This is a genomic window from Candidatus Hydrogenedentota bacterium, assembly GCA_012730045.1.
Classification (GTDB): domain Bacteria; phylum Hydrogenedentota; class Hydrogenedentia; order Hydrogenedentales; family CAITNO01; genus JAAYBR01.
Genome location: JAAYBR010000016.1, coordinates 1 through 41,029 on the forward strand (window position 1 = coordinate 1; position 41,029 = coordinate 41,029).

The window sequence follows — 41,029 nt, forward strand, 5'->3', positions numbered from 1 at the left end:
CGCAAGGGCGGCGAGAAGTTCGCCGTGATCTTCGCCGCCATGGGCATCACCTTCGAGGAGTCCGAGTTCTTCCAGGCCGACTTCCGCCGCACCGGCGCCATCGAGCGCGCCGTGCTCTTCATCAACCTGGCCGACGACCCGCCCATCGAGCGCATCGCCATCCCGCGCATCGCCCTCACCACGGCCGAGTACCTGGCCTACGAGAAGGGCATGCACGTCCTCGTCATCCTCACCGACCTCACCAACTACTGCGAGGCCCTGCGCGAGATTTCCTCCGCCCGCAAGGAGGTCCCCGGACGCCGCGGATACCCCGGCTACCTCTACACCGACCTCTCGACCATCTACGAGCGCGCCGGACGCATCAAGGGCAAGGAGGGCTCCATCACCCAGATCCCCGTGCTCTCCATGCCCGAGGACGACAAGACCCACCCGATCCCCGACCTCACCGGGTACATCACCGAGGGCCAGATCATCATCAACCGGTCCCTCCACGCCCAGGGCATCTATCCGCCCGTGGACGTCCTCCCCTCCCTCTCCCGCCTCAAGGACAAGGGCGTCGGCGAGGGCAAGACCCGCGAGGACCACGCCAACGTCATGAACCAGCTCTACTCGGCCTACGCCCGCGGCAAGAACGCCAAGGAGCTGGCCGTCGTGCTCGGCGAGTCCGCCCTCAGCGACATTGACCTGCTCTACGTGAAGTTCGCCGACGCCTTCGAGGACCGCTTCATCCGCCAGGGCGAGGACGAGAACCGCACCATCGAGGACAGCCTCCAGATCGGATGGGACCTCCTGGCCCTGCTGCCCCGGACCGAGCTCAAGCGCGTCCGCGACGAGTACATCGAGAAATATCTGCCGAAACAAGAGAACGCGTGACCGGCGCGCGCGGCCCCCTGAACCGGCCGCCCGCCCCCCGGACATGAGGAGTGCCGACACATGGCGCAAACCGTCAACCCGACGCGCATGGAGATGCTCCGGCTGCGCAAGCGGCTGGTCGTCGCCAAGCGCGGGCACAAGCTGCTCAAGGACAAGCTCGACGGCCTGATGAAGGACTTCTCGCGCTACGCGAAGGAGTACAAGGCCGCCCGCCACGCCGTGGACAGCGAGCTGCCCGCCGTCCTCAAATACTTCGTCCTCGCCGAGGCCACCTCCTCCCGCCGTATCACCGAGGACGCCCTCGACAACACCCGCCAGGACATGAGCATCACCGTCAAGACGCGCCGCATCATGAGCGTCATCATCCCCGAGCTGGAGGTCTCCTACGGCGAGGCCGCCGGCGGCTACTCCCGCGTCCACACCTCCCCCGAGCTCGACAAGGCCATCTCCGGCCTCAAGGAGTTCATCGGCCGCCTCCTCAAGATGGCCGAGCTAGAGCAGACCGTGCGCCTCCTCAGCGCCGAGATCGAAAAGACCCGCCGCCGCGTCAACGCCCTCGAGCACACCTTCATCCCCCGCATGGCCGCCTCCATCAACCTCATCAAGAACAAGCTGGACGAGGCCGAGCGCTCCAACACCAGCCGCCTCATGAAGATCAAGCAGCAGCGCCTCGCCCAGGAAGAGGCGTAGCCGGCCCATCCGCGGATTCCCCTCCGCAGTTGCAAACAGTTGCCACGGGCATCCGTTTCTGGCATAATACTGAAAAGATTTTCCGGTGGGTGTTTCTATGAGCGGCTGGTCTTCCATCGAAATATGCGCGGGTGCCGGCGGACAGGCGCTGGGGCTTGAGCAGACGGGCTTCCATCATGTCCGGCTCGTTGAAATTGATCCGGACGCCTGTCAAACCCTCCGCCTGAACCGGCCCCTGTGGACCGTCACGGCGGGAGATGTCCGGCAGTTTGACGCAACCGCCTTCCGGGGCGTGGACCTTCTTGCCGGCGGCGTTCCCTGTCCCCCGTTTTCCGTCGCCGGACGCCAGCTGGGTCCGGAAGACGAACGGGATCTCTTCCCCGAGGCGCTGCGGCTGGTGGAGGAGACGGCACCGCGCGCCGTTCTTCTGGAGAATGTTCGCGGGATTCTTGACGCGCGCTTTGCCGAGTACCGCGCCGGCCTTCTGGCAACGCTGGGGAAGATGGGGTATGTCGGCGGGTGGAAGCTCCTGAACGCCTCGGATTACGGCGTCCCCCAGCTGCGCCCGCGCGCGATTCTGGTCGCCGTTCAGGCGGAGTTGTCAGATTCCTTCTCCTGGCCGGACAAGGTCTCCGTCCCCCCGCCCAGCGTGGGCAAATGCCTGCATGACCTGATGGCGGAGCGGGAGTGGCGGGGCGCGGACGCCTGGCGGGAGCAGGCGGCGGGCATCGCCCCCACGCTTGTCGGGGGAAGCAAGAAGCATGGTGGACCGGACTTGGGGCCCACCCGCGCCAAACGGCAGTGGGCCGCGCTCGGCGTGGACGGCAACGGACTTGCCGACGCCGCGCCCCCCCCGGAATTCACCGGAATGCCCCGCCTCACCGCAAGAATGACGGCACGCCTGCAGGGGTTTCCGGACAGTTGGCTCTTCTATGGGAGGAAGACTGCGGCCTACCGGCAGATCGGCAACGCATTCCCCCCGCCCATGGCGGCGGCGGTGGGGGCGCAAATTGCCGAATGCCTGCGGATCGCGGCGGGAAGAAAGGTCAGAATCGCATGAGGCATGAAGCATCCGCCCTCTTGTCCCAGGAACGAAAACTCTTCCACAAGCGGCTTCTGGCCGACGTGTTGACGGTGGACAAGGACGGCGTCCCCAGCAATGCGGACAAAGCCTCGCGCCTCTCCGTGGAGCTGGCGCGTGGAATCGCGGAAAGGCTCAAGGCGGAAGTGGGGGTGAAATTGGCGGGACAGACCAGCGGTCGCGCTTTCGAGGCGGTCACGGCGGAGTTTCTGCAGGCCACGTTCCCCGCACTGTCAAATCTGCGTCCGGGAAACTGGCAGATCATTCATGTCGGCAACCGCAATCGTATGGCCATTGCCGAATATGAGCAGTACGCCCACCTGACCGAGCTTCAGGAGGCGACCCGCAAGAGCCCCGAACTGGCCGCCATCCTCGGAAGCGACTACACCATCACCCCGGACGTGATCGTTGTCCGGAACCTTCTGGAGGACGCGGAGATCAACCGGGACGCCGCCCTGGTGGATGACCGGTCCTGCCTGCGGGCCGCCCTGCGCCGGAAAAACGGCGGGAAGCCCCTGCTTCATGCCAGCATCTCGTCCAAGTGGACCATCCGGTCAGACCGAAGCCAGAACAGCCGGTCGGAGGCACTGAACCTCATACGGAACCGGAAGGGACACCTGCCCCATATTGTCGTGGTCACCGGCGAACCCATGCCCAGCCGCCTCTCCTCCATCGCCTTGGGCACGGGCGACATAGACTGCGTCTACCACTTCGCCCTGTATGAACTGCTCGCGTCCCTGGAAGGGCTCGGGGCGGAGGACGCCCTGGAGTCCCTGAAGATCATGATGGACGGCAAACGCCTCAAGGACATTTCCGACCTTCCCATGGACTTGGCCGTGTGAGAATGGCCGCGCGGCGCTTGACGGTTCGCGGCCCGTTTATTTCCCCCCGCACTCCCGCCACAGGGACGCGATCCGCTTCTTGCCTTCGTCCGGGGAGGACTCATAGGCCGTCAGGACGCCCCGTAACCCCTCCGCCAGTTTGTTGACGGTGTCCGTGTAGGCCTGGTCCGCGGCGGCCTGGGAGGCCCCGGGCAGCCTTTCCAGGGCGCCGGATGCGAGCATCTCCCGGCGCGCCGCCGCCGCCGCAACATGGTCCAGGATGAGCCGCGCGTGGGCCGCCTCGTAGGTCCCGCCCAGACCGGCTTCCCGCAGGCGCGCCTCCAGCGCCCGGAACGGCTCCAGGTCCGCGGGCAGGCCGGGCGGCGGCGCGGCGGACGGCGGCGCATCCGGCACGGCGCGGGCCTCGGCGCCGCCCAGCAGGATCTGCACGCGCGCCGTGTCCGGTGTGCCGGCGTGGTCCAGAAAGACCGACCGCTCGTCGAAGGATTTCCAGGGGGCGCCGTTGACGAGCACGCCGGTCACGGGGCCGGTTCCGGTGGACGACAGGAACAGGCGCTTCGCGCCGAAGCGGATGGGGAAGCGCTGGTCGAGCTCCGTGATCCCCGCGGGAAGGTGCGGGCGCAACTCCAGCCCGTCGGCGCGGTAGAGGTACTCGAACAGGCCGCGGATGAGCGCGGCGGGCGCGCCCCAGTTGTCGTAGACGCAGTTGACCGGCTCCTTGGGCTGGTACACCTTGTTGCCGAAGTCCACCAGGGGGTTGTCGGTGCGCCACCGCTTGGCGAAGCCCAGCAGGTGCGCCACCGCGCGCCGCGCGTCGTCGTGCGCCCCCACGCGGCAGTACCCCAGGATCATGCGCGCCTCGGCCGTGGTCCAGTGGCCGCCGTTCACCCAGGTGCCGAAGGACCACAGCCAGTCCTTGGGCTCCGTGTACATGTCGTCAAGGCCGGGATAGTTGGTGATGATGACATCATGCGGGCGCAGCCCGGGAATGGACGCGATTTTCTCGTAGGTTTTCCGCGCCTGTGCGTCGTCCACAATGTTGAACGCCATGGCGTCGTGGTTGCAGACGGCCTCGAAATAGCCGTGCTTCTCCGCGCCGTACACGCCGTGGCGCGTGCCGTCGGGGTCCAACGACTTGATGAAATACCCCCCGTCCGTCTCCATCCGGGCGAGCCCCCGCCGCGCCGAATCGCGGCGGCCCGCGTACAGCGCCGCCTTCTCCGCGTTCCCCGCCAGCTTCTCCAGCTCCACCAGCCGGTCAAGCGCCGCGATGTACGTCACCGACAGGCCCGTGAGGTAGGACATGCCGTAGGTGCCGTCGGGCTTCTTCCAGCCCGCGTGGCTCGGCGCCAGCAGGTTGCCCGCCGGCCCCGCGAGAAACAGGTCGTTCTCCGGGTCGCGGCGCGTCTCGATGAAATGGACGCTGCGCTCCAGCAGGGGCAGGTAGCGCGCGGCGGCGGCGGCGTCCCGGCTGATGAGAAGCAGCTCCGCCTGCATGACCACGCCGGCCGCCGTGAACTCCATGCCCCAGTCGTGGATGTCAATGCGCCCGTCGCCCTGCTTGTGGTACACCAGCGTGGGCGACGCGGCGTCGCAGAGGCAGCCGTCCGGCCCGACCCATCCCTTCTCCCCCGCCGTCTTTCCGTCGCCGATGTGGGAGAACCACAGGTCCTGCGCGTTTTGCAGGAAGGTGGTGTGCGGCTCCGCGAGGAACGGCAGCGCGCAGTAGGTGGTGCCGTAGCTGTTCTGGATCCACCACGCGCCCCAGGTGGGCCCCTCCACAAACCCGTTCCACACCGGGGTGTAGAGCATGGCGATGTCCTGGTATTCCGGGTCCGGGTGGAAGACGCGGGCGCTGGTCTCCAGCAGCCGCAGGTAGTCCGTGTCCCCCGCGCCGCCGAAATGCCGGCCCTCGAACCGCTCCGCCGCCCATCCCCCGGCGCATGCCAGCGCCGCCACAGCCATCGCAAGAGCAATGCTCTTCTTCATGGTCCCGCTCCTTTCGCGCGCCCGCCGGGCGGCGACGCCGCCCCATTGTATGCCCCGGGCGCCGTTTCTTCCAACCGCCCGCCTCGCGCCCAAGATCGCCGAATAAGCGACGGCGCATGCGTTCGCTCCAGGGCGCGGCAAGCGGCGCCCCTACATGCGCGCGCCGCGGGCATACGCGAAGAGACCGGGCGTTCCGCCCGTAGCGGCGCCCCTACGGGTGCATACCCGAGGCGTGGGCAGGTAGGGGCGCCGCTTGCTGCGCCCTCTTCGCATGCTCGGGAGAGCCTGCCGGTCGCGGCGGCCGCCCGCCGCGGTATACAATCTTGGCCTGCGGCGCGGCGCGCGCCCAACAGGGAGACTCCCCCATGGCGGAACAGTTCATCTTCACCATGCTCGGCCTGAACAAGTTCTACGGCCAGAAGCAGGTGCTCAAGGACATCAACCTCTGCTTCTACCCCGGTGCCAAGATCGGCATCGTGGGCGAGAACGGCTCGGGCAAGTCCACGGTCCTGCGCATCATGGCCGGGCTGGACCCCGATTTCCAGGGCCGCGCCGAGCTGAGCCGGGGATACACCGCCGGCATGGTCGCCCAGGAACCCGTTCTCGACCCGGACAAGACGGTCCGCCAGACCATCGAGGCGGCCTTCGCGGGCACCATGGCCCTGCTGGACGAGTTCAACGCCGTCTCCATGAGCATGGGCGAGATCACGGACGACGACGAGATGCAGAAGGCCCTGGACCGCATGGGCGCCCTGCAGGACAGGCTGGACGCGGCGGACGCCTGGAACCTGGACCAGCGCCTGGCCCAGGCCGGCGAGGCCCTCTGCCTGCCCGACGACGACCGCCTCGTCGGCACCCTCAGCGGCGGCGAGAAGCGCCGCGTGGCCCTGTGCAGGGTCCTGCTGGAGCGCCCCGACCTCCTGCTGCTCGACGAGCCGACCAACCATCTGGACGCCGAGACGGTGGACTGGCTGGAGACCCAGCTCCGCGACTACCCCGGCACGGTGATCATCGTCACCCACGACCGCTATTTCCTCGACAACGTCACCAAGTGGATCCTGGAGCTGGAGGGCGGCCACGGCATCCCCTGGGAGGGCAACTACTCCTCCTGGCTGGAGCAGAAGCTCGCGGGCCTCGCCGACCAGGAGAAGGGCGGCTCGCCGCGCGGCCGCGCCCTGCGCCACGAGCTGGACTGGATCCGCATGGGCAACAAGGCCCGCCGCGAGATGAGCCGCGCCCGCCTCGGCCAGTACGAGCAGCTCGTCGCCCGCGAGAACGCCGCCGCCCGCGGCGACAACGCCGTCATGCGCATCGCCCCCGGGCCGCCCCTGGGCGACCAGGTGATCGTGTTCAACGGCGTCTCCAAGCGCTTCGGCGAGCAGGCGCTCTTCGAGGGGCTGGACTTCATCGTGCCCAAGGCGGCCCTCGTGGGGATCATCGGCCCCAACGGCACCGGCAAGACCACCCTGCTGCGCATGCTCGTGGGCCAGGAGACGCCCGACGCGGGAAGCGTCACCCTCGGGGCGTCCGTCCGCTTCGCCTACGCCGACCAGGAGCGCACCGCCCTGCGCAACGACGTCAGCCTCCTCGAGGAGATCGGCGGCGGCATGGACGAGGTGGTCCTCGGCAAGGAGCGCATCCCCCTGCGGAAATACCTCGCCCAGTTCGGGTTCCGCGGCGCGGACCAGCAGAAGATGGCCGGCCAGCTCTCCGGCGGCGAGCGCAACCGCTGCAACCTCGCCAAAGTGCTCAAGGAGGGCGGCAACGTCCTGCTCCTCGACGAGCCCACCAACGACCTCGACGTGAACACCCTGCGCCTGCTGGAGGAGGCCCTCCTCGACTTCAGCGGCTGCGCCCTCGTCATCAGCCACGACCGCTTCTTCCTCGACCGCATCTGCACCCACCTCCTCGTCTTCGAGGGCGACGGACAGGTGCGCTGGTTCCAGGGCAACTACCAGGAATACGAGGAGTGGCGGCTCAACGAGCTCGGCACCCGCCTCTTCGAGAACCGCCGCGCCCGCTACCGCAAAATCGTCAAGGCCTGACGGAAAAGGCGGGAACACTCACACGGAGCCACGGGGGCGCGGAGAAGAGAGAAGAGAAAGAAGTGAGACGGAATAAACGATTGGGCCGCCCCCCTGTCCGGAGTGTCGCCCCTTCTTTTGGGCGTTAACCCGCTCCGCGTGATCCACATCTTCCGCAGCCCCTCCTCCAGAGTCTCCGCCGCAAGACAAGAGGGCTGGACGGGGCTTGGCAACAACGACAGGCACCAGGGAAAAAGGAGCCGGTCTTCCCTGCTGTCCCCTCCCCTTTCTTCTCTTCGTGACTCAGTGCCTCCGTGTGAGCACCTCCGGAGAAACGCGGATCAGTCGCCGCGCTTGATGCGGGCGCGCATGTCGGCGATGACGATGTCGAGGATCTCGTTCAGGCTGGTCTTGGGCGCGTAGCCGATGGCCTGGGCGATTTTTTCCAGGCTCGGCTCGCGGTGGCGCATGTCCTCGTAGCCCGGGCCGTAGGCCTGCTCGTAGGGCACGTAGCGGAGGACGGAGGCGCTGCCCGCCCGCTCGATCACGCGGGTCGCCAGATCCTCCATGGAGACCCGCTCGTTGTTCCCGATGTTGAACACCTGCCCGTTCACGGCGTCGCTGCCCATGAGCGTGACCAGCGCGGGCACCACGTCGCCGACGTAGGTGAAGCAGCGGGTCTGTTGTCCGTCGCCGAACACCGTGAGCGGCTCGCCCAGCAGCGCCTGGCGCACGAAGGTGGGGATCACCATGCCGTAGCGGCCCGTCTGGCGCGGGCCGACGGTGTTGAAGAGGCGCGAGATGACCACGGGGTGGCGCTTCTCGCGCCAGTAGGCCAGCGCGAGGAACTCGTCAATCTCCTTCGACGCGGCGTAGCACCAGCGGTGCTTGTCCGTCGCGCCGATGACCCGGTCGTCCTCCTCGTGGAAGATGTCCCGCGAGCCCTTGCCGTAGACCTCGCTCGTCGAGGTGATCAGCAGCTTGCGCCGGTAGCGGCAGGTCTCCTCCAGCACCGTCTCCGTGCCCCGGATGTTGTTCACAATCGTGCGGATCGGGTGGTTTACCACCAGCTGCACCCCCACCGTGGCCGCCAGATGGTACACCACGTCCACCTCGCGCACGAGGTCCCGCACGATCTCCTGGTTCATGGTCGAGTCAATGATGCAGGTGATCTCCGGCAGGTGCTCGATGTTCTCGAAACGGCCCGTGCTCAGGTCGTCCAGCACCCACACCTGGTCCCCCCGCCGCACCAGCTCCTCGCACAGATACGACCCGATAAACCCGGCTCCGCCGGTCACCAACACGCGCATGGTGTCTGTTCTCCCTGAAAAGAGGCGTCCCGCGGGGCGAACCGCCCCGCACCCATCCAGTATAACAGCCCCGCAGGCGGAAATGTCCGCCCTCCCGGACAGGAAAGAGGGAAACCACCGATGAACAGTGACGAACACCGATGGGGAAAGGGACGGAAGCTTCGCTTCACTGGCGGGCCGCCGCCGCCCAACAAGTGTCTTCCATCGCCGTTCATCGGTGGTTAAATCCCCCTCTCTCCAGGAAGATGACACCATTTCCCGGCGCGGCGGGTCAGGGAAATGGTATCTTGGCGGAACGACACGCAACGCAAGGAGGCCGGCCATGGCGAAGACATCCCGGGGCATGACCCCATTGGCGCTGGCACTGCTGCTGGCGGCGGTGTGCGCGGGCGGCGCAGGAGCGGCGGACCCCGCCGACCCGTATGTCCATCCGCCGGAAAAGCGGTTCTGGGACCCCGCGGCGGATGACGCGTTCCTCCAGGAATGGGTGGAGCGCGTTCCCACGGAGAGCCCGGTCACCTCGGTGGCCGTGGCGGACGGCGCCGCCTTCGCCGTGCGCGACGGCGCGCTGTTCCGCGTGGCGGGCACGGCGCTGGAGACGGTGCCCGGCGCGCCGGAGGCCGTGGAGCGGCTGGCCGCGCCGGACGGCCGACTGTGGGTGATGGCGAAGGGCGGTCTCTTCGTGCGCGAGGGGGACGCCTTCCGCAGGGTGGACGACCGGCCCGTCGTGGATGTCTGCCTGCACGGGGACGGGGTGGTCGCCGCGACGCGCCAGGACCTCTTCCACGTCGGCGAGGACGGCCTGACGCCCTTCGCGCCCGAGGGCGGCTACCGCAGCCACAACGCCACCTACGACATGGAGGACGGCACCCAGCTGCTGGACGAGCCGGTGACCTTTGGCCCCGTGTCGCGCATCGCATCCCACGGCGGCACGGTCTACGGCCTGCGGCCGCGGCAGGTGGTCATGTTCGACGGCTTGGCCGTCACCCCGGAAGTGGCGGACTGGGGGCTGCTGCCCTCGCCCGTGGTGCGCGATTTGGCGTCCCTCGGAAGCCGCCTCTTCATCGCGACCGACCGCGGGCTGGGCGTGCTGCGCGGCATGTCGTTGACCACGCTCGACGGCGCCGGCGGCCTCCCCTTCGAGGACACCACCTGCCTCGCCCGGGGCTTCGACCGCGACCTCTGGATCGGCACCAGCCGGGGCGCGGTCCGCATGACCCGCGACGGCGACTTCCACTTCTTCGGCGAGGGGCTCTGGCTGCCCGACGGCCGCGTGAACGCCGTGGCGGCGGGGGACAAGACGGTCTATGTCGCCACCGACGGCGGCCTGGCGGTCCTCCACTACACGCCGTGGACCCTGGAGGCGAAGGCGAAGTTCTACGAGCGGCACCTGGAGGAGTGGGGCCACAAGCGCCTCGGCTTCACGCATGTCCTCCACTGGGGCGGGGATGAACTGGGCTGGGTCCGCGAGATCAGCGACAACGACGGCGGCCACACGGCCCCCTACCTCGCCGCCATGTCCTTCAAGTACGCCGCCACGGGCGACGAGGCGGCCCGCGCCGAGGCCGTGAACACCTTCCAGGCCATGGCCTGGCTGGAGGAGGTCACCGGCGTGCCGGGTCTCATCGCCCGCGCGATCTGGGTGCCCGGCGCGGACGCCGGGGAGCGGTCGCAGCACGGCTCCGGCGGGCTGCCCGCCCGGTGGTTCCCCGCCGCCGACCCCCGCTTCGAGTGGAAGGGCGACACGTCGAGCGACGAGGTGGTCGCCCATTTCTACGCCGTGGGCGTGTTCCACGACTATGCGGCCAAAGGGGCGGACAAACAGCGCGCCGCGGAGCACCTGCGGCGCATCGCCGACCACATCATCGGCAACGGCTGGAAGCTCCGCGACGGCAACGGCGAGATGACGCGCTGGGGCCGCTGGGACCCCGAATACCTCCTGCGCCCCTACGGGGCCTACGCCATCGGCCTGAACGGCCTCCAGGCCCAGACCTTCGCCACCGTGGCCGGCGGCGTCACGGGCGACCCGAAATACGACGCCGCCCTCCGCCAGACCGTGGAGTGGGGCTACCACCGCCACATCGGCAAGCAGAAGCTCACCTTCCCGCCGGAGTTCATCACCCCGTGGGACGACCGCCTCGCCTTTGAGAGCTACTTCGTCCTCCTGCGATACGCGAAAGACCCGGTGCTCCGGACCATCTACCTGCGGAGCCTCGAGCGGAGCTGGGCCGTCAAGCGCATGGAGCGCGTGCCCTGGTACGCCTTCGTCTACAGCGCCGCCACGGGCAATGACTGCGACACGACGGACGCGGCGGACCACCTCCGCCAGTGGCCCCTCGACCTGCGCACCCACAGCTACAGCAACTCCCACCGGAGCGACCTCGACCCCGTTCCCGACCTGCCGAATTACGGCGGCGGCACGCGCGCCATGACCCCGCGCGATTCCGGCCCCAAATACGACAGCCGCAGTGCCCTGCCCCACGACGGCGGGTCCGGCGGCCGCACCGTCCTCTCCCCCGCCGTCTGGCTGGAGGACTACTGGATGGGCCGGTACTACGGGTTCATCCAGCCGCCCGCCGCCGAGGCCGCCGCGCTCCCCGGACCGCCCGACCCCGTAATCGCCGGGCCCAGGGGCGCCAAGCCCTACGCGGGTCCGCCCCGGCCCGAAGGGCTGATCCCCGGGGAATAGCACGCGCCTGAGACGTTCCGACAAGGGATTGCCGCGCTGACCCAGAGCGCGGACCGGGGCGTTGGCGGGCACGAGATTGCTTCGCTTCGCTCGCAATGACGGGCGTTTTCAGTCATTGCGAGCGAAGCGAAGCAATCTCGTGCCCGCCACGACCCCGACTACACCCGTCAGGGCGAGCGAAGCGAAGCCGTCTCTTGACCGCCGCGCCTGCACCTCGCACGGCCCGGCGCCCGTGGCCCCGGCAACCGGGGTCTTTTTCGATTTTCTCCCCTGAAATGGGGTATAATCACACGACCGAAGTGCATTCCGTCGCGCGCGTCGGCCCATGGGCCGCGCACGGACGGAATGTTTGTGTATCTGGGCGTCTTGGCCCTCCCCACGGAACCAACGAAGGAGCACCACACCATGAGCGGCAAGGTTGTTGCAGTGGCCGGCGCCACGGGCGTCGTCGGACGGGAAATGCTGCGGGTCCTCGAGGACCGGAACTTCCCCGTGAAGTCCATCAAGCTTCTGGCGTCGGAGCGCTCCCGCGGCAAGACCCTGAAATACAGGGGCGAGGACCTCCCCGTCGAGGTGCTGTCCGACGACTCGTTCAACGGCGTGGACATCGCCCTGTTCAGCGCGGGCGGCGGCACGAGCAAGCGCTTCGCCCCGTCGGCCGCCAAGGCCGGCTGCGTCGTCGTGGACAACTCCAGCGCCTGGCGCATGGACCCCGGGGTGCCGCTGGTGGTGCCCGAGGTGAACCCCGGCGACATCCAAAAGCACAAGGGTATCATCGCCAATCCCAACTGCTCGACCATCCAGATGGTCGTGGTTCTGAAGCCCCTGCACGACGCCGCCCGCATCAAGCGCGTCGTCGTGGCCACCTACCAGGCCGTTTCCGGCGCGGGCAGCGCCGCCCTCGGCGAGCTGGCCGGGCAGACCAAGGCCCTGGTCGAGGGGCGCCCGTACCCCCCGAAGATCTTCCCGCACCAGATCGCCTTCAACGTGATCCCACAGATCCCGCAGTCGGACGCCTTCACCGCGAACGGCTACACCAGCGAAGAGATGAAGATGATCAACGAGACCAAGAAGATCATGGGCGACGATTCCATCATGGTCACCGCCACCACGGTCCGCGTCCCCGTGCACACCGGCCACAGCGAGTCCGTCAACGTGGAGACCGAGAAGAAGCTGACCGCCGGCCAGGCCCGCGAACTCCTCCGCAAGGCCCCCGGCGTCATCGTGCAGGACGACCCGGCCGCCCAGCTCTACCCGCTGGCCGTCAACGCCGCCGGCCAGTACGACACCTTCGTCGGCCGCATCCGCGAGGACGTTTCACACCCCAGCGCGCTGGAGATGTGGGTGGTCGCCGACAACCTCCTCAAGGGCGCCGCGTCCAACGCCGTCCAAATCGCCGAACTGCTGTAACTCCCCCCGTTATTCCCTCCGGGCGCGCGGTTTCGGCCGCGCGCCCGGTTTTCTTTTCCCCCCTGATCGCCGGATAAGGCGGGGGACGGGATCAGGTGCGTTATGTGAACGCGCAGGGGAAGGCGCGCTGTCGTGAAAGGGATGCACCTCACCTACCGGGTGAGACGGTCCTGCCGGGAAAGAAGAGGGCGCGGCAAGCGGCGCCCCCACATGCGTGAACCGGGGCCCACGCAACAGCACGGAATCCCCGCCCGTAGGGGCGCCGCTTGCCGCGCCCTGGAGCGGACACATAGGCCGTCGCTTATCCGGCAATCCGGGCCTCCCCCTACCGCTTGACTTCTAACAATGGCTGCGCTTACAATGTGGGCGGAAGAACCGGAACAGACCGGCCAACCCGGAGAATTCGCCATGTCGCTCAACCAGGAACTTCAGCTCGAACGGCCCATGGACGACATCCGGCATGAGCTCATCCTCAATGTTGTGCGGACCGCGAACCTCATGTCGCTCCAGGGAAACACGCTTTTTCGACGCTACGGGCTCACAGAAGCGCAGTTCAACGTCCTCTTCGCCCTCAAGTACAAGATGCGGGACTGGACCCAGTCCGACCTGAGCAAGCGCCTCGTGGTCACGCGGGCCAGCATCACCTCCGTGCTCGACAAGCTGGAGGCCAAGGCGCTGGTGCGCCGGGTGGCCGTGGCGGGGAACCGCCGCATTTACCATGTGGAGCTGACGGACCGGGGTTGCACCATGGTGGACACGGTGGAGCCGGCCTACCGGAAGGCGGTGCATGAGGCCTGCCGGCCGTTGACAGACGCCCAGTGCCGGGCACTGATCCGGCAGCTGGAGGAATTGCGGGCAGGGGTCACCGGGGTTAACCAGGGCTGACACGCAAAAACACCCACCCCCGCCGGGCGCGCCCGGCGGTTAGGGAGAACCGCCCCATGCCAGGAAAATCCGGCCGGACCGCCGTCATGGACGCCTACCCCCGCAGGGGGTTCTGGGGGCTCTTCGCCACCCAGTTCCAGGGCGCGTTCAACGACAACCTGTTTCAATACATCATCATCTATTTCCTGCTGGAGGCCCACTACGCCGTGGACGGCGTGGCGGGGGCGGCGGAGATTTCCCTGTTCGGCCTGACGTTCAAGTCGGGGGATTTTGTCCCCAACGCGGCCACCGTCCTGTTCTCCCTGCCCTTCATTCTGTTCCCCTCGTTCTTCGGGGCGCTGGCCGACCGGCTGAGCAAGGGGACCGTGGCCCAGTACACCAAATACCTCGAAATTGTCATCATGATCCTGGGCGGGGTGGCGTTCTACGTCGCCCACGTGCCCGCGCTCTGGGTGGTCCTCTTCCTCATGGCCACGCAGAGCACCATGTTCAGCCCGGCCAAATACGGACTGCTGCCGGAGATGCTCCCCGAATCCCGCCTGTCCTGGGGCAACGGCATCCTCCAGATGGGCACGGTGGTCTCCATCATCGTGGGGGTCGGCATCGCGGGGCCGGTCTTCGAATGGTGCCGCGGGGCCCCCTACAAGGCCTCGGTGATATTGACGGGGCTCTCCGTGGTGGGCACCCTGACGGCCCTGCTGATCACGCGCCCCCCGGCGGCCAACCCCCAACAGCGCATCCCCCTGATGCCCTGGTCGGGCATGGGGCGCTACCTGCGCGTGATCTGGTCGGACTCCGTGCTGCTCAATGTCACCATCGGCTACACCTACTTCTGGTTCGCGGGCACCCTGTCGCGCAACGCCATCACGACCTACTCCCTGACCGTGATGGACTACAGCGCGACGCGCAACTCCATCCTGCTGGCCGCGGTGGCGCTGGGTATCGGCGCGGGCGCCCTTGTGGCGGGCTATCTGTCGCGCGGCAAGATCGAGCAGGGATTCATTCTCATCGGCGCGGTGGGCATGGCCGTCACGGGTGTGCTGGTCTCCATCCCGAAAGCCGTCATCGAGTCCACCCTGGTGCCCGCCGTGGCAGCCGTGGTTCTGCCGCTGGTCGGCGGCGCGGACGGCGCGGTCGGCGGCACGCTGGTGCAGGCGGGGGGCTACTTCCTTTTCCTGACAGCGGCGGCGACGGCGCTGGGCGCGTTCGCGGGCGTCTTTGACGTGCCCCTCGCGGCGACGCTCCAGCAGCGCGCGCCGCGCCAGATGAAGGGGGGCATCATCGCCGCGACCAACATGCTGACCTTTGTCGGCATGGCCGCGGCGGGCGGGCTCCTCCTGGGCCTCCGCCGCATTGGACTCACCCCGCTCCAAGTCTTCTTCATCCTCGGCATGGTCTCCCTCGGCATGGGTGTCTACATCGCCTGGCGGATCCCCCTGCTGGTGCTGCGCGCCCTGCTCTGGCCGCTCGACGGCATCCTGTTCCGCCTCATGGTGACCGGACGAAACCAGCTCCCCGAGGCCGGGCCCGCCCTGCTTGTGGCGGACCATGACTCCCTGATTGACACCCTGCCGCTCCAGATGGCCACGGAGCGCGAGGTGGTCGTGGTGCTGGAGCGGCGCGGCCTGGAGCATGCCTGGGTGCGCCGCCTCGGCAAGTGCCTGCACCTGCTGCCCGTGGACACGTCCACCGAGGAGGGCCTGCACGAGGCGGAGGCCGCCGTCCGGCGGATGCTGGCGGAGGGCTGGATCGTGTGCGTGAGCCGCGAGCGCCAGCTCCACGCCGACGGGCTCGAGGTGCCCTGGTTCCGCGACTACCACGCCCTGGCGGCGGAGGCGGGCGCGCCCGTGATTCCCGTCTCCATCACCCGCCTGTGGGAGCGCGTGTACATCTTCCGCGACAACAGACTCCAGTGGCGCTGGTGGGGACGCCTGCGCTACCCGGTGCAGGTGGCTTTCGGCGCGCCGCTCCCGGCGGGCACCCCGGCGGTGGCCGTGCGCCACGCCGTCGGCGTGGAGGGCATGGAGGCCTATCTCCACCGGCCCTACGCGTACCGCCTGCTGCAGCACGGGTTTGTGCGCATGGCGCGCCGCCGCCTGCGCTTCATGGCGACGGCGGACGGGCTCTCGGGCGAGCTTTCCTACTTCAAGGCCCTGGTCGGGGCCATCGTGTTCGCGCGCAAACTGAGAAAGATCCTCGGGCCCGGCGAGATGGTGGGGCTGCTCGTGCCCTCGACCGTCGGCGGCGCGCTGGCGAACATCGCGGTGCAGATGCTCGGGAAAATTCCGGTGAACCTCAACTACACGGCGACCTCCGAGACCATCGCCTCCTGCGCCCGCCGCTGCGGCATCACGCACACCCTCACATCGCGAAAGTTCCTGGAGCGCCTTCCCCTGGACGTGCCCGGCACCCCGGTCTACCTGGAGGACATCCGGGAATCCGTCACGGGACGCGACCGGGTCATCGGGATGCTTCTGGCACTGTTCGCCCCCGTGCACCTGCTGGACCGCATCCTCGGCGCGGCGCGCCGGACCGACGAGGACCTGGCCACCGTCATCTTCTCCAGCGGCAGCGAGGGCGAGCCGAAGGGCGTCATGCTCACGCAGCGCAACGTGATGACCCTCGTCGAGTCCGCGCAGGAGGTCTTCCCCCACAACTGGAACTCCTGCGTGGTGGGTTTCCTCCCCCTGTTCCACTCCTTCGGCTACGCCGTCTGCCTGTGGACCCCGCTCCTGGCGGGCATCCGTTCCGTGTTCCATCCGAACCCGCTGGAGCCCAAGGCCATCGGCAACCTCATCGAGAAGCACGGCGGCTCCATCATGGTGTGCACCGCCACCTTCCTCCAGGGCTTCATCCGCCGCTGCGAGCCGGGCCAGCTCAAGTCCCTCGACTTCGTGGTGGGCGGCGCGGAGAAACTGCCCGCCCGCGTCCGCGACGCCTTCAACGAGAAGTTCGGCATCGTCCCCGTCGAGGGCTACGGCACCACCGAGTGCGCCCCCGGCGTTTCGGTCAACAGCCCCGACTGCCCCTCGCCGGGCTTCTTCGTGCGCAACCTGAAGCACGGCTCCATCGGCCGGCCCATGACCGGGCAGGCCGTGCGCGTGGCGGACCCGGACACGGGGGCGGACCTGCCCGCGGGCGAGGCGGGCGAGCTGCTGGTGAAGGGGCCCAACGTCATGAAGGGCTACCTGGCCGACCCGGAGCGCACCGCGAAAGTGCTGCGCGACGGCTGGTACGCCACGGGCGACATCGCCGCCCTCGACGACGAGGGCTTCATCACCATCACGGACCGCATCGCGCGGTTCAGCAAGATCGCCGGCGAGATGGTGCCCCACACCCGCGTGGAGGAGAGCCTGCACGCCCTGCTCGGCCTCACCGAGCAGTCCCTCGTGGTCGCGGGCGTGCCCGACACCGCCAAGGGCGAGCGCCTCGTCGTCCTCCACATCCTGGAGGACGCGCAGCTCGACGAGCTGCTGGAGAAGCTGGACGCCTCGGACCTGCCCAACCTCTGGAAGCCCAAGGCGAACAACTTCTACCGCATCGAGGCCATCCCCGTCCTCGGCACCGGCAAGATGGACATCAAGCAGGCCAAGCGCATGGCCCAGGCCCTCGACCTCGGAGAATAGGGCGGGGCGCCCACGGACCACGGACGAACACGGACCCGCACGGACGGACACGGACAAAAACTGAGCCCCTGACACGGTTTATCTTGTCCGTTTTTCGTGTGTTCTGTGTGTTCCGTGGTTCCCCGTGTCTTTCTCCCCGCCTTCGCCGTATACTATCCCCGGTGCGCGTCCGCCGGGGACGCGCCGTGCCGCAACCACCGACCACGGGAACACGCATCATGGAAAAACTGGACCGCCGCTCCTTCCTGGGCGCCGGCGCGGGCCTGGCCGCCGCGTCCGCCTTCACCATCGTCCCCCGGCACGTGCTGGGCGGGGCGGGGTTCACCGCCCCGAGCGACAAGCTCAACATCGCGGGGATCGGCGTGGGCGGCATGGGCGCCCACAACCTCAAGGCCATGAGCGGCGAGAACATCGTGGCCCTGTGCGACGTGGACCATATCTACGCCGCCAAGACCTTCGCCGAGTATCCGCAGGCGCGCCGCTACAAGGACTACCGCGAGCTGCTGGACAAGGAGAAGGACGTGGACGCCGTGCTGATCGCCACGCCGGACCACACCCACGCCGTGATCACCCTGGCGGCCCTGCGCGCGGGAAAGCACGTCTACTGCCAGAAACCCCTCACCCACACGGTCTTCGAGGCGCGCAAGGTGGCCGAGGAGGCCGCGAAGTCCGGGCTGCGCACGCAGATGGGCATCCAGGGGCACTCGTCCGACGACATGCGCAAGCTCTGCGAGTGGGTCTGGTCGGGCGCCATCGGCCCGGTGCGCAAGGTGGCCGCGTGGTCCAGCATCTGCTACTACCCCTGGGGCCACGCCTACTGGAGCTCCCAGCTCGGCGTGCGGCCCGCGGAAACCCCGCCCCTGCCCGAGGGCATGGACTGGGACCTCTGGATCGGGCCCGCGCCCATGCGCCCCTACCACCCCACCTACCACCCCCTCACCTGGCGGAGCTGGCTCGACTTCGGGTGCAGCATGATGGGCGACCGCGGGGTGCACACCCTCGACGTCATCTTTTGGGCGCTCAAGCTCGGCGCGCCCGAGACCATCGAGGCAAGCTGCACGGACCTCAACGACGAGACCCACCCCGTGGCCGGGCTCGTGCGCTTCAACTTCCCCGCCCGCGGCGACATGCCCCCCGTGGAGCTCATGTGGTACGACGGCCTCATGCCCCCGGGATACCCCGGCATCGAGAACAGCCGCCTCCTCGGCGAGAATGAGGGCGGCATCCTCATGGAGGGCGACGACGGCTTCCTCACGGCGGGCATCTACGCCAACAGCCCCATGCTCCTGCCGCAGGACAAGTTCAAGGGCACGCTCCCCGCGCCCGAGAGCATCCCCCGCATCAAGGGTTCCCACGAGGAGGGGTGGATCGCCGCCATCAAGGAGGACCGCCCCGCCTGTGCCGGCTTCGACTACGCCGGCCCCCTCACCGAGATGTGCCTGCTGGGCAACGTCGCCAAGCGGGTCCCCGGCGTGAAACTCCACTGGGACGCAGCCTCCATGACCTTCAAGGACAACGAAAAGGCCACCAAATTCGTCCACAAGGCCTACCGCGAGGGATGGACCCTGTAGCGGACGCGGCGAAGCACAAGACCGTTTTTACATGGATGGACAGGATGGGCAGGATAAGAACAAATCCTGTTTATCCTGTCCGTTCCTATTCATGCGCCCCCGCACCCCGGACAGGGCAGGCGGGACGCCTGCGCTACGGAGAAAGGCCCACGCCCGTAGCGCCGCCGTCCCGGCGGCCTTGTCTTTGGGCCTTACGTCACACCGGCGGCATGATGGAACGCACAGAGAAGAACAAAAGAATAAGGAAATGGAAAGAGGTTCAACATGGATGGACAGGATGGGCAGGATAAGAACAAATCCTATTTATCCTGTCCATCGGTGTTCATACTCCCCCTCCCCCGCCGGTTCAGGGGGAAATTGCCTCGGCCCGCCTCCGGCACATACAATAGGCTTCTAGGCATCCGCGGCCCCCGCGAGAGCGGGACGCATCACCAAGGAAAGGGTCAGCCATGTTTGTCTCCCCCAGCGAAAAGCAGATTCAGGGCGCGTATGACCTCGCCCGCGAACGGTATGCCGCCCTCGGCGTGGACACGGAGGCGGCCATGGCCCGCCTCGCAAAAATCCCCATTTCCCTGCACTGCTGGCAGGGGGACGACGTGGGCGGGTTCGAGAACCTGTCCGCCGCGTCCGGCGGGGGCATCCAGGCCACGGGGAACTACCCCGGCAAGGCGCGCACGCCGGAGGAGCTCCGCGCGGACGCGGAGAAGGCCCTCGGCCTGATCCCCGGAAAGCACCGGTTCAACGTCCACGCCATGTACGCCGAGACGGGCGGCAAGAAGGTGGACCGCGACGCCCTCCTGCCGGAGCATTTCCAGGGCTGGATTGACTGGGCGAAGTCCCTGGGCCTCGGCATGGACTTCAACCCCTCGTGTTTCGGCCACCCGCTGGCCGACGACGGGTTCACCCTGGCGCACTACGACCCCGCCGTGCGGAAGTTCTGGATTGACCACTGCGCCGCCAGCCGGGTCATCGGCGCGGCCATCGGCAAGGCCCTGGGCACGCCGTGCGTCACGAACCTCTGGATCCCGGACGGGTTCAAGGACATCCCCGTGAACCGTTACCGCTCGCGCGAAATCCTGCGCGAGGCGCTGGACGCCGTCTTCGCCGCCCCCCTGGACCGGGCGCACAACCTGGACGCCGTCGAGTCGAAGCTCTTCGGCATCGGCTCCGAAAGCTGCGTCATCGGCTCCCACGAGTTCTACCTCGGCTACGCCCTGCGCAACAACCTGCTCCTCTGCCTCGACGCGGGGCACTTCCACCCGACGGAGGTCATCTCGGACAAGCTCAGCTCCGTGCTGCTCTACCTCGACGAGGTGCTGCTCCACGTCAGCCGCGGCGTCCGCTGGGACAGCGACCATGTCATCGTCCTGAGCGATGAGATCCGCGCCATCGCCGAGGAGATCGTCCGCAACAACTTCGAGTCCCGCGTGCACATCGGGCTGGACTACTTCGACGCGAGCATCAACCGTCTCGCGGCGTGGGTCACGGGCACCCGCGTGATGGTCCGGGCCCTGCTCATCGCGCTGCTGGAGCCCGCGGACTCCCTCAAACAGCTGGAGGCCGAGGGCCGCTACGGCGAGCGCCTCGCCCTGCTGGAGGAGCTGAAGGCCCTGCCCTCCGGCGCCGTGTGGGACCAGTACTGCGTCCGCCAGGGCGTGCCCGCGGGCGGCGCCTGGATGGCCGACATCCTGAGCTACGAGGCCAAGGTCCTTTCCAAGCGCGGCTGACCCCGCACCGACACGAACATCCCCGCGCGGCGGCGGATCCGCAGTTGGCGGACCGCCCCGCGCCTTTTCATGGAGACCCGACAATGCCGAACGACACCCCCGCCGCAACCCTGAATCCCCGCGAGGAGCGCCGCATCCTCCGCGGCCACTGCTGGGCCTACCGCAATGAGTTCGCCGCGGTCCCCGACGGACTGGCCGACGGCCAGGTGGTGGACGTGCTCGCGCACAACGGCCGCTTCGTCGGGCGCGGCTTCTACCAGGCCGACGGCGGCATCGCCGTGCGCGTCTTCAGCCGCCACGCCGACGATCCGGACACGGCCTTCTTCTCCCGGCGGCTGGCGGCGGCCCTGGAACTGCGCCGGCGGCTCTTCGCCGGGTCGGACGTCTTCCGGTGGGTCTACGGCGACAGCGACGGCCTGCCCGGGCTGGTGGTGGACCGCTACGGCAGCGTGGCGGTGGCCCGCGCCTCGTCTCAGTTCTATTTCGACCGGTCCCAGCTCATCGCGGACTGCCTGATGGCCGGGGAGGGCGTCACCGCCGTGCATTTCGAGCTGGGCGGCGTGGTGCGCCGTTTCGGCGACCTGCCCGAGGCGCTGGAGCTGGAGGTGGACGGCGTGCGCGCCGAGCTGCGCCTCGGCGCGTCGCAAAAGACCGGGCTCTTCCTGGACCAGCGCCGCAACTGGCCGCTGGTGCGGGAGCTCGCCCGGGGCGCCCGCGTCTTTGACGGCCACTGCTACCACGGTTTCTGGTCCTGCCATGCCGCCCTGGGCGGCGCGGCGGCCGTCACCGCCGTGGACAGCTCCGCCGCAGCCGTGGAGCAGGCGCAAAGGAACCTCGAACTGAACGGCGTGGCGGACAAGTGCGCCGTGCTGTGCGGCGACGTGGAGAAGACGCTGGCGGGCGGCGCCCCCTACGACGTGGTCATCCTGGACCCCCCGGCCTTCGCCAAGACGCGCGCCCAGGCGGCCAAGGCCCTCGGCCGCTACCAGGCCCTGAACGCCGCCGCCGTGGCCCGCATCGCCCCGGAGGGCGGATTCCTCGTGACCTCGTCCTGCTCCCACTTCGTGGACGAGTCCATGTTCCTGGAGACGGTGAAGCGCGCCATTGTCAGCGCCGGGCGCTCCGCCCGCCTGCTGGAGCTGCGCGGCGCGTCGCCCGACCACCCCGTGCTCCTGGCCATGCCGGAGACGGCCTACCTCAAGTGCCTCGTGCTCCGCATAGACTGATGGAAATCACGGATGGGAATTCATACTTGAAGAGAGATTCCGGGAACGCGCGCCGGGGTGACACGGGCTTCCAGCCCGTGATTCTTGGGCCGCATCCATGACCCACACCACGGGCTGGAAGCCCGTGTCACCTCTGTGCCGGTGAGCGACATCCTCCTGAAATGGCCGGTCCTCACCCGCCGGGCAAGATTAGCGACCGCAGGACGTCCAGCCAGCCCAGGGCGGGCTCCGCGGCGCTCTTGGCGGCGGGCAGGGTCGCGAAGACCTGGGTGAAGTAGAAGGTGTCGCCCGACTGCGCCACCCCCACCCCCGTGTGCGTAAACGTCGTGCGCAGGATGTTGGCCCGGTGCCCCTCGCTGTTCATCCACCCCTCCACAATCGCGTCCACCGGGTCCGCCAGCCCCTGCGCCATGGCGATGTTCTCGCCCCACGCGGTCACGGCGATCCCCGTGTCCGCGATCCGGTCGCCCGGATTCTTCCCCTCGGGGTTGACGTGGCTGAGATAGTCCCGCGCCAGCATGTCCTCACTGTGCGCCCGCGCCACCCCGCCCAGTCCCGCCTGCGTCGTCAGCGCGTACAGGCCGTTTGCCTGGCGGATGCTGTTGATCGCGTCGAAAACCTGCTTCTCCACCGCGGAAAGTTCGGTCTCCGTGGGGGGCGTGTTGAAACACCCCGTCAACGCCAGCGGCGCAACCGCCAGGGCCAAAAGCATTCCCCACCCGCGCAGATTCGCTCTCATGGAACACTTCACAACAACCTCCTTGGGCCCGGCGGACCCTGTGAAATCCATGTCATGTTGTACCACAATTACCGGGGGAAAAGGGGAATGTGTCCGGAACCGCCCCCCCCGTCACCCCAAGGCGAAGAGGGCGCGGCAAGCCGCACCCCCACGCCTGCCTAACCTGGGCGCATGCAAGAACCCCGGGTGCCCCCCCCGCGTCTCTGCGACTTTGCGTTGAAATCCCGGGGCCATGGGAGCGCATGTCCGCCGCTTAGACGCGGCGGCGGGGTTTGGGGTACACTGCTGGCCAGCCGGGCGGCCGGTGCGCGGCCGGGCCCGCCACCAGAAGAGGAATGGAACCATGGTCAAGACGGTAAGGGCGTTGGGAGCGGCGGGCCTGCTGGCCGCGGCATTGGCGGGAACTTTCATTTCGGGCGCCGCGGGCGCCGTGGAGGATGGTGCAATGGAGACAGCGCCCTGGAGCGCCTCGTGGATCTGGACGGCGGCGGACGCAACCCCCGCCTACAATGAGACCATTGAGGCGCGGAAGTCGTTCGCCCTGCCCGAGCTGGCGTCCGCCTCGCTGCGGATCACGGCGGACACCACCTACCGCCTCTATGTCAACGGGCAGTGGGCGGGGGACGGCCCGGGACGGAGCTGGCCGAAGCATTACCAGTATGACGTGCTGGACGTGCTGCCGCTGCTGCGCGCCGGGGAGAATGAACTCCTGGTGGTCGCCAAGTTCTTCGGCATCGGCACCTTTCACCGGATTCCGCAGGAGCCGGGGCTGCTGGTGCAGCTGGACGCGCGGGCGAAGGACGGGTCGGCGGTGACCGTCGCGTCCGACGCCTCCTGGGAGGTGCGCCCCGCCGCCGGATGGACGCAGTACGCCCCGAAACAGTCGGTGCAGATGGGGCTCTATGAGATTTACGACGCGCGGCGCGCGGGCACGGGGGACTTCGTCCCCGCCACGGTGCGCCACGCCGCCACGGAGGGTCCGTGGAAGGACCTCCAGCCGCGGGACTGCCCGCCGCTCACGCGCATCCCCGTGACGCCGTCGCTGCTGAAGTCCGGCGTGGTCGCCAAATTCGACGGCATGAGTTTCGTCTTCCCCACGGTGGTCTGGATTTATGACCAGCCGGTCCCGTCGAACAACCATGTGCAGGTCTCCGGCGCCTTCGCCACGGTGCTCGACCTGGCGGAGGCGGGAACGGTGCGCTTCGGCGCGGACGGCAACGCGGTGCATGTGGACGGCAAGCGGGCCAAGGACGACACCTTCTCCCTGGAGAAGGGCCGCCATTTCGCGGTCGTGATCCTCTCCGAGGGCTTCGGCCACTGGCGGCACGACACGGAGCTGGCGCTCTACCCCTCCGCGCCGCTCACCCTGCGCAACCCGCTGGACGACGACGCCGACGCCCCGTGGTGCTTCACGCCCTTCCCGGAGACAAAGCTCGTCATGAGCGACATGGAGTGGTCGCTCCTCGGGGACGAGAAGCGCGGCGAGATCGAGGCGCGCATTGACGGGGTGGTCAGGGACCACCAGAAAAACAGCGCCACGGAGGAGGGCTGGAGGGCCCGCCTGGCCCCGGCGGCGCGCAAAGTCGCCGCAAACGAGACGACCGAAGCCGTCCACCGGCTCTTCCAGGAGCGGAAGCCCGTGGAGGGCGCCGCGCCGCGCCTCGAGGGGGCGGACGCCTACGCGGCGGGCTCCGGGCCCCTGACGGTTCCTCCCGCGGCGGAGGGCGACGTGGAGCTGGTTTTCGACCTCGGCGCGCAGAATGTCGGCTTTTTCGAGCTGGACCTGGAGGCGGAGGCGGGGCTGGAGGTGGACATCGCCGGGGTCGAGTACATCGCCCCGGACGGCCGCGTGCAGCACACGGAGCGCTACCGCAACAGCATGCGCCACGTCTGCGCCGGGGGCCGGAACGCCTTCACCAGCCTTTCACGCCGCGCGGGGCGCTTTCTGTTCGTCACGCTGCGGAAGCAGACCCGGCCCGCCGCGCTCTACGCTTTCCGGATGGTGGAGTCCACCTACCCCGTGCAGCCCGTCGAGGCCTTCACATGCAGCGACCCGCGCCTTGGGCAGATTTATGGCATCTCCGCGCTCACGCTGAAACTCTGCATGGAGGACACCTTCACCGACTGCCCGCTCTACGAGCAGACCCTCTGGGTGGGCGACGCGCGGAACGAGGCCCTCTTCGCCTTCACCACCTTCGGCGCCGAGGACCTCGCCCGCCGGTGCATCAAGCTGGCGGCCTACTCCCTGGACGACTACCCGATGGTCCAGTGCCAGGTGCCGTCCACCTGGGGCATCATCCTGCCCGCCTGGAGCTTCCAGTGGGTGCTCATGGTGTGGGACCACTATCTGGAGACGGGCGACCGCGACTTCCTCGCCTGGGCCTACCCCTACGTGGTGAAGAACCTGCGCGGCGCGGACCAGTACAACGACGACCGCGGCCTTTTCAGCGCGCCGTTCTGGAACATGTTCGACTGGTCCGGCATTGACGACGGCCACCGGACCGTCACCCACAACGCCATGTTCGCCGCGGGCGCGGCGGACGCGGCCGTCAAGTGCGCCCAGATTCTGGGCGACACGGAGCACCTGGAATGGCTGACGGCCTACCGCGACCGCCAGGCCGCCGGGGTCGAGGGGCTGTGGGACGCGGGGCGGGGCTGGTACGCCGACGCGGTGCGCGGCGACGGCACCCTCAGCCCGAAGACCTGCATGCACACGGGGTTCCTGAGCCTCCTGTTCGACCTCTGCCCGAAGGAGCGCCGCGGCGAAATTCTGGAAAAACTCCTCAACCCGCCCGAGGGCATGACGCCCATCGGCTCGCCCTTTGCCATGATGTACTTCCTCGACGCCCTGGAGAAGGAGGGGCGCGGCGAGGAGATCGTGAAGGCCATCTACCGCGACTACCAGCCCATGCTGGACGAGGGCGCCACGACGGTGTGGGAAACCTTCGCCCGGGGCACCACGGGCCGCGACGGCTTCCCCACGCGCAGCCACACCCACGCCTGGTCCTCCTCCCCCGTGCGCTTCCTGCCCCGCGTGGTGCTCGGCGTCACCCCCGAGGCCCCCGGCGGGACGGTCTTCCGCGTCAGCCCGCGCCTGTGCGGCCTGGAGTGGGCCAAGGGGGCCATTGCCACCCCGAAGGGGCCGGTGTCGGCGTCCTGGAGGCGCGAGGGAAGCCGGGTGGACATTTCCGCCGCCGGTCCCAAGGGTGTCATGCTGCATTTCCGGCGCAACGAAAGCCTGGAGGGGCTGGATGTCTATCTGAACGGGGTTCCGCAGCGTTAACCCCACGGAGACCTGAACATGCCCTCGATAGCCATTGTCGGCGCCTCGACGGACCGCAGGAAATACGGAAACAAGGCCGTGCGCGCCTTCAAGCAGGGCGGCTGGACCGTGTACCCCGTGAATCCCGGGGCGGCGGAGGTGGAGGGACTTCCCGCGTTCCGGTCCGTGGCGGAGATTCCGGGCCCCGTGGACCGGGTGTCCATGTATGTGCCCGCCCCAACCGGCCTGGCCATGCTCCCGGACATCGCGGCAAAGGGGCCGGCGGAGTTCTTTCTAAACCCCGGGTCGGAAAGCCCCGAACTGGTGGCGGCGGCCCGCGCCCTGGGCTTGAATCCGCTGCTGGCGTGCAGTATTGTCAATATCGGCCTGCGTCCGGAGCAGTTTCCCGACGCATAGGCCGGGCATAGGCGTGCCGGGTAAATTGTTGCCACAGACAAGGAGGTGACGCGCATGAAGTTGCCGCGGAACGGTTGACTGGTCCAGGCAGAAAATGATAGTATCCCCCCCCTGTATCTCCTAGAAAACACTGGCTTTGCCACGGAGTAAACCCGCCATGAACGTGAAGATCACTGGTCGCCACATGGAGTTGTCGGACGCCCTCAAGTCGTACATAGAGACCGGCCTCCGGAAGGTGAAGGCCCATTTCGACCGGGTGATAGACGTGGACGTGGTCCTGGATGTGGAGAAGCACCGGCACACCGCCGAATTCAACCTGTACGCGAACGGCGTCCGCATCAACTGCCGCGAGACCTCCCCCGACATGTACGCGTCCGTGGACGCGGCCCTGGACAAGCTGGAGCGGCAGACCCGCAAATTCAAGGACCGGATCAACCAGCACAAGCCCCGCTCGGCCAAGGAGACGCGCATCCTCCAGCAGTCGGTCATTTCGCTGGACTCGGGCAACGGCAACGGCGGCCGCGACGCCACCGGGCCCGACCACCACGTCGTCCACCGCGAGAAGATCATGCCGAAGCCCATGTCGGTGGACGAGGCCATCATGCAGCTGGAGCTGGTGGAGGAGCCGTTCCTCCTCTTCATGAACGCGGACACGTTCCAGCTCAACGTGATCTACTCCCGGGGCGAGATGCAGTACGGCCTGATTGAGCCGGAATCCTGAGCCCGGCCCCGCCAGGAGGCCCTCCCATGAACCTCAAGGCGCTTCCCATCAAGCGCAGGCAGAGCGTCCCTGTCGTTGACGTGTTCAACGGCATGGAGCGGGACATGGAATTCGAGCTGCTTGCGGGGTTCCAGGGCATGAACCGCCCGGTGTTTTCCTGGGACATCAACCGCCCCGGACTGGCCCTGAGCGGCTACCTCGACTATTTCGCGAACGACCGGATGCAGGTGCTGGGGAACACGGAAATCCATTTCATGGAGCGCATGCGGCCCGCCGAGCTCGCCGCGCGCCTCCAGAGCATGTTCTCCTTTGAAATCCCCGCGTTTGTCCTTTCGCGCGGGCTCACCCCCCAGCCGATCCTCATGGACTACTGCAACCGCAGCGGCATCCCCGTGCTGCGGACGCAGCTGAGCACCGACGAGGTCATCAGCCGCATCATCCTCTTCCTGACCCAGGAATTCGCCCCCGAAATCACCCTGCACGGCACCGTCGTGGACGTCTACGGCGTCGGCTGCCTCATCGTGGGGACGCCCGGGGTGGGCAAGAGCGAGTCGGCCCTGGAACTCGTGGAGCGCGGCCACCGCCTTGTCGCGGACGACCGGGTGGACCTGAAGCGCCGGCGGTCGGACTACCTCTACGCGAAGACCAACCCGATGCTCCGCCACCACATGGAGATACGCGGGCTGGGGTTCATTGACATCCGGTCCATCTACGGCGTGGGCCAGGTGCGCAACTTCAAGCGCGTGAGCATGATCGTCCAGCTGGAGGAGTGGGACCCCGACGCAATCTATGACCGCACCGGCCTCGAGGACGAGTACGAGGACATCATGGGCGTGAAGCTGCCGCTGGTCCGCATCCCCGTGCGGCCGGGCCGCAACATCGCCATCATCATCGAGGTGGCGGCCCTGAACCAGCGCCTCAAGGAGATGGGCGTGCACATGGCCCGCGACCTGGACGAGGAAATCCAGCGCAACAACCGCAGATAAGCCCCCCCGGCGGCGGCCCGCGACTCCGGGCCGGAGCCCCCGGCACGGAGTTTTGGATGAACAAGGTCAGCCTCATATTCGGATGCCACGCCCACCAGCCGGTGGGCAACTTCGACTTCGTCTTCGCCGAGGCCTTCGAGAAGTCCTACCTCCCCTTCGTGGAGGTGCTGGAGCGTTTCCCCGCCGTCAGGGCCGTCCTCCATTTCACGGGCCCCCTCTTCGACTGGTTCGAGGAGCACCAGCCCGCCTTCCTGGACCGGCTCGGGGTCCTGGTCAAAGACGGACAGGTGGAAATCATGGGCGGCGCCTACTACGAGCCCCTCCTGTGCGCCATCCCCGCGCGGGACGCCGCCGCCCAGATCCGGCGGATGCGCGACTACTGCGCCGCCCGCTTCGGGAGCGCGCCCCGGGGCATGTGGCTCGCCGAGCGCGTCTGGGAACCCCAGATGGCCTCCATCATGGCGCGCGCCGGGGTGGAGTACACCGCCCTCGACGACACCCATTTTCTCTGCTCCGGCCTGACCCCGGACGACCTCTTCGGCTACCACATGACCGAGGATGAGGGGCTCACGGTCCGCGTCTTCCCCATCCAGGAGCGGCTCCGCTACCTGGTCCCCTTCCACAGCGTGGAGGAGACCATGGAATACCTCCGGGGCCTGTCGCGCCGCGGCGGCGAACTCTGCGCCGTGCTCCACGACGACTACGAGAAGTTCGGCGTGTGGCCCGGCACCCACGGCAGCGTCTACACCGAGGGCTGGCTCGAGCGCTTCTTCCAGGCCCTCACGGACAACGCGGACTGGCTGGAGACCACCACCTACGCCGACTACCTGGACCGCCACCCCGCCCGGGGCCGCGTCTACCTGACCTGCGCCTCCTACGACGAGATGATGGGGTGGGCCCTCCCCCCGGAGCGGCAGCGCACCCTCGCCCGCGTGCGAGGCAAACTGAAGGACTACCCCGCCCTCGCCAGGGACGCGGCCCTTTTCCTCCGCGGCGGGTTCTGGCGGGGCTTCCTCGCCCGCTACCCCGAGGCGAACAACCTTCAGAAGCGCATGCTCCGCGTGAGCAACCGCCTGGAGCGGGTCCGCGCCGCGCACCCCGGAGACGCCCGCCTGGGCGAGGCGGAACGCCTGCTGCACCAGGGCCAGTGCAACTGCGCCTACTGGCACGGCGTCTTCGGCGGGCTCTATCTCAACCACCTGCGGACGGCGCTCTATCAGCGCCTCATCGCCGCCGACGTCGTGCTGGACGCGGTGGAGGCGCTCCCCCCGGCCGGGGTCCGCGGGGAGCGCGGGGATTTCGACGGCGACGGCAACGATGAGGCCGTGCTGGAGAACGGCAGCGCCGCCCTCTTCTTCAGCCCGACAGACGGCGGCACCCTCTTTGAGGCGGACTACAAGCCGAAGCCGTTCAATTTCCTCAACACCCTGTCCCGGCGCGACGAACCCTACCACGACCTCCTGCGCGAGGGGGCGGCCCTCGTGGGCGGGGAGGACCAGGGCGACCTCAGCATCCACGAAATGGCGAAGGCCAAGGAGACGGACCTCAACCGTTTTCTGGTCTACGACGCGCACCGGCGCGTCTCGCTCCGCGACCGGTTTCTGGACCCCTCCGCCTCCGCGGACACCCTGTGGGCGGGCACGGCCCGGGAATACGGCGATTTCGCCGCGGGACGCTACGAGCTGGAGATGGGGGACGGAGAAGTGACGCTCACGCGGCGCGGAAAGGTGTCGGTGCCCGGGGGCGACCCCCTCCCCTTTACAGTGCGCAAGCGGGTCACCCTGGCGCCGGATGCATCGCGCGCCGGGATTCGGTATGATATTGAGGCCGGGGGTGCCTGGCCGGAGTCTTTGCTGTTTGGCGTGGAGTTCGCCGCCAACCTGCTCACCGGCTCAGCCGGCGACCGGTACTACCTGTCGGAGGACCGGGATCTCGGCGGCCCCCTGCTGGGAACCCGCGGGTGCGAAGAGGCCCTGGCGCACATCGCCGTGGCGGACGACTGGCAGCGCCTCCGGTGCGCGTGGCGCTTCGCAGCGCCCGCCCGGGTGTTCCGGTTCCCCCTGGACACGGTCAGCCAGTCGGAGGGGGGGCAGGAACGCGTGCACCAAGGGTGCGTGATGGTTCCCTGCTGGCCCCTGGTCCCCGGGGCCGGCGGGCGGTTTTCTTTGGAGATTCAGATGGCCTTTTACGAGGAATAGCGGAAGTCACAGCAACGGCAAGGCCGGCGGAGAGCGGAGTACATGTCGGAAATTAGCGCCGAAGTCATGGTGGTGAATCCCCTGGGCATCCACGCGCGCCCCGCGGCCGCGCTCGTTCAGGCCGCGCTCAAATTCCAGAGCGAGGTCTACATCCACTTCCGGGGGGACACGGTGAACGCCAAGAGCATCATGGGCCTGCTCACGCTGGGGGCCGCGCAGGGAAGCCGGCTCCGCGTGATCTGCAGCGGCCCCGACGCCGAGGAGGCCCTCGCTGCGGTGCGCCAAATCTTTGCCACGGGCTTCGGCGAGATCAAGACGGACGCCCAGGTCAGGGAGTAGGCATGGAAACAGTGTTTCAAGGGTTGGGCGTCTCCCCCGGCATCGCCATCGCCCCCGCCCTGCCCTTCACAAGACGCCAGGTGGAAGCCCCGGAATACACCGTGGAGGATCCCGAGCAGGAGTGGGACCGCTTCAAGGGGGCCGTGGACCGCACCCGCGAGGACCTGGAGCGCCTGCAGCTCCAGACCACCGAGAAGATCGGAAAGCGGCACGCGGACATCTTCCAGGCCCACCTCCTGCTCCTGGACGACCAGGTCATTCACGAGGAGATCCGGCGCCGCCTTTTCGACCAGGTGAAGAACGTCGAGCACATCCTCGCGGGCGTGGCCAGGCACTACGCCGGCCTCATGGAGTCCCTGGACGACCCCCAGCTCCGCGAGCGCTCCGCCGACCTCCGGGATGTGGCGGACCGCCTCCAGCGCCGCCTCCTTGACCAGGAGCACCCCGACCTCAAGTCGCTCCCGGGCCCGTGCGTCATCGTCGCCCGCGAGCTTGCCCCCTCGGACACGGCGAGCATGGACATGGAGCACACGCGCGGCCTCGCCCTCGACGCCGGCAGCGTCACCTCGCACTCCGCCATCCTCGCCCGCGCCCTCGGCATCCCCGCCGTCACCGGCGCCGCCAACCTCAGCGGACACGTCGCCCCGAAGTCCATGGTCATTGTGGACGGATCCCGCGGCGTCGTGGTGGTCAACCCCTCGCCCGAAACCCTGGAGCGCTACCGCCGCGAGGAGCGGGAGTACTCCCGCCGCCGCGCCCAGCTCATGCGCGCCAGCCGCGGCGGCCCCGCCCGCACGCTCGACGGCGAAACCGTCTCGCTCCAGGCGAACATCGAGCTGCCCCGGGAACTCCGCAACAGCGTGGCGGTGGGCGCCGACGGCATCGGGCTGTACCGGACCGAATTCCTCTTTCTCGACCGCGACGAGGCCCCGGGCGAGGACGAGCAGACCGAGGCCTACGAGGCGGCCGCCCGCGCCGTCGCCCCGCTTTCCGTGACCCTGCGCACCATGGACATCGGCGGCGACAAACTGGCCGCCCACCTCCAGATCTTCCAGGAGGAGAACCCCCAGCTCGGCTGGCGCGCCGTCCGCTTCTGCCTCGCCCGGCCCGACATCTTCAAGACCCAGCTGCGCGCCATGCTTCGGGCCTCCGCCGCCGGCGGCATCCGCATCATGTTCCCCATGATCAGCGGCGTCGAGGAGCTGCGCGCCGTCAAGGCCATCCTCCGGGAGGTGCGCGACGGCATGGACCGGGACGGCCTCCCCTACGACCGCGACATCAAAATCGGCTCCATGGTGGAGGTCCCCTCGGCCGTCGTGCTGGCCGACGTGCTCGCCCGCGAGTGCGACTTCTTCAGCATCGGCACCAACGACCTCATCCAGTACTCCCTCGCCGTGGACCGCGGAAACGAGAAGATCGCCTACCTCTACGAGCCCGCCCACCCCGCGGTCCTGCGGCTCATCCGCCGGGTCACGGACGCCGCCCGCGGCGCGCACATCCCCTGCGGCATCTGCGGCGAGATGGCCGGCGACCCGCTCTTCACCGAGGTGCTCGTCGGCCTCGGCGTCACCTCCATGAGCATGGCCCCCCTCTCCCTTCCAACCGTCCGGGCGGAACTCGCGATGATCTCCGCCAAGGAGGCCCGCGCCCTGGCCGACCGGGCGCTGCGCCTCCCCACGGCCGCCGAAATCCGGGAACTCCTCCGCGGCCGCCACGAGGCGCGCGCGGCCGGCGCCGTCGGACACCGGAAATGACCGGATCCCCCCCCCGACATATCACGGTGCTCGGGTCCACCGGGTCCATCGGCCGCAACGCCCTCGATGTGGTGCGGAACAGCCCGGGGGCCTATGTGGTGGACGCCCTCGCGGCGAACGCCAATGTGGACCTCCTCGCCGCCCAAATCCGCGAGTTCGCCCCCCGGGCCGTCGCCGTGCATGACCGCGGCGCCGCCGCGAAACTCCGGGAAATGATGCCCGGCCTGGACGTGCTCGAGGGGCAGAGGGGCCTCGCAGAGGCCGCCGCGCGGCCCGTGGACACGGTCCTGTGCGCCGTCGTCGGCGCGGCGGGCCTGCCCCCCCTGCTGGCCGCCATTGACGCGGGCAACCGCATCGCCCTGGCAAACAAGGAGCCCCTGGTCATGGCCGGGGAGCTCGTCATGGCGCGCGCCGCGCGGCGCGGGGTGGACATTCTCCCCGTGGACAGCGAGCACAGCGCCATTTTCCAGTGCCTCGGCGGCCGGCGGGACGCCTCCGGCGTCCGCTGCATCCTCCTCACGGCCTCGGGCGGCCCCTTCTACGGACGCACCCGGGAGGAGCTTGGCGGCATCACGCCGGAGCAGGCCGCCCGGCACCCCCGCTGGCGCATGGGCGCCAAGATCAGCGTGGACTCCGCCACTCTCATGAACAAGGGCCTCGAGATCATTGAGGCCATGCACCTTTTCGGCGTCCCCCATGACCGCATCGGCGTCGTTATACATCCGGAAAGCGTGGTCCACGGGCTGGTGGAGTTTTCCGACGGCAATATCCTCGCCCAGATGGGTGTTACCGACATGCGGGCCCCCATCGCGTACGCCCTCGCGTATCCCGAACGCGCGGCGGCGCCGGTGGAGCGGCTGGACCTCGCGAAACTGGGGTCCCTGACCTTTGCCGCCCCCGACACGGCGGCCTTTCCGTGCCTGGACCTCGCGCGCGGCGCCGCCCGGCAGGGGGGCGGCGCGCCCGCAGTGCTGAACGGTGCCAACGAGCAGGCGGTCGCCGCGTTCTGCGCGGGGCGCATTTCGTTTCTGGCCATTGGCGATGTGGTGGCCTGCGCCCTCGACCGGGAATCCGGCTGCCCGGGGGGCGCGCTTGCGGAGATTTTGGACGCGGACCGGCGCGCGCGCGCCGCCGCGGACGAGATCATCACCCGTCTGGAGAATTGACTGTGATCTACAGCGTGTTCATCTTCCTGCTGGTGCTCAGCGTGCTCGTGTTCTTCCACGAGCTCGGACACTTCCTCGCCGCCAAGGCCTGCGGCATCTATGTCAAGCGGTTCAGCGTCGGCATGCCCCCCCGCCTCTTCGGCGTGCAGGTCGGCGAGACGGACTACTGCATCGGCGCCCTCCCCTTCGGCGGGTTCGTCATGATGGCCGGCCAGGAGGATGTGCCCCTGACAGACGAGGAGCGGGAAAAGCAGTACGGCGCCGTCCCGCCGGAGCGCTGGTTCCGCAACCGCCCCGTGTGGCAGCGCATCCTCGTGCTTGTCATGGGCCCCCTCATGAACCTCATCCTCGCCGTGGTCATCTACGGCCTCGTCGCCCTCGCGGGCGCCCAGGTCCCCGAATGGGACATGCACGCCAAGGTCGGCCTGGTCGCCCCAGGCTCCCCCGCCCTCACCGCCAAACTGCACCGCATGGACGGCGACGCCGCCCCCGACCTGTCCGCGCCCCCGGATGCGGAGGGCTTCCAGGTGGGCGATGAGATCGTCCTCGTGGACGGGCGGCCCATCGAGAACCTGACCGACCTCGCCGCCGTCGCCATTCTCGGCGGCGCGGGCCGGGAACACGACATCGTCATCGCGCGGGAAACCGCCCCCGGCACCGCGGAGCGCCTCTTCACCCGCCTGGCCCCCGAAATCGCCCAGGGCGAGGAGCACCCCCGCTTCGGCGTGAGCCCCTTCGACACCGCCAAGGTGGGCTTCGTCCAGGAGGGGTCGCCCGCCGCGCGCGCGGGGCTCCGCGAGGGCGACATCATCCGCCGCGCCGACGGGCGCATCGTGTCCCGCGACTCCTTCATCGCCCTGATGGAGGGCATCCCCGCGGACAGCACCGCCGTCCTGGACGTCGAGCGGGACGGCGGCATGACCAGGGTGGAGGTGTTCCCCGAGACCGTCGGACGGGTGCTGGGCATGTTCACCGCGGCGCCCCCGGCGGAGGAGGGGGGCGACCCGCAGCCGCCGGAGATCCTCTCCGTGACGGACGACCTGCGGGAGAGGACGGGCCTGCGGCCCCGCGACCGGATTTTGAAGGTGAACGGCGAGCCGGCAACTGGAGAAAGCCTCTCTGAAATCGAGCGGAACAGCGCCGGCGGGGAGATGGTCTTCGAGGTGGCCCGCCCGGCCGTCATGATGGGCCTGGTGGAGAAATCCCAAACCCTGACGGTCACCGTGCCCGTGGACGCCGTCCGGGCGATCGGCATCGGGTTCAACACGGTGTTCGTGCTGCGCAAGTATTCGCCCGGCCAGGCGATGGTCCAGGCGTTCAAGGACAGCTATCTCGCCGTGGAGCGGACCGTGCTCACCCTCAAGGGGCTCTTCGTCCGCGATGTGCGCATGAAAGACCTTGGCGGGCCCCTCATGATCTGGGACGTGACCACCAAGGCCGCCGAGGCGGGATGGAGCTGGCTCCTGCGCATTACCGCCTTCATCAGCGTCAACCTCTTCATCTTCAACCTGCTGCCCCTTCCCGTGCTCGACGGCGGCCAGATCGTGACGAACACCATCGAGTCCATCCGCAGAAAGCCCCTCAATGAACGGTTTCTGGAGCGCTTCCAGCAGGCCGGGCTGCTTCTGGTCTTGGCCCTGATGGTCTTCGTGACGTATAATGACATCGTGCGCAAGGTGCAGGAATGGATTCCCTGACCCCCGTTCCGGAGCGCACACCCCTTCGGCCATCCCTGAGGAGAGCAGCATCATGAGTCGTGTCACCTGCAAGTTTGGCGGTTCCTCCCTGGCGGACGCGGCGTGCGTGCGGGGCGTGGTGGACATCATCCGCGCCGACGCCGGCCGCCGGTTTGTCGTCCCCTCCGCCCCCGGCAAGCGCAACGCGGGCGACAAGAAGGTCACCGACCTGCTCTACGCCTGGCACGGCCTGGCCCTGGGCGGGCTGGACCCCGCGGAGCCCCGGCGCATCATCGAGGAGCGCTTCCTGGAGCTGGCGCGCGACCTGGGCGTCACCTTCGACATCGCGTCGCACCTCGCGGAGATCGCGGAGAAGGCCGGCACGTATGAGGCCCCGGACTACATGGCCTCCCGGGGCGAGTACCTGAACGGACGCCTGATCGCCGAGGTGCTCGGCGCGGAGTTCGTGGACCCCGCCGACTGCATCCGTTTCCGCGCCACGGGCGAGCTGGACCCGGCCACCTACGACCTGCTGGGCGCGCGCCTCCAGGGGGGCGGACTGTACGTGGTGCCGGGGTTCTACGGCGCCCTGCCCGACGGGTCCATCAAGACCTTCTCCCGCGGCGGCAGCGACGTCACCGGGTCCATCGTGGCCCGCGCGTCGAAGTCGGACCTCTACGAGAACTGGACCGATGTGTCCGGATTCCGCATGACCGACCCGCGGATCGTGCCCTCCGCCCGCCGCATCGAGGAGGTCACGTACACCGAGCTGCGCGAGCTGTCCTACATGGGCGCGACCGTCCTCCACGAGGAGGCCATCTTCCCGCTGCGCGGGCCCGGCATCCCCATCCACATCCGCAACACCAAGGCCCCCTCGGAGCCCGGCACGATGATCGTGGCGGAGCGCGGGGCCACGCGGCCGGTCTGCGGCATCGCCGGGCGCGCGGGCTTCACGATGATCAACATCGAGAAGACCCTCATGAACCGGGAGAAGGGCTTCGGACGGCGCGTGCTCACCCTCCTCGAGGAGAGGGACATCAGCTGGGAGCACCTCCCCACGGGCATTGACACCATGTCCATCATCCTCCGCGACGACGAGCTGAAGGGCCGCGGCGAGGAGCTGGTGGCCACCCTGAAGAAGTTTCTCTCGCCGGATGTGATCACCCTCAGCCCGGGGCTGGCCATGGTCGCCACGGTGGGCCAGGGCATGAACCACCACATCGGCGTCGCCGCCACGCTCACCGCCGCCCTCGCAAAGGCCAACGTGAACATCCGCGTCATTGACCAGGGCTCCTCGGAAATGAACATCATCGTGGGCGTGGAGGAGAAGGACCTCGCGGCGGCGGTGAGGGCCATCTACGAGGCCTTCGAGGCGTGGGAGGGGCGGCACTGACCCCGCCCGGAGGGGCTTTCACCCCCCGTGGCCGCCGGTTCCCGGCCCGTCCCCCAGCATGACCGCAACCATGCGCAGCAGGTCCTCGCGCCCGTAGGGTTTCCCGAGAAACCAGGTGCCGGGGCCCGGATCCCCCCCGCAGGCCTGCCCCGCCGTGAAATAGCCGCTCACGATCAGAAGCCTCAGGCCGGGGTTGACCGCGCGGAGCCGGGAAATGTACTGGGCCGGGGGCATGCCGGGCATGTTCAGGTTGCTGACCACCGCCGCGGTTTCCCGTCCCTTCTCCGCGTACAGCGCCAGGGCCTCCTCGCTGTCCCGCGCCGTGAGCACCGCGTAGCCGCCCGACTCCAGGAACGCGGTGTTGATGGCAAGCAGCTCCGGTTCGTCCTCCACCAGCAGCAGGGTCTCCCCGCCCCGCCGCAGCGCGTCCGGAACGGGCTTCGGCTGGGGTTCGGGAAGCGACTGGGCCGGCAGCGCGGGCAGCAGAATCTCGAAACGGGCCCCCTCCCCGGGCGCGCTGCGGCAGAAGATGTGCCCCCCGTGGTCCGTCACAATCTCGCGCGCCATGTACAGCCCAAGCCCGGTTCCCTGCCCCTCGGCCCTGGTGGTGTAGAAGGACTCGAAAATGCGGCCCATCTGCTCCGGAGCCATGCCGCACCCCGTGTCGGACACGCTGACCCGGACCCACTCGCCCTGCAATGGCACGCCGCAGCAGGGGCAGGCTTGCCCCCCGCGCACGGTGTTCTCGGTGGTGACCGAAAGACAGCCGGAACCCCGCATCGCGTCCACCGCGTTGTTCGCCAGGTTCATCAGAATCTGGTCAATCTGGTTGGGGTCGGCGCTCACCGGCCACAGGCCGTCCGCCAGACGGAACTCCAGCCGGATGGAGCGCGGCAGGATCCGGCGCCACACTTCCCCAACATCCGCAATCTCACGGTTCAGGGAAACGGGCCTGTGGCGGGTCGCCGTCCGCCGGTTGAACGCGGCGATCTGGCGCACCAGCCGGCGCGCCCGTGCGGTCGCGTCCAGGATCTGCCCGATTTCGGGCCGGGGATCCCGCCCCTCCCCGCACCGGTCCGCCGCCAGCTCCGCATACCCCAGGATCACGCCCAGCACGTTGTTGAAGTCGTGGGCAATCCCGCCCGCCAGCAGCCCCACGGCCTCCATCTTCTGCGCCTGGAGCAGCTGGAGCTCCAGCTGCTTGCGCTCCGTAATGTCCTGCAGCACCCCCGTGACCGCCACGCACGCCCCATCCCCATCAGACTCCGCCTCCGACCGGTTATACACCCAGCGCGTCTCTTTCCGGTCCGCTGTGAGAATCCGAAATTCGGTGTCCAGCGGGACACCCGTCAGGGCGGCCGCCCAGGCGGCGTCCACCCGCTCCCGGTCCTCCGGATGGGTCAGGTCGAGCATGTGCTGCGGGGTGACGTCCGTCCCCTCGGCATACCCGGTGATCTGGAAGGTCTTGGCGGAACAGCGCAGCCTTTCCGTCCCCAGGTCGTAATGCCAGCTCCCGATGCGGGCCACCTCCTGCGCCCGGCGCAGGTGCTCCTCCGTGTCCCGGAGCGCGTGCGCCGTGCGCCGCTGCTCCGTGACGTCCCGCACCAGCCCCTCCAGCGCCGCCGGGCGTCCCTGCGCATCGTTCACCACCCGGACATGGGGCTTCATCCACCGGATGTCCCCGTCCTTCGTGAACGCGCGAAACTCTTTCTCCGTGGGCGTGCAGCCCCGCCCCGAAACGATGCCCTCCCACTGCCGGAAGAACTCCTGGTGGTGGTCCGGATGCAGCACCTGTAGTGCCGACGCCGGATTGGAAAAAAGCTCCTCGCGGCTGCATTCGTAGTAGGCGATCGCGGCGCGGTTGAGGTAGATGTGGTTCCCCGCGGGCACAGCCATCCGGAAGACGACATTCTCCGTGTGCTCCGCAAACCACTCGAAGCGCTCCTCACCCTCCGCGAGACGGCGCTCCAGCTCCGCACGCTCCGCGGCTGCGTCCTCCGCCGCGCACCCTGCCTCCTCCCGCATGCGGCGCGCCCGCGCATGCTGCCGGACGTTGCACAATAGTGAACATCCCAGCAGAACCCCTATCGCCAGCGTCATGTACACCGCTTCCCTCTCCTGTGTCGCCGAGAATGTCGGCGGCCGCGGTCTAATTAAACACCCCCCCTGTCCGTTAGTATACCACTACTTGGCAAAAACAAGGAACAATTCCTAGAAGCATGGAATACCGGACGGAAAGTCTGATCGCCGGATAAGGAACGGTCTCGGATGTGTTTGAGGCAGGGCACGCCCTTTGGGTCCGAGGTGACAGCGTCGGCGCCGTCACAAGTGCTCGTCCACCCGTGAAATGCGCAGAGTCCAGGGCTTTCCGACAAGAGGTTGCCGCGTCGGCCGGGGCGGCCTCCTCGCAATGACCGTGGAAATGCAAGTCATTGCAATGACCGTGGAAATGCAAGTCATTGCGAAGGAGCGCAGCGACTGAAGCAACCTCGTTCTCGCTCTGGCGTCGGTTCTCACGCCCTCTTATCCGGCGGCCAGGGGAACATCCGCGGCTTCCCTCCCTATTTCTTCCCCGCTTTTCTGCCGCGCGCTGCGGACTCCTTCTTCCGGCACCCTCCCGACAGCGCCAACGCCGCCGCCAGAACGAAAAACACCCCAACCCGTCCGGCAGTTTAAAACGCGCTCATCCTACCCCCGCGGGGCCGTTTTATCAAGACGTTTTTCCGCGCTGAAACCGCGGGGGTCAATCAAGCACCACCACCATGCCGTTAGAGAAAAACTCCCCGGCGCGCGGTTCCGGCGTCTCCCTGGGCGTCCAGGAGAAGTCCCGGGCCCACCCCGCAAAATCGGAGTCGTCACTGGTCCAATAGGGGAAGTCGGCCTGCCAGACGAAGTGGTCGGTCACAAAGGGCACCCCCTGGCTCCCGAAAAGGTCCAGACCGTCCGCCAAGTGAAAGTGCAGGTGGGGCAGATCGGAGTTCCCCGAGTTGCCCATGAGCGCCAACACCTGGCCGGCGGCCACCTCGTCGCCCTCCCGCACCAGAATGCTCCCCGGAATGCAGTGACCGTAGAACGCATAGATATTTTCGGCGATCTGAAGCACCACTAGGTTTCCCGCGATGGTCTCATCGGTGATCTCAATGTCCCGATCCGGCGGGGTCTGGTTGTCTGGAACGCCCTCCACCACCTTCACGACCGTGCCCGCAGCGACCGCCAGCAACTCCTGCCTGTACCCGGCGTAGCTCTCCAGGCCGGGGGCGGTTCCGCCGGCCATGGTGCCCTGTTCGGTGAGACGCACCCAGTCAATGGCGAAACGCTGGGATATGAAGGGCTTCCCGTCCACCATCACGATGCCCTTCCGGTGGTGCGTGGACGGGGCAAGGCTCTCGGAGGCGGCCATGCGGTCGCCGCGCATGGGCGGCCCAATCACCGGCAGGGCGCCGTCCCGGACACCGGCGCGCCCTCCGCGCACCGAAAAAGCGTCCCCTCGCGGGAATGTGCCCCCGGTAAAGTGAAACCTGTGGGATATTTTTTCGGGAACCGCCTCATCTTGCCCCAGCAAGATGGAGAAATAAAGCACAGGCTGCGTGCAACGGACAGCCTGGGCTTTTGCCGGGGCGGCCTGGGGCAGGGCAAGCACGGCCTGCGCCGTGTAGTCCTCGGATAGGAGCTCCGCAGCCGTGTAGGTGCGCAGCAGGTCGCCATCGCCAAACACCTCCACCTCCTGCAACTCCAGCCCGGCGGCCGGATAATCGGACAGGAGCACCTCATAGACCAGTGAGGTCCCGGCGGCCGTTGGCACGGCCCAGGGGGGGGTTACCACCTGCATGCACAGGGAGTCCGTGCAGCATCCGGAAAGGACTGCGGCCGAGACTGCGGCAATCCCCAGTCCCCACGCCATCCGTGTGCATCGCATCGCCCGCCCTCCTTGTTCCGGGACAACGGGAAGACGGGGGGATTCCCGCATCCCGGCGTTCCTGAAGGGTGTTCTAGCACGACCGGCGAAAAATGTCAACCCAAACGAAAATCATGGGGGCGGCCGCGGTCCAATTTAACACCCCCCCCTGTCCGTTAGTATGCCACTACTCGGCAAAAACAAGGGATAATTCCTAGAAGCATGGAATATCGGACGGAACATCTGATCGCCGGATAAGGAACGGTCGCGGATGTGTTTGAGGCAGGGCACGCCCTTTGGGTTCGCGGTGACAGCGTCGGCGCCGTCACAAGTGCTCGTCCACCCGTGAAATGCGCAGAGTCCAGGGCTTTCCGACAAGAGATTGCCGCGTCGGCCGGGGCGGCCGCCTCGCAATGACCGTGGAAATGCAAGTCATTGCAATGACCGTGGAAATGCGCGTCATTGCAATGACCGTGGAAATGCGCGTCATTGCAATGACCGTGGAAATGCGCGTCATTGCGAAGGAGCGCAGCGACTGAA

General features: G+C 68.2%; 27 protein-coding genes. 22 read left to right on the top strand and 5 right to left on the bottom strand.

Going from position 1 to position 41,029, the window contains the following annotated elements:
• From GXY15_01560 to GXY15_01575, 4 genes are all read left to right on the top strand, one after another.
• Positions 1-873: V-type ATP synthase subunit B (locus GXY15_01560; GenBank protein ID NLV39898.1), on the top strand; the 873-nt coding region annotated here is incomplete at its 5' end.
• Positions 874-933: 60 nt separating this feature from the next.
• Positions 934-1,563 carry a V-type ATP synthase subunit D gene (locus GXY15_01565; protein NLV39899.1) on the top strand — a complete coding sequence of 210 codons (630 nt, stop codon included), beginning with the start codon at positions 934-936 and terminating at the stop codon, positions 1,561-1,563.
• Positions 1,564-1,660: 97 nt separating this feature from the next.
• On the top strand, positions 1,661-2,623 hold the full coding sequence (locus tag GXY15_01570; GenBank protein ID NLV39900.1) for a DNA cytosine methyltransferase: 963 nt from the start codon (positions 1,661-1,663) through the stop codon (positions 2,621-2,623).
• The gene (locus GXY15_01575) at positions 2,620-3,486 is read left to right on the top strand and encodes a restriction endonuclease (GenBank protein NLV39901.1); all 867 of its coding nucleotides are present in this window, start codon (positions 2,620-2,622) and stop codon (positions 3,484-3,486) included. The genes GXY15_01570 and GXY15_01575 overlap by 4 nt, the downstream gene beginning before the upstream one ends.
• Positions 3,487-3,522: 36 nt before the next feature.
• On the opposite strand, the gene GXY15_01580 is transcribed toward GXY15_01575, so the two are convergent.
• Positions 3,523-5,475: a hypothetical protein gene (locus tag GXY15_01580; GenBank protein ID NLV39902.1), complete on the bottom strand. Its 1,953-nt coding sequence runs from the start codon at positions 5,473-5,475 to the stop codon at positions 3,523-3,525.
• Between the two features lie 365 nt (positions 5,476-5,840).
• On the opposite strand from GXY15_01580, the gene ettA reads away from it, so the two are divergent.
• Complete coding sequence (gene ettA, locus GXY15_01585; protein NLV39903.1) at positions 5,841-7,520, top strand: energy-dependent translational throttle protein EttA; 1,680 nt, start codon at positions 5,841-5,843, stop codon at positions 7,518-7,520.
• A 320-nt stretch (positions 7,521-7,840) separates the two neighbouring features.
• Here ettA and GXY15_01590 read toward each other — a convergent pair whose 3' ends face one another.
• Positions 7,841-8,809 carry an NAD-dependent epimerase/dehydratase family protein gene (locus tag GXY15_01590; GenBank protein NLV39904.1) on the bottom strand — a complete coding sequence of 323 codons (969 nt, stop codon included), beginning with the start codon at positions 8,807-8,809 and terminating at the stop codon, positions 7,841-7,843.
• A 322-nt stretch (positions 8,810-9,131) separates the two neighbouring features.
• Between GXY15_01590 and GXY15_01595 the strand changes: the two genes are divergently transcribed.
• From GXY15_01595 to GXY15_01625, 7 genes are all read left to right on the top strand, one after another.
• Positions 9,132-11,498 carry a hypothetical protein gene (locus GXY15_01595; protein NLV39905.1) on the top strand — a complete coding sequence of 789 codons (2,367 nt, stop codon included), beginning with the start codon at positions 9,132-9,134 and terminating at the stop codon, positions 11,496-11,498.
• A gap of 405 nt (positions 11,499-11,903) precedes the next feature.
• On the top strand, positions 11,904-12,908 hold the full coding sequence (locus tag GXY15_01600) for an aspartate-semialdehyde dehydrogenase (GenBank protein ID NLV39906.1): 1,005 nt from the start codon (positions 11,904-11,906) through the stop codon (positions 12,906-12,908).
• A gap of 408 nt (positions 12,909-13,316) precedes the next feature.
• The gene (locus tag GXY15_01605; GenBank protein ID NLV39907.1) at positions 13,317-13,793 is read left to right on the top strand and encodes a MarR family transcriptional regulator; all 477 of its coding nucleotides are present in this window, start codon (positions 13,317-13,319) and stop codon (positions 13,791-13,793) included.
• 56 nt (positions 13,794-13,849) lie between these two features.
• Complete coding sequence (locus GXY15_01610; GenBank protein ID NLV39908.1) at positions 13,850-17,419, top strand: MFS transporter; 3,570 nt, start codon at positions 13,850-13,852, stop codon at positions 17,417-17,419.
• A gap of 218 nt (positions 17,420-17,637) precedes the next feature.
• Positions 17,638-18,990, top strand: a complete 1,353-nt coding sequence (locus GXY15_01615; protein NLV39909.1) for a Gfo/Idh/MocA family oxidoreductase — start codon at positions 17,638-17,640, stop codon at positions 18,988-18,990.
• 449 nt (positions 18,991-19,439) lie between these two features.
• The gene (locus GXY15_01620) at positions 19,440-20,717 is read left to right on the top strand and encodes an L-rhamnose isomerase (protein NLV39910.1); all 1,278 of its coding nucleotides are present in this window, start codon (positions 19,440-19,442) and stop codon (positions 20,715-20,717) included.
• Positions 20,718-20,800: 83 nt separating this feature from the next.
• Positions 20,801-21,943: a class I SAM-dependent rRNA methyltransferase gene (locus tag GXY15_01625; GenBank protein NLV39911.1), complete on the top strand. Its 1,143-nt coding sequence runs from the start codon at positions 20,801-20,803 to the stop codon at positions 21,941-21,943.
• A gap of 172 nt (positions 21,944-22,115) precedes the next feature.
• On the opposite strand, the gene GXY15_01630 is transcribed toward GXY15_01625, so the two are convergent.
• Positions 22,116-22,682 carry a CAP domain-containing protein gene (locus GXY15_01630; protein NLV39912.1) on the bottom strand — a complete coding sequence of 189 codons (567 nt, stop codon included), beginning with the start codon at positions 22,680-22,682 and terminating at the stop codon, positions 22,116-22,118.
• Between the two features lie 343 nt (positions 22,683-23,025).
• Between GXY15_01630 and GXY15_01635 the strand changes: the two genes are divergently transcribed.
• The 10 genes from GXY15_01635 (at position 23,026) to GXY15_01680 (ending at position 36,594) form a co-directional block, all read left to right on the top strand.
• A complete protein-coding gene (locus GXY15_01635; GenBank protein NLV39913.1) occupies positions 23,026-25,965 on the top strand; it encodes a family 78 glycoside hydrolase catalytic domain in 2,940 nt (979 codons plus the stop codon).
• 18 nt (positions 25,966-25,983) lie between these two features.
• Positions 25,984-26,361 carry a CoA-binding protein gene (locus GXY15_01640; protein ID NLV39914.1) on the top strand — a complete coding sequence of 126 codons (378 nt, stop codon included), beginning with the start codon at positions 25,984-25,986 and terminating at the stop codon, positions 26,359-26,361.
• A 157-nt stretch (positions 26,362-26,518) separates the two neighbouring features.
• Positions 26,519-27,082 carry a ribosome-associated translation inhibitor RaiA gene (gene raiA / locus GXY15_01645; GenBank protein NLV39915.1) on the top strand — a complete coding sequence of 188 codons (564 nt, stop codon included), beginning with the start codon at positions 26,519-26,521 and terminating at the stop codon, positions 27,080-27,082.
• A gap of 26 nt (positions 27,083-27,108) precedes the next feature.
• A complete protein-coding gene (hprK, locus tag GXY15_01650) occupies positions 27,109-28,068 on the top strand; it encodes an HPr(Ser) kinase/phosphatase (GenBank protein ID NLV39916.1) in 960 nt (319 codons plus the stop codon).
• A gap of 56 nt (positions 28,069-28,124) precedes the next feature.
• On the top strand, positions 28,125-30,266 hold the full coding sequence (locus tag GXY15_01655) for a DUF1926 domain-containing protein (GenBank protein NLV39917.1): 2,142 nt from the start codon (positions 28,125-28,127) through the stop codon (positions 30,264-30,266).
• 42 nt (positions 30,267-30,308) lie between these two features.
• Positions 30,309-30,605 (top strand): HPr family phosphocarrier protein, encoded by a 297-nt coding sequence (locus tag GXY15_01660; protein ID NLV39918.1) that lies wholly within the window; start codon positions 30,309-30,311, stop codon positions 30,603-30,605.
• A 2-nt stretch (positions 30,606-30,607) separates the two neighbouring features.
• Positions 30,608-32,359 (top strand): phosphoenolpyruvate--protein phosphotransferase, encoded by a 1,752-nt coding sequence (gene ptsP / locus GXY15_01665; GenBank protein NLV39919.1) that lies wholly within the window; start codon positions 30,608-30,610, stop codon positions 32,357-32,359.
• A complete protein-coding gene (locus tag GXY15_01670) occupies positions 32,356-33,525 on the top strand; it encodes a 1-deoxy-D-xylulose-5-phosphate reductoisomerase (GenBank protein NLV39920.1) in 1,170 nt (389 codons plus the stop codon). The genes ptsP and GXY15_01670 overlap by 4 nt, the downstream gene beginning before the upstream one ends.
• 2 nt (positions 33,526-33,527) lie before the next feature.
• Positions 33,528-35,222 (top strand): PDZ domain-containing protein, encoded by a 1,695-nt coding sequence (locus GXY15_01675; GenBank protein NLV39921.1) that lies wholly within the window; start codon positions 33,528-33,530, stop codon positions 35,220-35,222.
• A gap of 52 nt (positions 35,223-35,274) precedes the next feature.
• Positions 35,275-36,594, top strand: coding sequence for an aspartate kinase (locus tag GXY15_01680; GenBank protein ID NLV39922.1), 1,320 nt, complete (start codon positions 35,275-35,277; stop codon positions 36,592-36,594).
• Between the two features lie 18 nt (positions 36,595-36,612).
• On the opposite strand, the gene GXY15_01685 is transcribed toward GXY15_01680, so the two are convergent.
• Positions 36,613-38,694 carry a PAS domain-containing protein gene (locus tag GXY15_01685; protein NLV39923.1) on the bottom strand — a complete coding sequence of 694 codons (2,082 nt, stop codon included), beginning with the start codon at positions 38,692-38,694 and terminating at the stop codon, positions 36,613-36,615.
• Between the two features lie 643 nt (positions 38,695-39,337).
• A complete protein-coding gene (locus tag GXY15_01690; protein NLV39924.1) occupies positions 39,338-40,510 on the bottom strand; it encodes a peptidoglycan DD-metalloendopeptidase family protein in 1,173 nt (390 codons plus the stop codon).
• Positions 40,511-41,029 lie beyond the last annotated feature (519 nt).

Bases quoted from the DNA above. Each gene is read 5' to 3' on its own strand.
- GXY15_01565 (NLV39899.1), top strand. From the start codon at position 934: ATGGCGCAAACCGTCAACCCGACGCGCATGGAGATGCTCCGGCTGCGC.
- GXY15_01570 (NLV39900.1), top strand. From the start codon at position 1,661: ATGAGCGGCTGGTCTTCCATCGAAATATGCGCGGGTGCCGGCGGACAG.
- GXY15_01575 (NLV39901.1), top strand. From the start codon at position 2,620: ATGAGGCATGAAGCATCCGCCCTCTTGTCCCAGGAACGAAAACTCTTC.
- GXY15_01580 (NLV39902.1), bottom strand. From the start codon at position 5,475: ATGAAGAAGAGCATTGCTCTTGCGATGGCTGTGGCGGCGCTGGCATGC.
- ettA (NLV39903.1), top strand. From the start codon at position 5,841: ATGGCGGAACAGTTCATCTTCACCATGCTCGGCCTGAACAAGTTCTAC.
- GXY15_01590 (NLV39904.1), bottom strand. From the start codon at position 8,809: ATGCGCGTGTTGGTGACCGGCGGAGCCGGGTTTATCGGGTCGTATCTG.
- GXY15_01595 (NLV39905.1), top strand. From the start codon at position 9,132: ATGGCGAAGACATCCCGGGGCATGACCCCATTGGCGCTGGCACTGCTG.
- GXY15_01600 (NLV39906.1), top strand. From the start codon at position 11,904: ATGAGCGGCAAGGTTGTTGCAGTGGCCGGCGCCACGGGCGTCGTCGGA.
- GXY15_01605 (NLV39907.1), top strand. From the start codon at position 13,317: ATGTCGCTCAACCAGGAACTTCAGCTCGAACGGCCCATGGACGACATC.
- GXY15_01610 (NLV39908.1), top strand. From the start codon at position 13,850: ATGCCAGGAAAATCCGGCCGGACCGCCGTCATGGACGCCTACCCCCGC.
- GXY15_01615 (NLV39909.1), top strand. From the start codon at position 17,638: ATGGAAAAACTGGACCGCCGCTCCTTCCTGGGCGCCGGCGCGGGCCTG.
- GXY15_01620 (NLV39910.1), top strand. From the start codon at position 19,440: ATGTTTGTCTCCCCCAGCGAAAAGCAGATTCAGGGCGCGTATGACCTC.
- GXY15_01625 (NLV39911.1), top strand. From the start codon at position 20,801: ATGCCGAACGACACCCCCGCCGCAACCCTGAATCCCCGCGAGGAGCGC.
- GXY15_01630 (NLV39912.1), bottom strand. From the start codon at position 22,682: ATGAGAGCGAATCTGCGCGGGTGGGGAATGCTTTTGGCCCTGGCGGTT.
- GXY15_01635 (NLV39913.1), top strand. From the start codon at position 23,026: ATGGTCAAGACGGTAAGGGCGTTGGGAGCGGCGGGCCTGCTGGCCGCG.
- GXY15_01640 (NLV39914.1), top strand. From the start codon at position 25,984: ATGCCCTCGATAGCCATTGTCGGCGCCTCGACGGACCGCAGGAAATAC.
- raiA (NLV39915.1), top strand. From the start codon at position 26,519: ATGAACGTGAAGATCACTGGTCGCCACATGGAGTTGTCGGACGCCCTC.
- hprK (NLV39916.1), top strand. From the start codon at position 27,109: ATGAACCTCAAGGCGCTTCCCATCAAGCGCAGGCAGAGCGTCCCTGTC.
- GXY15_01655 (NLV39917.1), top strand. From the start codon at position 28,125: ATGAACAAGGTCAGCCTCATATTCGGATGCCACGCCCACCAGCCGGTG.
- GXY15_01660 (NLV39918.1), top strand. From the start codon at position 30,309: ATGTCGGAAATTAGCGCCGAAGTCATGGTGGTGAATCCCCTGGGCATC.
- ptsP (NLV39919.1), top strand. From the start codon at position 30,608: ATGGAAACAGTGTTTCAAGGGTTGGGCGTCTCCCCCGGCATCGCCATC.
- GXY15_01670 (NLV39920.1), top strand. From the start codon at position 32,356: ATGACCGGATCCCCCCCCCGACATATCACGGTGCTCGGGTCCACCGGG.
- GXY15_01680 (NLV39922.1), top strand. From the start codon at position 35,275: ATGAGTCGTGTCACCTGCAAGTTTGGCGGTTCCTCCCTGGCGGACGCG.
- GXY15_01685 (NLV39923.1), bottom strand. From the start codon at position 38,694: ATGACGCTGGCGATAGGGGTTCTGCTGGGATGTTCACTATTGTGCAAC.
- GXY15_01690 (NLV39924.1), bottom strand. From the start codon at position 40,510: ATGCGATGCACACGGATGGCGTGGGGACTGGGGATTGCCGCAGTCTCG.